The 56,681-nt window shown below is 68.6% G+C and carries 54 protein-coding genes (2 of these 54 only partly in view); 34 read left to right on the forward strand and 20 right to left on the reverse strand.

Translation table 11 applies throughout. From position 1 onward, the window contains the following. The 5 genes from LV780_RS18880 to LV780_RS18900 all read right to left on the reverse strand — a co-directional run. A protein-coding gene (locus LV780_RS18880; RefSeq protein ID WP_108222745.1) for a hypothetical protein crosses the window boundary here: on the reverse strand, nt 1–1,578 show its 5' portion. Its footprint begins 234 nt before the window's first position; only the first 1,578 of its 1,812 coding nucleotides appear in the window; it begins with the start codon at nt 1,576–1,578; the stop codon falls past the left edge of the window. After that, complete coding sequence (locus LV780_RS18885; protein WP_146172359.1) at nt 1,571–2,410, reverse strand: site-specific integrase; 840 nt, start codon at nt 2,408–2,410, stop codon at nt 1,571–1,573. Before LV780_RS18885 ends, LV780_RS18880 begins: the two co-directional genes overlap by 8 nt. 194 nt (nt 2,411–2,604) lie before the next feature. Beyond that, a complete protein-coding gene (locus LV780_RS18890; protein WP_117344998.1) occupies nt 2,605–4,251 on the reverse strand; it encodes an IS1634 family transposase in 1,647 nt (548 codons plus the stop codon). A gap of 41 nt (nt 4,252–4,292) precedes the next feature. After that, nucleotides 4,293–4,976, reverse strand: coding sequence for a hypothetical protein (locus LV780_RS18895; protein WP_147326427.1), 684 nt, complete (start codon nt 4,974–4,976; stop codon nt 4,293–4,295). Beyond that, complete coding sequence (locus tag LV780_RS18900; protein WP_181318472.1) at nt 4,973–6,217, reverse strand: tyrosine-type recombinase/integrase; 1,245 nt, start codon at nt 6,215–6,217, stop codon at nt 4,973–4,975. Before LV780_RS18900 ends, LV780_RS18895 begins: the two co-directional genes overlap by 4 nt. A gap of 211 nt (nt 6,218–6,428) precedes the next feature. Between LV780_RS18900 and LV780_RS18905 the strand changes: the two genes are divergently transcribed. The 20 genes from LV780_RS18905 to hypE all read left to right on the forward strand — a co-directional run bounded on the left by LV780_RS18905 (nt 6,429) and on the right by hypE (nt 26,043). Beyond that, nucleotides 6,429–7,748, forward strand: coding sequence for a sensor histidine kinase (locus tag LV780_RS18905; RefSeq protein WP_117345070.1), 1,320 nt, complete (start codon nt 6,429–6,431; stop codon nt 7,746–7,748). 40 nt (nt 7,749–7,788) lie between these two features. Beyond that, nucleotides 7,789–8,781, forward strand: a complete 993-nt coding sequence (locus LV780_RS18910; RefSeq protein WP_108220724.1) for an NADH-quinone oxidoreductase subunit B family protein — start codon at nt 7,789–7,791, stop codon at nt 8,779–8,781. Next, the gene (locus tag LV780_RS18915; RefSeq protein ID WP_108220589.1) at nt 8,778–10,202 is read left to right on the forward strand and encodes a nickel-dependent hydrogenase large subunit; all 1,425 of its coding nucleotides are present in this window, start codon (nt 8,778–8,780) and stop codon (nt 10,200–10,202) included. Before LV780_RS18910 ends, LV780_RS18915 begins: the two co-directional genes overlap by 4 nt. Further along, nucleotides 10,202–12,475 (forward strand): carbamoyltransferase HypF, encoded by a 2,274-nt coding sequence (gene hypF, locus LV780_RS18920; protein WP_233864090.1) that lies wholly within the window; start codon nt 10,202–10,204, stop codon nt 12,473–12,475. Before LV780_RS18915 ends, hypF begins: the two co-directional genes overlap by 1 nt. A gap of 201 nt (nt 12,476–12,676) precedes the next feature. Beyond that, on the forward strand, nt 12,677–13,783 hold the full coding sequence (locus tag LV780_RS18925) for a hydrogenase small subunit (protein ID WP_108220590.1): 1,107 nt from the start codon (nt 12,677–12,679) through the stop codon (nt 13,781–13,783). 3 nt (nt 13,784–13,786) lie between these two features. Next, entirely contained in the window at nt 13,787–15,577 is a 1,791-nt protein-coding gene (locus LV780_RS18930; protein ID WP_108220591.1) for a nickel-dependent hydrogenase large subunit, read from the forward strand. Nucleotides 15,578–15,590: 13 nt separating this feature from the next. Continuing rightward, nucleotides 15,591–16,172 carry a HupE/UreJ family protein gene (locus LV780_RS18935; RefSeq protein WP_108220592.1) on the forward strand — a complete coding sequence of 194 codons (582 nt, stop codon included), beginning with the start codon at nt 15,591–15,593 and terminating at the stop codon, nt 16,170–16,172. Between the two features lie 10 nt (nt 16,173–16,182). Further along, nucleotides 16,183–16,968 (forward strand): Ni/Fe-hydrogenase, b-type cytochrome subunit, encoded by a 786-nt coding sequence (gene cybH / locus LV780_RS18940; RefSeq protein ID WP_108220726.1) that lies wholly within the window; start codon nt 16,183–16,185, stop codon nt 16,966–16,968. Nucleotides 16,969–17,256: 288 nt separating this feature from the next. Next, nucleotides 17,257–17,877 (forward strand): HyaD/HybD family hydrogenase maturation endopeptidase, encoded by a 621-nt coding sequence (locus LV780_RS18945; protein ID WP_101340455.1) that lies wholly within the window; start codon nt 17,257–17,259, stop codon nt 17,875–17,877. After that, nucleotides 17,877–18,185, forward strand: coding sequence for a HypC/HybG/HupF family hydrogenase formation chaperone (locus tag LV780_RS18950; protein WP_108220593.1), 309 nt, complete (start codon nt 17,877–17,879; stop codon nt 18,183–18,185). Before LV780_RS18945 ends, LV780_RS18950 begins: the two co-directional genes overlap by 1 nt. 4 nt (nt 18,186–18,189) lie before the next feature. Next, complete coding sequence (locus LV780_RS18955; protein WP_011910308.1) at nt 18,190–18,567, forward strand: thioredoxin domain-containing protein; 378 nt, start codon at nt 18,190–18,192, stop codon at nt 18,565–18,567. Nucleotides 18,568–18,578: 11 nt separating this feature from the next. Beyond that, a complete protein-coding gene (locus tag LV780_RS18960) occupies nt 18,579–19,412 on the forward strand; it encodes a hydrogenase expression/formation protein (RefSeq protein WP_108220594.1) in 834 nt (277 codons plus the stop codon). Further along, on the forward strand, nt 19,409–20,146 hold the full coding sequence (locus tag LV780_RS18965) for a [NiFe]-hydrogenase assembly chaperone HybE (RefSeq protein WP_108220595.1): 738 nt from the start codon (nt 19,409–19,411) through the stop codon (nt 20,144–20,146). The genes LV780_RS18960 and LV780_RS18965 overlap by 4 nt, the downstream gene beginning before the upstream one ends. Nucleotides 20,147–20,190: 44 nt before the next feature. Beyond that, entirely contained in the window at nt 20,191–20,958 is a 768-nt protein-coding gene (locus tag LV780_RS18970; protein ID WP_233864091.1) for a HupK protein, read from the forward strand. Then, entirely contained in the window at nt 20,951–21,292 is a 342-nt protein-coding gene (gene hypA / locus LV780_RS18975) for a hydrogenase maturation nickel metallochaperone HypA (RefSeq protein WP_101340460.1), read from the forward strand. Before LV780_RS18970 ends, hypA begins: the two co-directional genes overlap by 8 nt. After that, nucleotides 21,292–22,083 carry a hydrogenase nickel incorporation protein HypB gene (hypB, locus tag LV780_RS18980; RefSeq protein ID WP_108220597.1) on the forward strand — a complete coding sequence of 264 codons (792 nt, stop codon included), beginning with the start codon at nt 21,292–21,294 and terminating at the stop codon, nt 22,081–22,083. Before hypA ends, hypB begins: the two co-directional genes overlap by 1 nt. Beyond that, complete coding sequence (locus LV780_RS18985) at nt 22,035–23,561, forward strand: sigma-54-dependent transcriptional regulator (RefSeq protein WP_108220598.1); 1,527 nt, start codon at nt 22,035–22,037, stop codon at nt 23,559–23,561. Before hypB ends, LV780_RS18985 begins: the two co-directional genes overlap by 49 nt. A 1-nt stretch (nt 23,562) precedes the next feature. Then, nucleotides 23,563–23,853, forward strand: coding sequence for a HypC/HybG/HupF family hydrogenase formation chaperone (gene hypC, locus LV780_RS18990; protein WP_108220599.1), 291 nt, complete (start codon nt 23,563–23,565; stop codon nt 23,851–23,853). After that, complete coding sequence (gene hypD / locus LV780_RS18995) at nt 23,850–24,989, forward strand: hydrogenase formation protein HypD (RefSeq protein WP_108220600.1); 1,140 nt, start codon at nt 23,850–23,852, stop codon at nt 24,987–24,989. The genes hypC and hypD overlap by 4 nt, the downstream gene beginning before the upstream one ends. Before the next feature lie 31 nt (nt 24,990–25,020). Next, nucleotides 25,021–26,043 (forward strand): hydrogenase expression/formation protein HypE, encoded by a 1,023-nt coding sequence (gene hypE / locus LV780_RS19000; RefSeq protein ID WP_101340465.1) that lies wholly within the window; start codon nt 25,021–25,023, stop codon nt 26,041–26,043. Between the two features lie 25 nt (nt 26,044–26,068). Here the strand turns inward: hypE and modC are convergent, their stop codons facing one another. The 4 genes from modC to LV780_RS19020 are packed head-to-tail and all read right to left on the reverse strand — an operon-like array spanning nt 26,069 to nt 29,423. Then, the gene (gene modC, locus LV780_RS19005; protein WP_108220601.1) at nt 26,069–27,151 is read right to left on the reverse strand and encodes a molybdenum ABC transporter ATP-binding protein; all 1,083 of its coding nucleotides are present in this window, start codon (nt 27,149–27,151) and stop codon (nt 26,069–26,071) included. Further along, nucleotides 27,148–27,834 carry a molybdate ABC transporter permease subunit gene (gene modB, locus LV780_RS19010; RefSeq protein WP_108220602.1) on the reverse strand — a complete coding sequence of 229 codons (687 nt, stop codon included), beginning with the start codon at nt 27,832–27,834 and terminating at the stop codon, nt 27,148–27,150. The genes modC and modB overlap by 4 nt, the downstream gene beginning before the upstream one ends. Nucleotides 27,835–27,837: 3 nt before the next feature. Next, entirely contained in the window at nt 27,838–28,602 is a 765-nt protein-coding gene (gene modA / locus LV780_RS19015) for a molybdate ABC transporter substrate-binding protein (protein ID WP_176504610.1), read from the reverse strand. A 23-nt stretch (nt 28,603–28,625) separates the two neighbouring features. Continuing rightward, nucleotides 28,626–29,423 (reverse strand): TOBE domain-containing protein, encoded by a 798-nt coding sequence (locus LV780_RS19020; protein ID WP_108220603.1) that lies wholly within the window; start codon nt 29,421–29,423, stop codon nt 28,626–28,628. 272 nt (nt 29,424–29,695) lie between these two features. Between LV780_RS19020 and yghU the strand changes: the two genes are divergently transcribed. Continuing rightward, entirely contained in the window at nt 29,696–30,574 is an 879-nt protein-coding gene (yghU, locus tag LV780_RS19025) for a glutathione-dependent disulfide-bond oxidoreductase (protein WP_108220604.1), read from the forward strand. Nucleotides 30,575–30,607: 33 nt separating this feature from the next. On the opposite strand, the gene LV780_RS19030 is transcribed toward yghU, so the two are convergent. Next, nucleotides 30,608–31,345, reverse strand: a complete 738-nt coding sequence (locus LV780_RS19030) for a DeoR/GlpR family DNA-binding transcription regulator (RefSeq protein WP_108220605.1) — start codon at nt 31,343–31,345, stop codon at nt 30,608–30,610. A gap of 164 nt (nt 31,346–31,509) precedes the next feature. On the opposite strand from LV780_RS19030, the gene LV780_RS19035 reads away from it, so the two are divergent. The 8 genes from LV780_RS19035 to LV780_RS19070 all read left to right on the forward strand — a co-directional run bounded on the left by LV780_RS19035 (nt 31,510) and on the right by LV780_RS19070 (nt 41,539). Beyond that, nucleotides 31,510–32,556, forward strand: coding sequence for an autoinducer 2 ABC transporter substrate-binding protein (locus LV780_RS19035; protein WP_011910294.1), 1,047 nt, complete (start codon nt 31,510–31,512; stop codon nt 32,554–32,556). Nucleotides 32,557–32,635: 79 nt separating this feature from the next. Next, entirely contained in the window at nt 32,636–34,129 is a 1,494-nt protein-coding gene (locus LV780_RS19040; protein WP_011910293.1) for a sugar ABC transporter ATP-binding protein, read from the forward strand. 7 nt (nt 34,130–34,136) lie between these two features. Continuing rightward, nucleotides 34,137–35,114, forward strand: coding sequence for an ABC transporter permease (locus tag LV780_RS19045; protein ID WP_101340473.1), 978 nt, complete (start codon nt 34,137–34,139; stop codon nt 35,112–35,114). Between the two features lie 12 nt (nt 35,115–35,126). Then, a complete protein-coding gene (locus tag LV780_RS19050; protein WP_101340474.1) occupies nt 35,127–36,137 on the forward strand; it encodes an ABC transporter permease in 1,011 nt (336 codons plus the stop codon). After that, entirely contained in the window at nt 36,134–37,228 is a 1,095-nt protein-coding gene (locus LV780_RS19055; protein WP_108220607.1) for an aldose 1-epimerase family protein, read from the forward strand. The genes LV780_RS19050 and LV780_RS19055 overlap by 4 nt, the downstream gene beginning before the upstream one ends. A gap of 3 nt (nt 37,229–37,231) precedes the next feature. Beyond that, nucleotides 37,232–38,179, forward strand: a complete 948-nt coding sequence (gene rbsK / locus LV780_RS19060; RefSeq protein WP_101340476.1) for a ribokinase — start codon at nt 37,232–37,234, stop codon at nt 38,177–38,179. Next, nucleotides 38,176–39,150, forward strand: coding sequence for a deoxyribose-phosphate aldolase (gene deoC, locus LV780_RS19065; protein WP_108220608.1), 975 nt, complete (start codon nt 38,176–38,178; stop codon nt 39,148–39,150). Before rbsK ends, deoC begins: the two co-directional genes overlap by 4 nt. A 10-nt stretch (nt 39,151–39,160) precedes the next feature. Next, nucleotides 39,161–41,539 (forward strand): aldehyde dehydrogenase family protein, encoded by a 2,379-nt coding sequence (locus LV780_RS19070; protein WP_108220609.1) that lies wholly within the window; start codon nt 39,161–39,163, stop codon nt 41,537–41,539. A gap of 46 nt (nt 41,540–41,585) precedes the next feature. Here LV780_RS19070 and LV780_RS19075 read toward each other — a convergent pair whose 3' ends face one another. Next, nucleotides 41,586–42,476 carry a LysR family transcriptional regulator gene (locus LV780_RS19075; RefSeq protein ID WP_108220610.1) on the reverse strand — a complete coding sequence of 297 codons (891 nt, stop codon included), beginning with the start codon at nt 42,474–42,476 and terminating at the stop codon, nt 41,586–41,588. A gap of 164 nt (nt 42,477–42,640) precedes the next feature. Here LV780_RS19075 and LV780_RS19080 point away from each other — a divergent pair, with 164 nt between their 5' ends. Further along, a complete protein-coding gene (locus tag LV780_RS19080) occupies nt 42,641–43,531 on the forward strand; it encodes a DMT family transporter (protein ID WP_011910285.1) in 891 nt (296 codons plus the stop codon). Between the two features lie 36 nt (nt 43,532–43,567). On the opposite strand, the gene LV780_RS19085 is transcribed toward LV780_RS19080, so the two are convergent. Then, nucleotides 43,568–44,299, reverse strand: coding sequence for a hypothetical protein (locus tag LV780_RS19085; RefSeq protein ID WP_080517468.1), 732 nt, complete (start codon nt 44,297–44,299; stop codon nt 43,568–43,570). Between the two features lie 173 nt (nt 44,300–44,472). Here LV780_RS19085 and LV780_RS19090 point away from each other — a divergent pair, with 173 nt between their 5' ends. Beyond that, on the forward strand, nt 44,473–45,840 hold the full coding sequence (locus tag LV780_RS19090; protein ID WP_108220611.1) for an NAD(P)/FAD-dependent oxidoreductase: 1,368 nt from the start codon (nt 44,473–44,475) through the stop codon (nt 45,838–45,840). 10 nt (nt 45,841–45,850) lie between these two features. Here the strand turns inward: LV780_RS19090 and LV780_RS19095 are convergent, their stop codons facing one another. From LV780_RS19095 to LV780_RS19115, 5 genes are all read right to left on the reverse strand, one after another. After that, complete coding sequence (locus LV780_RS19095; RefSeq protein WP_101340482.1) at nt 45,851–47,122, reverse strand: TRAP transporter large permease; 1,272 nt, start codon at nt 47,120–47,122, stop codon at nt 45,851–45,853. 21 nt (nt 47,123–47,143) lie between these two features. After that, entirely contained in the window at nt 47,144–47,623 is a 480-nt protein-coding gene (locus LV780_RS19100) for a TRAP transporter small permease (RefSeq protein ID WP_108220612.1), read from the reverse strand. A 70-nt stretch (nt 47,624–47,693) separates the two neighbouring features. Continuing rightward, the gene (locus LV780_RS19105) at nt 47,694–48,668 is read right to left on the reverse strand and encodes a C4-dicarboxylate TRAP transporter substrate-binding protein (protein WP_011910280.1); all 975 of its coding nucleotides are present in this window, start codon (nt 48,666–48,668) and stop codon (nt 47,694–47,696) included. Continuing rightward, nucleotides 48,665–49,387: a FadR/GntR family transcriptional regulator gene (locus tag LV780_RS19110; RefSeq protein ID WP_011910279.1), complete on the reverse strand. Its 723-nt coding sequence runs from the start codon at nt 49,385–49,387 to the stop codon at nt 48,665–48,667. Before LV780_RS19110 ends, LV780_RS19105 begins: the two co-directional genes overlap by 4 nt. Nucleotides 49,388–49,533: 146 nt before the next feature. Then, on the reverse strand, nt 49,534–52,098 hold the full coding sequence (locus tag LV780_RS19115) for an outer membrane protein assembly factor BamB family protein (RefSeq protein ID WP_108220613.1): 2,565 nt from the start codon (nt 52,096–52,098) through the stop codon (nt 49,534–49,536). Between the two features lie 174 nt (nt 52,099–52,272). Between LV780_RS19115 and LV780_RS19120 the strand changes: the two genes are divergently transcribed. After that, on the forward strand, nt 52,273–53,274 hold the full coding sequence (locus tag LV780_RS19120; RefSeq protein WP_011910277.1) for an HWE histidine kinase domain-containing protein: 1,002 nt from the start codon (nt 52,273–52,275) through the stop codon (nt 53,272–53,274). A gap of 12 nt (nt 53,275–53,286) precedes the next feature. Then, nucleotides 53,287–53,679, forward strand: coding sequence for a response regulator (locus LV780_RS19125; RefSeq protein WP_108220614.1), 393 nt, complete (start codon nt 53,287–53,289; stop codon nt 53,677–53,679). 6 nt (nt 53,680–53,685) lie between these two features. Here LV780_RS19125 and LV780_RS19130 read toward each other — a convergent pair whose 3' ends face one another. Next, complete coding sequence (locus LV780_RS19130; RefSeq protein WP_233864094.1) at nt 53,686–54,156, reverse strand: SpoIIAA family protein; 471 nt, start codon at nt 54,154–54,156, stop codon at nt 53,686–53,688. Between the two features lie 195 nt (nt 54,157–54,351). On the opposite strand from LV780_RS19130, the gene LV780_RS19135 reads away from it, so the two are divergent. Further along, on the forward strand, nt 54,352–55,101 hold the full coding sequence (locus LV780_RS19135) for an SDR family NAD(P)-dependent oxidoreductase (protein ID WP_011910274.1): 750 nt from the start codon (nt 54,352–54,354) through the stop codon (nt 55,099–55,101). Nucleotides 55,102–55,135: 34 nt separating this feature from the next. Here LV780_RS19135 and LV780_RS19140 read toward each other — a convergent pair whose 3' ends face one another. Together LV780_RS19140 and LV780_RS19145 are read right to left on the reverse strand one after the other, a co-directional pair. Further along, complete coding sequence (locus LV780_RS19140; protein WP_101340489.1) at nt 55,136–55,939, reverse strand: ABC transporter ATP-binding protein; 804 nt, start codon at nt 55,937–55,939, stop codon at nt 55,136–55,138. After that, on the reverse strand, nt 55,936–56,681 hold the 3' portion of the coding sequence (locus tag LV780_RS19145) for a FecCD family ABC transporter permease (protein ID WP_108220727.1). 292 nt of this gene lie beyond the right edge of the window; 746 of the gene's 1,038 nt are visible here — the last part of the coding sequence; its start codon lies off the right edge, out of view; its stop codon occupies nt 55,936–55,938. Before LV780_RS19145 ends, LV780_RS19140 begins: the two co-directional genes overlap by 4 nt.

Here is a 56,681-nt window from a genome sequence, read left to right on the forward strand (position 1 = left end):
CTGCGCCCGGGTGCGCAACTGACGCTCGCGCTCCAGTTCGCGTCGGATGTTCGCCAGCTTGACCTCCGCACCCTTGATGCAGACCAGATGAGTGCAGTTCAGGCACTCCCCGAACATCTGGCAGGGGTTCTGCCGCAGGGACTGCACGCACCAGCCGAAGGGCGTGGTGTGCGCGGTCTCCTTGATCTGGGCGATGTCGAAGGCGGTCTCGCTGTCGATCGGGATCGGCGCGAGGCTCTCGACGCCGCGCGCCTTGCGGATCCGTGCCAACAGTTCTTGGGCGGTCTCGTGGTCATAGGTGCTGTTCTGCCGCAGGCTCTTCCGCCCGGACCAGAGAGCGGTGTCCGCCGGAGGCACCGAAGCCTTGCCGGCGATCGTGTTGAGGTAGTGGCGGGGCTTGTGGGTATTCACGATCAGCGGCGAGCCGTCCGGCAAGCGGATGTCCATCTGCTCGAAGATCGAAGTCGAAGGCCTTCCCGGGGAGCCTTGAAGCGCCGTCATGATCTGGTGGTAGGTGATCGGCTCCACGCGATCGGAAACTGGGGTGACCCTTCCCACGACGAAGATGCTGAGCGGATGCGCGACCATCAGTGCCCGCTCGTAGCGGATGCCCGCGTCGCCGGGGAGGAACGGCCAACCCTTCGGCGTCTTCACGAACTTCGCCTCGCCTGCGGCCACGGCGCGCGCAAGGCGCCGAGCGGACTCGGTATGGAGCTTGATGCGCGCGAGCGCCTCCTGCACCACCGGTACCATGGCCTTCGGAATGAACTTGATCTGGGGCGCGCCGCCCTTCTTCGGCCACCAGCGCAGGCCCGCCTGGAAGCCGTCGCCGGGATCGAGCACCGCATCGCAATCTACTGGCAACTCGAGGACTTCCGCGATACGGGCCGGGGCGCAGCAGAGCAGGGCGAGCACGGCAGTCGTGACCTGCTGGCGCGGCGTCCGCGCGTTCACGAAGGCTTCGGTTACGGCCTCAAGCTCGTCCCGGGTGAAGTTACGGTCATCGTCATAGGCACTGAGCCGCGACTCCATGGCAAAGCGTCGCCTGCCAATCGACCATTCGAAGGGCACCCGAACCACGCCCGCGGCGTTCAGCGCCTGCGCCACCCATTCGAGCGCCTTCGCCCGCTGTTCGACACCGTAGGGATCGCCGCCTTGCGCGCGGATGCGGTCGACCGCGGCATCGAGCAGGGCAGGCGTGATATCGGCCGGTTCGGCTACCCCGTTTTCCTGCATGACCGCGGCCAGCACGCGCATCATCATAACCGGCTTGGTGTATTTCCCGATCTGGCGCTGTCGGCCGAACTCCTCCGCGATCTTGAAGGCGACATAGGCGCGCGCGAAGGCTCCGAATGCGCCATCAAGAGCGGGTTCCTTCGAACGGCCCTTCTCAAAGTTGACGAGGGGGGGCTGGCCAGCGCGCTCCGGCTTCGCGAGACCCGTCAGGTCCCACGCCGGAGCCTCCCAGACGATGGCGGAGGCCGCCATGAAGGGCAGGTACCTCGCGGCTGCCACGTAGTCGGCTAGGTTGTCGTCGCAGTCCTCACTGCGCGGGCGGAAGGTGATGATCTCAGCCATCGGCGGCTTCCCGTTGACGGATCGCCTCCAGCAGGTCCGTGATCGCCACGATCGTCGCGGTGCGGGTCTCGGCCACCTCGGAATGGCCCGCCTCGATGAATTCGCTCTGCCGGGCGAGAAGGTTCACCAGCAACGCCTCATGCGGCCCCTCGGCCCAGGCCCGGAACTTGCGGCAAGTGTAGCAGGCGACCGGAGCCACCCCGGCTTCGACCGCCCGACAGCCCCCGATCTCACAGGATCCGACCCCGGTCAAGTTCGTGTCGCGCAGCACTGCATCCGGATCCTGCTGCGCCTTCCGGTCCTTCGCCTCCCGCACGACCTTGCCAAGGAAACGGTCGGCGATCGGGATGAAGGCCTCCCCGACCAACCGCTCCATTCGCTGGAAGTGGTCGATCCCGGCGTCCACGTAAGCTTGGCAGCTTTCGGGGCTGGAATGGCCGGCGTTGGCGGCAATCTCCAGCGCGTTGCAGCCGTTCATCGCGAGACCGGTCAACACCGTGTGCCGTTCACGCTGCGCGTTCACGACCATCACGCGGCCCGTGAGCGGGCTTACCACAGCGAGGCGGGCGAAGATCTTCTCGAATGGCTTCTGGATTGCGTGTCGATCCTGATGCTGATCGAGTCCTGGCGTAGTCCGCAAGCTGTCGCTCCGCCTCTTAGGAAAAAGCTGAGCCATGTCCGGATCATGACCGTGCGCGACACGAGCTACAACGTTACACTTGACGTGCAGAAATAAAACGTCGGCCAAGCCTTGTGTGATTGGTTTCCAAGGCATGAACGCGCCGCGCTCCGGAATGCCACGCTGTTTCAGAAGCGGGATTCGGATCTCCACCACGTATCCGCTGCGCCGAAGGTCGCACACTTTCATGGCCGCAAGTTGTGCTGGCCTCATTCCAAGGCCGCGGAACATCCGCGCCACCGTATAATCGTACAGGTCGACCTGGCCCCCCAAGTTCGACAGCAAAACCGCTAAGCAATTGATGTCATTATGGCGGAATGAGCCATTATGTGACTACACGGCGTTCGTCAGAGGGGTTTTGGCAGGTTCAGGGTGTCGAAGAGTTCCATCTGTTGAGGCGTTGTCACAGAGAGCCCATTGACCGTGCGCTCACCGATTTTCGCGCGGTGGCGCTGGATGCGAGCGAGGAGATCGAGCGCGGTGCGGGGGCTGGCCGTGTGGCCCTTGGCCTTCAGGCGCATGCGCATGACGCGATAGAGCACGAGCGCCAGGAAGCAGATCAGCGCGTGGGCGCGGATGCGATCGGGCAGGCGGTGGTGGACCGGGGCGATCTCGATGTCGGACTTCAGCACCCGGAAGCCGCGCTCGATGTCGGCCAGCGCCTTGTAGCGCGCGACGGCCTCGGCCGGCGTCAGGTCGGGAGCATTCGTCAGCAGCGCGAGCTTGCCGTCGAAGAGCTCGGCCTCGTGGATGGCGGTCTCGTCCAGCGACCAGCTGAAGCGGTCGGCGGTGAAGTCGGCCCTGAGGAAGCGGGTGAGTTCGGCCTCGGCGACCGCGCGGGTGAAGCGGCTGTAGGCACCACGGTCGGAGGCCCGCCGGCCCCGGTCGCTTTGCCCCGCGTCTTGTGCATTCAGCTTGCCGACCATGCGCTCGGCCATGACCTCAAGTTCGGCGATGCGGGCTCGGCGCTTCTCGGACTGCTCGGCCGCGCGCAGCGGATCGTGGGCCACGATCAGCCGGTGACCCGCGAAGCGAGCCTCGGAGAGGCCCGTCTTGTCGAAGGCAAGGCCGCGGAAAGTCTCGACGAGCTCGCCGTAGCGGCGGGCGGGGACGGCCAGGATGAACTCGAGCTTCCGCCCTCCTTGATCGGCGAGCGTGGTCAGCGTGTCGATGTTGTCGAGGCTCAGGAGCCCACGGTCGGCGACCAGCACGACCCGCTCGACCGGGAAACGCTGCAGGACGGTGGTCAGCATGGCCTGCAGCGTCTTGGTCTCCGCGACGTTGCCGGGGTGGACGGTGTGCATGAGCGGAAGGCCTTCCGCCGTCTGCACGACGCCCAGCACGAACTGGCGGGCAATGCCGCCCTTCTCCTTGTTCATGCCGTACGCGCGGAGATCATCCTCTATCTCCGCCTCGCCGTGGATGCGCACGGTGGTCAGGTCGTAGAACACCACCGCCAGATCCCGGTCGACCAGCGGCCGGATCTGTTTCGCCAACTCGATCTCGACCCGCTCCGCATGGTCCATCAGCGCGTCCATCGCGCGCAGCAGATGCTGATGCGTCACCGTTTCGGGCATGGCCGGCATCGCCACCGTCTCCAGCCAGCGCAGGCAGCCGAGCTTCGAGTCCGGTTCGCACAACCGATTGAAAACCATGGCCCTGACGAGCGCCTCCACATCAAGCTGCCGCTTGCCCGACCGCAGTGCCCGCGCCAGCGCGCGGTCGAAGCCGAGGTCCTTCCACAGCTCGTGGAGGGCGAAGACGTCGCCGAAGGCGCGGCCGGGCTCCTGCTCGATCCTGAGGGCCTCCGGCGCATCGCGCCCCGTGACCTTGCACAGCCCCCGGATCAGGGAGTCGAGATGGCCGTCCGGTCTGTCGTCGATGCGCCCGAGGTTCGCGATCACGCGGCTGCGCGGCTTGCCGGCGTCGTTACGGTAGGACTCCATGATCTGGAGGTAGCGCCGGCCGCCATTTTCGGTGATGCGAATGAACATCCCTACGAAATCGCAGCATTGCGCCTTCTAAGCAAGAACTTTTAGCTGCGCTCCATGTAACTACATGAAACCTCGGCGTGCTGACGGCCAACCCATTGAAACGACTCGAACAGCCCGCCGGAATCGCGCCAGTCCCGGGTGGATTTTGTCGAACTTGGGTGGCCCGAGTTGAATGCTGCGTCGAGTGCCGCCTTCAGCGCCGCGTCCTCGGCCGGACGATAGGCACCAGCATCCGGGTTCCATGTGCGCACCGCCTCCTTGTCGTTCTTCGGCGGCACCCGAATCTGAGCCATGAAGTCGTGCGTTTCCGGCAGGATCCCGGGCAGATTCAGCGTCCTCCAGGTTTCGGCAAGGATACGAAGCTGTGCGAGGTGAGCGACGTTGCCGCGCGCGCACCAGTGAGCGACATCCTCCGCGTCAATTTCTTCGACCTGTCCATCGCGACGTTGGTGTGCGAACAGCACAAGATTTCTGAACTGGCGGAAGGCTGCTCCAGAGGTGTTCAAATTTCTGGTTGCCACCATCGTGCGCATTGATCGCTTCAAAGAATCGATCAAGACGCCTGACGCGCCTTCCCGCAAAAGAGTAAAGTCGATATTGACGGCGGCGCTGAGCGTGCGGAACGACCAGAAATCCTGCTCGGGATTGAACGGAGTGCCATCAGAGGCGAATGCTTGCCGATATTCAGACCGAACTACAGGCGTCGAACTCGTGGGTGATTTCACGAACGGCTCTCCTGAACCCGGAGTCCTGCCTTAAAAGCGGCTTCCGTCAAGTGATCACCTCGGTATTCAGCGGCCATCTTGCTCAGATAGGACCAACCACCGAGGAAGTTGGCGAAGCGCGCGAAGTCCTCGGCGCTGATCCGGGCCGCGATTGCCCAGTCGGCCAGGTTCTGAATCCAGCCATGCCGAAGGTGGTGCGGCGTCAGTCCTTCGATTCCGAGATGCTTTCCGAGTTCGTGGACCACCCGGCCAACGGTGCGATCGGAGATCGGCGTGCCATGCGTATGGTTGTCGTGGCTCAGGAAGATGAAGGGCGAACCGCGCTTCTCGGCCGCGTCGCTTCCCGGACCCAACATGTAGTCCTCCAGTGCCCGAGCAACAGTGGGACCGAAGGGCACGATCCGGTCGAGGGTCTTTGCATTCGGCTCACGGGTCCGCGGATCTTCCGGATCGTCATGCCGTCGCTCCACTCGGATCTCACAGGCCGCAAGATCAATGTCCTTGGGCTTCAACTGCCGTGCTTCACCTTGACGGATACCGGATGCCACCAACAGGCAGACAAGGGCCCAGTTGCGCCGCGCCATCGCTTCCGTCTTCCAGACGTCGAAGGGATCGCCCGTGGCCACAAAAGCCGCCACCCGGGCCAGATCGGCTGCCTTGACGATGCTCCGGATTCGCGAGGACTGGATCCTTGGCTGGTGAACCGCTATGTGAGCGGCCATGTCCTTGCGCGCGCTGATCCGCTCGGCGAGTTCCAGCGAACGCTTTCGAAGATGGGCCTCGGACATGCGTCCGACGAAATCGAAATAGCGGGCGGCCGTCGACAGGCGCCGACACTTCAGGGCATTACTGACGATGTCGGTTTTCGACATGGCAACCCCGCGGCGCATCTCCGTCACCGATGGCAACGCGATCCGTCGTAGACTCGCCGTCTTCAGCCCGCAGGCCTCCGCCAGAGTCTCGATCTCGACCAGATCGAAATATGCGCCTCCCTCAAGCCGCGCATTCAGGTCGATACGCTCCCGAACCGCCCAGAGCCCGAGGTGAACCAGATCTGTGGCTTCTGCACCCATGGTCTCTGACGAGTGGCCATGGGAACGCCGTGTGAGCGCCAGCGCTGTCGGGTAGTACGCCGGCGCGCCGGCTTCGTCGACGACGGTGACGAAGCGTTCGCCGTCTGCGAGGATGAAGCGCCGCACGCGAAGAAAATACCGGTCTGTGGCAAAGGGAACATAAGCCATTCGGCGCACCTCCGAACGGAAACAGAACATAGTCAGCAAACTACTGCAACTGCGTCATAAACGCGTCGAAACTACCGCTTTCTGTGGTGAGGTTCTGATAAGATATATTATGTAAGTTATCGCAGGTGTGTCGGCTCAAGCAGACTAGGGCCTTCCACTCTTGCCTTTCGCGACCGCCGTGCCGCCGTCTATGATGGTGACGGAGGATGGCATGGGCAACGAGACACAGCCGCGCGAAGGAGACCTTCCGGACTCGGTCTGGATGGACGTGCTGTCGGCCGTCGATCGGACCTATGCCGACCTGGTGGATTACCAGGAGCGCCTCGAGCGGCAGAACGACGAGCTTGAGCGGCTTCGGTCCTTCCATGCCTCGGTGCTGGCCTCGGTCTCGGACATCCTGATCGTGGTTTCGCGCGCCGGCGAGGTCGAGGAGGCTTCGGCCTCGGTGTCGCTCCGCACGCGGCTGGCGCGCTCGCAGCTCTGTGCCCGGCGGGCGGAGGATCTGTTTGCCGAGGCCGACCGTGAACGGCTGCGGACGGCCATGCGATGCGCGACCGAATTGCGGGCGCCCGTGACCATCGAGGCCGGGCTGCTCACGCCCGAAGGGCCCAGCGCGGTCGAGCTGTCACTGTCGGCCCGTTTCGACGAACGCGGCCGGGCGGCGGGTCTGGTGCTGACGGGGCGCTCGGTGGCCGAGATCCGGCAGGCCTATGCCGAGCTCGAGCGCAGCCATGACGAGCTGAAGGCCGCGCAGGCGCTGTTGGTCAGGAACGAGAAGCTCGCCTCGCTCGGGCGCCTTCTGGCGGGGGTGGCGCACGAACTGAACAATCCGATCAGCTTCGTCTATGCCAATGCCCATGCCCTCGAACGCTATGCCGGGAAGTTCGAGAGCTACTTCCACGAGGTGCAAGCCGGCGCTACGCGCGAGGACCTGATGCGGCTGCGCGAGGACCTGAAGCTCGACCGCGAGGTGCGCAACCTGCGCGAGGCGGTGCGCGGCGCCCGCGAGGGGGCCGAGCGGGTGCGCGACATCGTCGAGGATCTGCGCCGGCTGTCCTCGGACGGATCGGGCGAGGCCGAGCGGTTCGACCTCGTGGCCGTCACTCAGGTTGCGACCGCGTGGGTTCTTCGTGGGGCGCGCCGCGAGGTGGAGGTCGAGATGACCGGCCTGCCCTCGCTCGAGGTGACGGGACGGCCCGGCCATCTGCAGCAGGTGGTGATGAACCTCGTGCAGAACGCGCTCGATGCGGTCGAAGAGGTGGTGGCTCCGAAGGTGGTGATCGACCATGCCACTGAATGCGATCTTGCCGTGCTCTCGGTGCGGGACAATGGTGCGGGCGTGCCCGAGGGGCTGGAGCAGGCGATCTTCGACCCGTTCTTCACCACCAAGCCCGTGGGACGTGGCACCGGGCTCGGCCTGCCGATCTCGCACAAGATCGCCGAAGAGCATGGCGGGCGGCTCATGCTCTGCGAAGGGGGCCTTGGCGCCTGCTTCCGGCTGGAACTGCCGCTGGACCTGGTGCAGGCATGATCCTTCACGACCTTTCGTGCGGCCGCAGGACGGGATGCGCATGAACATCCTCTGGCTTCAGGCCTCGGGCTGCGGCGGCTGCACCATGTCGCTTCTCTGCGCCGAGGCGCCCGGCGTCTTCGACGCGCTGGAGGGAGCGGGCCTGCGGTTCCTCTGGCACCCTGCCCTGTCGCTCGAGACCGGCGAGGAGGTGCGTGCCCTCCTGCGCCGGATCGAGGCGGAAGAGATGCCGCTCGACATCCTCTGCGTCGAGGGCGCCGTCGCTCGTGGTCCGCGCGGGACCGGGCGGTTCCAGATGCTGGCGGGCATGGGCATCCCGATGCTCGAGGCGGTGCGGCGGCTCGCACCGCTGGCGCGTCATGTCGTGGCGGTGGGAACCTGCGCGGCCTATGGCGGGATGACGAGCGCGGGCGGCAACCCGTCCGATGCGGTGGGCCTGCAATATGAGGGCGCGCATCCCGGGGGCGCGCTGCCGGCCGCCTTCCGCGCCCGGGGCGGGCTGAAGGTGATCAATGTCGCAGGCTGCCCCACCCATCCCGGCTGGGTGATCGAGTCGCTGATGATGCTGGCGGCTGGGGGTTTGGCGGAAGAGGCGCTCGACCGGTTCGGCCGCCCGCGCTTTTACGCCGATCACCTCGTCCACCACGGCTGTCCGAAGAACGAATATTACGAATACAAGGCCAGCGCCCGCGCCCCCGGCGAGATCGGCTGCATGATGGAGCATATGGGCTGCATCGGCACGCAGGCGGTGGGCGACTGCAACATCCGGCCGTGGAACGGGGCGGGCTCCTGCACCTCGGCCGGCTATGCCTGCATCGCTTGCACCGCGCCCGAGTTCGAAGAGCCGCGCCACCCCTATTCCGAGACGCCGAAGATCGGCGGCATCCCGGTGGGTCTGCCGTCGGACATGCCGAAGGCCTGGTTCATGGCGCTGGCGAGCCTGTCCAAGGCCGCCACGCCCGACCGCATCCGCCGCAATGCGGTGGCCGACCGCATCGAGGTGCCGCCGAACCTCAAGGGCCTCAAGAGATGACGAAGCTGGTCGTGGGCCCGTTCAACCGGGTCGAGGGCGATCTCGAGGTGCATCTTGACGTGGCCGAGGGCCGGGTCGTCTCGGCACAGGTCAACGCGCCGCTCTACCGCGGGTTCGAGCGGATGCTCGAAGGGCGCGATCCGCGCGATGCGCTGACGATCACGCCGCGGATCTGCGGGATCTGCTCGATCAGCCAGTCGATGGCCGCGGCGCGGGCCCTCGGGGCGGCGATGGGGATCGAGCCCACGCCCGAGGGCGCGCGGGTGGCGGCGCTGATCCATGCGGTCGAGAATGTCTCGGACCACCTCACCCATTTCAACCTGTTCTTCATGCCCGACTTCACCCGGCCGGCCTATGCCGGGCGTCCGTGGCATGGGCGGGCGGTGGCGCGGTTCACCGCCATCGAGGGCAGCGCGCAGCGGGAAGCCGTCGCTGCACGGGCCGAGCTGATGCACATCCTGGGGCTTCTCGCCGGCAAGTGGCCGCACACGCTGGCAATCCAGCCCGGAGGGGTGACGCGCGCGCCGGGGCCGAGCGAGAGGATGCGCATCCTCGCCAGCCTGCGCGCCTTCCGGCGGTTTCTGGAGCGGGTGATGATCGGCGGCCCGCTCGAGGAGTTCGTGGAGTTGCCCGACAAGGCCGCCCTCATGCGCTGGCAGCGGGGCGACGCGGGCTTGTTTCTCGAGATTGCGGCGGATCTGGGGCTGGAGAGCCTCGGTCGTGGCGGGGGGCGCTACCTGAGTTTCGGCGCCTATCCGCTGGCCACGGGCCGGATCTGGCCCGAAGGGATCCGGGAGAGAGAGGCGCGGCCGCTCGACCTCTCGCTGATCCGCGAGGACCTGAGCCATTCCTGGATGCTGGGGCCGACGGCGCACCCGTCGGCGGGGCAGACGCTGCCCGACGAGGAGATGCGGGATCCGGCCTACAGCTGGTGCAAGGCGCCGCGCTTCGATGGCCTGCCGATGGAGACAGGGGCGCTGGCGCGTCAGGTGGTGGCGGGGCACCCGCTGGCGCTGGACCTCGCGCGGGAGGGCGGCGTTCTGGCGCGCGTGGGGGCCAGATTGCTGGAACTGGCGCGGACGCAGCTCGTGATGGAGGATCTGGCGGGCGCGATCGACGTGACGGCGCGCTTCATGGCGGCACCGGCGCCGGTGCCCGAGGCCGGTCAGGGGGCGGGGCTGGTCGAGGCCGCGCGGGGGGCGCTCGGCCACTGGCTCTCGATCCGCAACGGGCTGATCTCGACCTATCAGATCGTGGCGCCGACGACCTGGAATTTCAGCCCCCGCGATGCGGCCGGCGTGCCGGGGCCGCTCGAGGCCGCGCTCGTCGGCGCTCCGGTCCGCGAGGGTGAAGAGACGCCGGTCTCGGTGCAGCATGTCGTGCGCAGCTTCGATCCCTGCATGGTCTGCACGGTGCATTGATGGCAGGGGCGCCCGGTGCACGGGACGGCGACGCGCCCTCGGCCGACCGACGCAACCGAGCGCCGGGCGAAGGGCTCGAGATCCGTGTCCGCGGGCAGGTGCAAGGCGTCGGGTTTCGCCCCTTCGTCTGGCAGCTGGCGCGCGGGATGGGCCTGGCGGGCGAGGTGCTGAACGACGGCGAGGGCGTGCTGATCCGGGTCTCGGGGGGCGATCTGACGGCCTTCGTGGCGGCGCTCCGCGACATGGCGCCGCCGCTCGCCCGCGTGGACAGGGTCGAGGTGGCGCCCTGCCGGGTCGAGGCGTCGGGCTTCGGGATCGCGCCAAGCGGCAAGGGCGCCGTCGCCACGCGGGTGACGCCGGACGCCGCCACCTGCGGCGCCTGTCTCGAGGAGATGCGGGGCGACGGACGGCGGCGCGGCTACGCCTTCACCAACTGCACCCATTGCGGACCCCGCTTCACCATCCTGCGAGAGCTGCCCTACGACCGGGCGCAGACCTCGATGGCGGGCTTTCCCATGTGCCCCGACTGCGCGGCGGAGTATGGCGATCCGGCCGACCGGCGCTTTCATGCCCAGCCCATTGCCTGCCCGGCCTGCGGACCGCGGATCTGGTTCGAGGCGCATGGCCACGAAGGCGGTGCGCTGGCCGAGGCGGTGGCGTTGCTGCGGCACGGCGGGGTGCTGGCCGTGAAGGGGCTCGGCGGGTTCCACCTCGCCTGCGATGCGCGCAATGCCGAGGCCGTGGCGCGGCTGCGCCTGCGCAAGCGGCGGCCGGGCAAGCCCTTCGCGGTCATGGCGGCCGAGGAGATGGCGGACAGGATCGCCGAGATCTCCGAGGCCGACCGGGCGCTGCTGCGCGATCCGGCGGCTCCGGTGGTGCTGGTGCCGTCGCGCGGGGTGCTGCCCGAGGGGGTGGCGCCGGGCATGGCGGCGCTGGGGCTGATGCTGCCCTACACGCCGCTGCATCACCTTCTGCTCCAGGGGTTCGGCGGGCCGCTGGTGATGACATCGGGGAACCTGTCGGGCGAGCCGCAGGTGATCGGCAATGACGAGGCGCGCGAGAAGCTGGCCGCCTTCGCTGACGGCTTCCTGATGCATGACCGCGAGATCGTCCGCAGGCTCGATGACAGCGTCGAGAGGGCGCGGCCGCCGATGGTGCTGCGCCGGGCGCGGGGGCGCGCGCCGGGGACGCTGCCCCTGCCCGAGGGCTTCGGGCGCGCCCCGCAGGTTCTGGCGCTCGGCGGGCAGATGAAGGCCGCGATCTGCCTTGTGCGGGACGGGCAGGCGCTGCTGTCGCACCACCTCGGCGATCTCGATGAGGCGCTGACCTTCGACGAGTTCCGCCGCGCCCTTCGCGACCACGCAGCGCTCTTCGACCATCGGGCCGAAATCGTGGCGGTGGACCTGCATCCGGGCTATCGCGCGACGCAGGCGGGCCACGCGATGGGCCTGCCGGTGACCGAGGTGCAGCATCACCATGCACATCTCGCCTCCTGTCTGGCCGATGCGCTCTGGCCACTGGGCGGCGGGCCGGTGGCGGGCCTCGTGCTGGACGGGACGGGCCTCGGAGCGGATGGCACGATCTGGGGCGGCGAGCTGCTGCTGGGCGACTACGCCGGGTTCGAGCGTGTGGCGCATCTGGCGCCTGCGCCCCTGGCCGGGGGCGAGGCCGCCGCGCGCGAGCCCTGGCGGAATGCGCTGGTGCGGCTCGACGCGGCAGGACTGGCCGATCTGGCCGACCGGCTCTTTCCCCGTCAGCCGCGCGAGGTGTTGCGACGGGCGGTGGCGGCGGGGGTGAACGCGCCGCTGTCCTCGTCGGCGGGTCGGCTCTTCGATGCGGTGGCGGCGTGCCTCGGGCTGGCGGCGGCGCGGCAAGGCTACGAGGGCGAGGCCGCCATGCGGCTCGAGGCGCTGACGGGCGATGGCGCGCCCTACCCGTTCGAGGGCCTGAACCCCGCGCCGATGTTCCGGGCGCTGGCGCGGGACCTGGAGGCGGGAGCCGCGCCGGGGTCGATCGCGCAGAGCTTTCATCTCGGCCTCGCGCGGGCCTTCTGCGCCCCCGCCCGTCACCTTGTCGAGACGGGCCGTGCGCAGGCGGTGGCGCTGACGGGCGGGTGCTTCCAGAACGCGCGGCTGCTCCAAGCCTGTCTGACGGAACTCGAGGGGCTTCCGGTGCTGACCCATCGAGCCGTGCCGGCCAACGATGGTGGACTGGCTCTGGGGCAAGCGCTGGTTGCCGCAGCGCGGCATATCGGCGCGGCGGAAACAGCCTGACCGGACGACCGAAGGGCTGGTAAAGACCTTTCCTGCCCCACAAGCGCGCGCCCTCGCAAAATCGACATTTCGTCTTTTTTTGGCAATGGGTTACGGTATTTCCGCCCACACGACACATTTCTTTTGCTTGCGTGGCGCGTCTTCCGCATTCCTCGGCATACAGCCAGCGGCGATCCGCGCCGCGAGTGAGGGAGGACTCCGTTGCCCCAGATCGAAACCTTCTATGACGTCATGCGACGGCAGGGGATCACCCGGCGCAGCTTCATGAAATACTGCTCGCTCACCGCGGCGGCGCTGGGGCTGGGCCCCTCGTTCGTGCCCAAGATCGCCCATGCGATGGAGACCAAGCCGCGGACGCCGGTGATCTGGGTCCACGGGCTCGAATGCACCTGCTGCTCGGAGAGCTTCATCCGCGCCGCGCACCCGCTGGCCAAGGATGTCGTGCTGTCGATGATCTCGCTCGACTACGACGACACGCTGATGGCGGCGGCGGGGCATCAGGCCGAAGAGGCGCTGATGGACACGATCGAGAAATACAAGGGCAACTACATCCTCGCGGTCGAGGGCAACCCGCCGCTGAACGAGGACGGGATGTATTGCATCATCGGCGGCAAGCCCTTCGTGGAGCAGCTGAAGATGGCCGCCGAGCACGCCAAGGCCATCATCAGCTGGGGCGCCTGCGCCTCCTACGGCTGCGTGCAGGCGGCGGCGCCCAACCCGACGCGGGCGGTGCCGGTGCACAAGGTCATCCTCGACAAGCCGATCATCAAGGTGCCGGGCTGCCCGCCCATCGCCGAGGTGATGACCGGCGTCATCACCTACATGCTGACCTTCGACCGCCTGCCCGAGCTGGACCGTCAGGGCCGCCCGGCGATGTTCTACAGCCAGCGCATCCACGACAAATGCTATCGCCGTCCGCATTTCGACGCCGGCCAGTTCGTCGAGCAATGGGACGATGACTACGCCAAGAAGGGCTACTGCCTTTACAAGATGGGCTGCAAGGGTCCGACCACCTACAACGCCTGCTCCACCGTGCGCTGGAACGAGGGGGTGAGCTTCCCGATCCAGTCGGGCCACGGCTGCATCGGCTGCTCGGAGGACGGGTTCTGGGATCAGGGCTCGTTTTACGACCGCGTGACCAACATCAAGCAGTTCGGGGTCGAGGCCAATGCGGATGCGATCGGCCTGACGGCCGTGGGCGCCGTCGGCGCGGGCGTGGCGCTGCATGTCGCGGCTACCGCGCTCAAGGCGGCGCAGCGCAAGTCGCAGACCGCCAGAGACAAGAACAACGAGAAGACGGAGGCCTGATCCATGGTCGCGACACCCAACGGTTTCAACCTGGACAACAGCGGCCGCCGCATCGTGGTGGACCCGGTGACCCGGATCGAGGGTCACATGCGCTGCGAAGTGAACGTGGACGAGCAGGGCATCATCCGCAACGCGGTCTCCACCGGAACGATGTGGCGGGGCCTCGAGGTGATCCTCAAGGGACGCGACCCGCGCGACGCCTGGGCCTTCACCGAGCGGATCTGCGGCGTCTGCACCGGCACGCACGCGCTGACCTCCGTCCGCGCGGTCGAGGATGCTCTGGGAATCTCGATCCCCGACAATGCCAACTCGATCCGCAACATGATGCAGCTGAACCTGCAGATCCACGACCATATCGTGCATTTCTACCACCTGCACGCGCTGGATTGGGTCAATCCGATCAACGCCTTGCGCGCCGATCCCAAGGCCACCTCCGAGCTTCAGCAGAAGGTCTCGCCCAGCCACCCGATGTCCTCGCCGGGCTATTTCCGCGACGTGCAGAACCGGCTGAAGAAGTTCGTGGAGTCGGGGCAGCTCGGCCTCTTCAAGAACGGCTACTGGGACAACCCGGCCTATCTGCTGCCGCCCGAAGCCGACCTGATGGCCACGACCCACTATCTCGAGGCGCTGGACCTGCAGAAGGAAGTGGTCAAGGTCCATACGATCTTCGGCGGCAAGAACCCGCATCCGAACTGGCTGGTGGGCGGCGTCCCCTGCCCCATCAACGTGCATGGCGTGGGCGCGGTCGGCGCGATCAACATGGAGCGGCTGAACCTCGTCTCCTCGATCATCGACCAGTGCACCACCTTCGTGAACAACGTCTATATCCCGGACGTGATCGCGATCGGCGGCTTCTACAAGAGCTGGCTCTACGGCGGTGGCCTGTCGTCCAAATCCGTGCTGGCCTATGGCGACATCCCTGAACATCCGAACGATTTCTCGCCCGGCCAGCTTCACCTGCCGCGCGGGGCGATCATCAACGGCAACCTCAATGAGGTGCATGACGTCGATGTGCGCGACCCCGAGCAGGTGCAGGAATTCGTGGACCATTCCTGGTATTCCTACGGCGAGCCGGGCCGTGGCCTGCATCCCTGGGACGGCCGGACCGAGCCGAAGTTCGAGCTGGGCCCCAACGCCAAGGGCAGCCGGACCAACATCCAGGAACTCGACGAGGCCGCCAAATACTCCTGGATCAAGGCCCCGCGCTGGAAGGGCCATGCGATGGAGGTGGGCCCGCTTGCCCGCTACATCATCGGCTATGCCAAGGGCCACGAGGACATCAAGAACCAGGTCGAGGGGCTGCTGCGCACCATGGACCTGCCGGTCAATGCGCTCTTCTCGACGCTGGGCCGAACCGCCGCCCGCGCGCTCGAGGCGGAATATTGCTGCCGGCTGCAGAAGCACTTCTTCGACAAGATGATCACCAACATCCGCAACGGCGACAGCTCGACCGCCAATGTCGAGAAGTGGGAGCCCCGGACCTGGCCCCGCGAATGCAAGGGCGTCGGCATGACCGAGGCGCCGCGCGGCGCCCTCGGCCACTGGATCCGCATCAAGGACGGCCGGATCGAGAACTATCAATGCGTCGTGCCGACAACGTGGAACGGCAGCCCTCGCGACACTGCCGGAAATATCGGCGCTTTCGAGGCCAGTCTGCTCGATACGAAGATGGAACGGCCGGAAGAGCCGGTCGAGATCCTGCGCACGCTGCATTCCTTCGACCCGTGCCTTGCCTGCTCGACCCACGTCATGTCACCAGACGGTCAGGAACTGACGACCGTGAAGGTCCGCTGAGGGAGACTACCGGATGAAAATGATCGCAACTGCCGCCCTGCTCGCCGCCGCTGCCACGCCGGCCCTTGCCCACACGGGGCATGGCGATGCGTCGGGCCTCGTGCACGGGCTGGTGCATCCGATCCTCGGGCCGGATCACCTGCTGGCCATGCTCGGGGTGGGGATCTGGTCCGGCTTTGCCATGCCGCGTCACCTCTGGGCGGGCGCCGCCACCTTCCTTGCCGCGATGACGGCGGGCGCGGCGCTTTCCTGGGCGGGCGTGGCCATCCCGATGGTGGAAACCTGGATCGTCACGTCGGTCGTCCTTGCGGGGCTTCTGGTCGCCCTGGCCCACGCGGGGCAGGCCAAGGCCCTCACGGCGCTGTCGCTCACCGCCATTGCGGCCTTCGCCGCCTGCCACGGCCATGCCCACGCCTCGGAGGCGACCGGAACGGTCGGGCTCTATCTGGCGGGCTTCCTCGTCTCCACCGCGGCCCTGCATGTCGCCGGCATCGGCCTTGCGCGCCTCGTCGCCCGCGGCCGGGCGGCGCGGATGGTGCAGTCGGCGATGGGTGCGGCGATCGCGGGATCCGGCCTCTTTCTGATGGCGGGGTGACGCCATGGCGATGGACACCGAAGTCGTCACGATCCACGTCCCCAACCCCAAGGCGCCCCTGCCGCTCGAGGCCTCGCGCAAGACCGGAACGGCCCGCCCCGAGGACATCGAGAGCATCTTTCACAAGACCTCCGTCTATGTGTACGAGGTGCCCGTCCGGGTCTGGCACTGGCTGAACGCCGCGATGATCTTCATCCTGATCGGCACGGGCTACCTGATCGCCTCGCCGCTGCCGACGATGGAGATGGCCGAGGCCACCGATCAGTTCGTCATGGGCTACATCCGCTTTGCCCATTTCGCGGCCGGGCAGCTGCTGACCGTGGCCTTCGCCGCCCGGATCCTCTGGGCCTTCTTCGGCAACGTCCATTCGCGGCAGATGTTCAAGCTGCCGATCCACAACCTGCGCTGGATCCGCGAGCTCATCTTCGAGCTGAAGTGGTATCTCTTCCTCGTGCCCGAACCGCGCAAGTATGTGGGCCACAACCCGCTCGCCCATGCCGCGATGTTCTTCTTCATCACGCTGGGGATGACCTTCATGATCGTCACGGGCTTTGCGCTCTACGCCGAGGGCACCGGACAGGGCTCGTTCTACGACACCGCCTTCGGCTGGGTGCTGGGTCTCGTGGGCAATTCGCAACGGCTCCATACGTTCCACCACCTCGGCATGTGGGCCATCGTGGTCTTCACCATCATCCACGTCTATGCCGCCATCCGCGAGGACATCATGTCCCGTCAATCCATGCTTTCGACCATCGTTTCGGGCTGGCGGACCTTCAAGGATGACCGCGTGGAATAGGGTGAAACGAGGCGAATCTTTTCCCGGCGAGGGGCGCGGCGCAACGTCGCGCCCTTTTGCGTTCCGGAAGGGGAGTGGACAGGGTCGGGGTTCCGGTGGAAGATCCGCTTCCATTCCAACGCCCGCCGGAGCGGCTTTTGACGGCGAAAATCCGTTTTGAAGCAATGGTATGGCAAAATGTCGCGGCCCACATCCTTTTTGCGTTCCGCGGCCGGACTGCAAAGAATATTTTCACCGGAAAGGGCGGGCAGACAAGCCCGTTGCCAGCAGCGGTCGGAGGAGGGACCAATGCCAGCATCGCTCCCGGACAGGGTGCTCATTCTCGGGATCGGGAACATCCTGTGGGCCGACGAGGGCTTCGGCCCGCGCTGCATCGAGGCGCTGGCCGAACGCCATGCCTTCCCGAGCCGCGTCCGGCTGCTCGACGGCGGGACGCAGGGTCTCTACCTGCTGCCGTTCCTCGAAGAGGCCGACGCCCTTCTGGTCTTCGACGCGGTGGATTACGGGCTCGCACCCGGAGCGCTTCTGACCGTGCGGGACGATGAGGTGCCCGCCTTCATGGGCGCCAAGAAGATGAGCCTGCACCAGACCGGCTTTCAGGACGTGCTTGCCACCGCGCAGCTTCTGGGCCGCTGCCCCGCGCGACTGACCCTGATCGGCTGCCAGCCCGAGGAACTCGAGGATTACGGCGGCAGCCTCCGCCCCGCCGTCGCCGCCCGCATCGCACCCGCCCTGCAAGTGGCGCTGGAGGAACTGGCGGCATGGGGCGTCACGCCCCTGCCCGGCCAAAGCCACGTCGAGGGCCTCGCCGACCCCTCGCTGCGCCGCGACGCCTACGAGTCCGGCCGCCCGTCCGAGATGGAGGCCTGCCGCAGCGGCGACGACCGCTTCTTCCCGGAGGGCGCCTGATGTGCGTGGGAGATCCCCACCGCCTCGCCTCCGTCGAAGGCATCGCGGGCAGGACCGAGGACGGCACGCTGATCGACCTCAGCCTGACGCCCGAGGCGCGCGCCGGCGACTGGGTGCTCTGCTTTCTTGGTGCCGCGCGCGAGGTGATTACGGCCGACGCCGCCGCGCAGATCGCCGACGCGCTCGCAGCGCTTCGCGCCGTGATGGCGGGCGGCGAGGTGGGCGCGGCCTTCGCCGACCTCGACCGTCCGCCGAGCCTTCCCCCCCACCTTCAGGCTGCGCTCGACGCAGGCCAGAGCCACGGATGACGCCATGACCCACCCGCTGATCGCCCGTCTCGAGACCGACCTCGGCTGGCCGCGCCTCCGCTCGATGGAGGAGGTCGAGGCCTTCACGGCCCGCCCCGGCGCCCACTGTCTCTTCATCCCCGGCGATCCGGCGCGGAACCTCGAGACCGCCGACGCCGCGGTCGTCCTGCCGGAACTGGTGATGACCTTCCAGCGCGCCTTCGATGCCGCCGTCGTCGATGAGGCGATCGAGGCCGCGCTTCGCGAGCGGACCCGTGCCCTGCGCACCCCCGGCTTCCTCTTCTACCATGAAGGCCGCTACCTCGGCGCGATCGAGAAGATCCGCGACTGGGGCGACTACACGACCCGCATTCCGCAGATACTCGGCCTCGCTTCCGCCTGAAAGGCTCGTTCATGAACCCGTTCAACCTTCCTCCCACGGGCTTCGGTCCCGGCTCTCAGCCCTCCGAAGGCGACGACGAACTGACCTTCATGCCGCTGCCGTCCGGGATGCGCACCTATTCGGCGCACCTGCCCGACGTTGAAAACACGTCCCGCGTCGCCCCGGCCATCGCCCTCCTGAAGGACGTGGCCGCCGCCTGTGATGCCGCCTCGCGCGGCGGTCCGGGCGCGGGCTTCGACCTGAGCGGGCTCGACCCCGAGAACCGGGCCCTGCTCGCCGAGACGCTGGGTCAGGGAGAGGTCTCGATGCGGCTGCGCGGGATACCCCCGCTGATGGTGCAGGAAAGCGTCTTTGCCGGCGTCTGGGCCGTGGCGGGCCAGGGCGTCCAGCGGATCGAGGTCGGCCCCGTGCCCGAGGCCGCGCGGACCCGAGCCTTCGCGCCCGTCCGTCCGGCGCTGACGCCTGTGGGAGACCGGCCCCAGGGGGTGGTGAATGCCCCTGCCCTTCTGGCCGAACTGCTCGAGAAGTCCGTCACATGGCAGGCCGGAGACGAGCCCTGGGTCGTGAACCTCAGCCTGCTTCCGCACACCGAGGAGGATCTGGCCTGGCTCGACCGGATGCTCGGAGAGGGTGCGGTCACGATCCTGTCGCGGGGCTATGGCAACTGCCGGGTGACGGCGACCGCCGCGCCGCAGGTCTGGCGCGTGCAGTATTTCAACTCGATGGACACGCTCATCCTCGACACGTTCGAGGTCACGCGGATGCCCGAGGTCGCCCTGGCGGCGCCGGAGGATCTGGCCGACAGCGGCGCCCGCATCCTCGAGGTGCTGGAGGCGATCCGTTGAGCGGCTTCGAAGGATCCTACCTCGGCGCGATCGATCGGATCAGTCCGGCGGCCGTGATGGAATGCAAGGTCTGCTGGACACCCTATGACCCCGGACAGGGCGACGATTTCCGCCAGATTCTGCCGGGAACCCCCTTTTCCGCCCTGCCCGAGGACTGGTCCTGCCCGAACTGCTCGGCTCCGAAAAACCAGTTCATGGTCCTGTCCGACCCCGGCTCGTTCATGGCCGACCGCGTGGCGCGGCTGGTGTCGGATTTCGAGGAGATCTGGCACTCCCGGATGCGCGACGTGCCGTTGTCGAACCGTTCGCTGCATGTCGAGGCGGCGGGTTTCATGCTGCACGAGGGGCGGCCATTGGGCGTGCTGGTTGCGCCGTGGTTCATGAACCTGATCCTCCTGCCCGCAGAGGAAGAGGATTGGGGCGCGCTGGTTGCGGGTGCGAAGGAGCATGTCCCCTTCCCCTCGGGCAGCTACGAGTTCATCCACAATGTCCGGCCGGCGGTCGGTGGCTACAAGGCCTGCTCGCTCTTCTCGCCGATGAACGATTTTTCCAGCCAGCTTCAGGCGGTGGAGGTCGCGCGGGCCGTGATGGTGGCGCTGTTCGATGCGGAGAACCGGGCCGATACCGATCGCGCCGCGGATATACGCGAGGCGCGCGAGGCGGAACTTGCCCCTCCGCCAGCGCCGGAGCCCAATCGCAGGGCCATCATCACCGCAGGCATCGCGGACGGCTGATGATGGGCTCCGTCTCCATACGCCTCGGATCCAGAGGGCCGGAGATGGCGGTCTCTTCGGCGTTGCCGATCGAGGCGCTGATGCTGGGCCGCAGCCCCGAGGCGGCGGCCGATCTTCTGCCGCGGATCTTCAACCTCTGCCCTGTGGCGCAGGCGACGGCGGTGCGGCTGGCCCTCGGTTTGCCCCTGCCTGCGCATGCCGACCTGGAGCAGGAGATCCGGCGCGAACACCGGCTGAAGCTCTCGGTGATCTGGCCGACGATGCTTGGCCTGCCGGGCGAGCCCGGAGGCGATCTGCCGGAACCCTGCGATCTGGATGGCTGGCTGTCGCGAAACCCGCTGTTCGCGCGCCTCTCCGACCTGTTCGGTCCCGGCGAGGCCGCCTGCAACCTGCCCGCTTTCGAGCCCGCGCGCGGGATCAGGGCCTGCGCATGCGACAATTCTCCGGCCGCGAGGCGAGAGGCTCATCCGACCCTGCGCGCGGTGGCAGATCGCTGGGGCCGCGGGCCGCTCTGGCGCGCGATGGGCCGACTTGCGGACGCCACGGATGCGCCCCTGCCGGTCCGCCTGCCCGATGGCACCGCCCTGGTGCCGGCCGCGCGGGGCACCTATGCCCTGCGTGCGCGTGCAGAGGGCGGCGTGATCAACGCCTTCGAGCGCACGACCCCGACGGACCATCTTCTCGCCCAGGGCGGGGTGCTGGAGAAAAGCCTTTTCGCTTTGCCCGCCGACAAGGGTCGCCTCGCCCCGATCCTGCTCGCCATTCTCGATCCCTGCGTGCCCGCCAGCGTGACGGAGGCGGCCGATGCATGAGATGTCGATCTGCGAGGGGATCCGCGGCATCGTCGAGGATCAGGCGCGGGCCCACGGCTTCGGTTCGGTTCGGGTTCTCCGGCTCGAGATCGGCCGTTTTGCCGGGGTGGAGCCTGCGGCCCTGTCCTTCGCTTTCGACGTGGTGATGCGCGGCAGCCCGGCCGAGGGCGCGCGGCTCGAGATCACCCATCTTCCGGGCCGCGCAATGTGCTACGACTGCGCCGAAGAGGTCGAGATCGCCGACCGCTTCGACCCTTGCCCGCGCTGCGGCGGCGGCAAGCTCATGCCCATCTCGGGCGACGAAATGCGGATCAAGGACATGGAGGTTCAGTGATGTGCACGGTCTGCGGTTGCAGCGGCGAGGTTACTTTCGAGGCGGGTCACAATCCCCATCACGGCCACCACCATCATCATGGCCTCGGCCCCGCCGGTGTGAGCGTCCCCGGCCTGAGCCAGGAGCGGCTGATCGAGGTCGAGACGGACATCCTGTCCAAGAACAACATTCACGCGATGGCCAACCGGCACCGGCTGCGAGAGCTTGGCGTCCATGCGGTCAACCTCGTCTCCTCACCGGGTTCCGGCAAGACGACGCTTCTGTGCAAAACCATTTCAATGCTTGGGGACTGTCCGCTGGCCGTGATCGAGGGGGATCAGCAGACCAGCCATGACGCCGACCGCATCCGCGCCACGGGGGCGCCCGCCATCCAGGTCAACACAGGCAAGGGCTGCCATCTCGACGCGCATATGGTGGGTCACGCGATGGAGGATCTGCGCCTCGTCCCCGGATCCCACCTCTTCATCGAGAATGTCGGAAACCTCGTCTGCCCGGCGACCTTCGATCTGGGCGAGGATGCCAAGGTCGCGATCCTGTCCGTCACCGAAGGCGAGGACAAGCCCCTGAAATACCCGGACATGTTCACCGCGGCCCGGCTTGCCATCCTGAACAAGGTCGATCTTGCGCCCTACTGCGAGGTGGACCTCGATCTCTACGAGGCGAACCTGCGCCGGGTAAATCCGACGATCGAGATCCTGCGCGTCTCCGCCCGCACCGGCGAGGGATTGGAGACTTGGGTGAAATGGCTTTCCGCCCGCCGCGCGGCGAAGATGCTCGGGTTGCGCCGCTGATGGGTTCGAATCCGCTGATCCTGCTGGTTGATGACGAGCCGCACGCGCTTGCCGCGATGCGCATGGCGCTCGAGGACGAGTTCGACATCGCCACGGCCCCGTCGGCCGAAGAGGGCCTGAAAATCCTCGAGGATCAGTGGGTGCAGGTCGTGATCTCGGACCAGAGGATGCCGGGCATGACCGGCGTCTCCTTTCTCACACAGGTGCGCGAGCGCTGGCCCGAGACGGTGCGGATCATCCTTACCGGCTACACCGACGCCTCGGCCATGGTGGCGGCCATCAACGAGGCCGGCATCCACCAGTTCCTGACGAAGCCCTGGATCCCGGACCAGCTGGTGATGGCCGCCCGGAGCGCGGCACGGCTCTTCCACCTCGCCCGCGAGAACGAGCGGCTGGCGCTGGAGATGCGCTTTCTCAATTCGACCGTCGAGAACCGGCTGGAGAAACGGCGGCGGGCGCTGCGCGAGGGGATGGGCTTCGAGACGATCCTGCGCTCGCCCTCGTCGCCGATCAACGCGGTGGTCAGCGCCGCGCGCCAGTTCGCGAGCTTCGACGTGCCGGTGCTGCTGACGGGCGAGCCGGGGACGGGCAAGGCCCAGCTGGCGCGGGCGATGCATTACGGGTCGCTGCGCTCGGACCGGCCGTTCCACGAGTTCAACCTGCAGGGCGTGCCGGATGATCTGGCGGCCATCGAGCTTTTCGGGGCCAAGCGCGGGGTCTCGGCCGGCAATACGGCCCGGATCGGTCTGGCGCAGAAGGCCGACCGGGGCACGCTCTATCTCGGGGCGATCGACAGCGCCTCGCCCGCGTTGCAGATGGCGTTGATGCGGATGCTGTCCTCGGGCGCCTTCAGTCCGGTGGGCGGGCAGGAGACGCTGACCACCAACCTGCGGCTGATCGCGGGCTCGCACCGCGACCTGAAGGGTCTCGTCGCCGAGGGCCGGTTCCGCGCCGATCTCTATTATGCGCTCTCGGCCGGAGAGATCGCGGTGCCCCCCTTGCGCGCGCGCCGCGGCGATGTGGCGATCCTTGCGCAGTCCCTCTTGGCCGAGCTGTCGGCGCAGCATGGCAAACCCGTCCACGACATCGAGCCGGCGGCGCTGGAGTTCCTCGAGAATTACGACTGGCCCGGCAACCTGCGGGAGCTGTCGAACGAGGTCCTGCGGATGCTGGTCTTCGCGCAGGGCCGGGTGCTGGGGGCAGAGCTGATCTCGCGGCCCATCCTGCAGGCCCCGCCCGCGGAAGGCGGCGCCGATCGGTCGGCCGAGGCCGTCCTGACCGCCGACGGCACGCTGAAGGACCGCGTGGAGCTGATCGAGATGCGCATCCTGCGCGAGACCCTCACGCGCCAGCGCTGGAACAAGAGCCGTGCGGCCGCCGAACTGGGGCTGAGCCGCGTCGGCCTGCGGGCCAAGCTCGACCGTTATGGCATCGCCGACCCCGCGGGCCGGTTGGCCGCCGAAGAGGAGGAAGACTGACATGTGCCTCGGCATTCCCGGCCGCATCACGGCCATCACCGACGCGGGCCGCCAGATGGCGATGGCCGAGGTCTCGGGCGTGCGCCGCGAGGTCAGCGTCGCCTGCGTGGCCGAGAGTCCGCTGGAGGGACTGGTCGGCCGGTGGGCGCTGATCCATGTGGGCTTCGCCATGAGCCTGATCGACGAGGACGAGGCCGAAAGAACGCTCGAGGCGCTGCGCGATCTCGGCGAGGCGCAGGAGGCGCTCGAGGCCATGGCCGAAGGCGACCGCGCGCTGGAGGAACGCGCATGAAGTTCGCCTCGGAGTTCCGCGACCCGACGCTGGCGAAGTCGCTGATTGCCGCCATCTCGGCGCAGGCCGACCGGCTCGGCGCCCGCCGGGAACGGCCGGTGCACATCATGGAGATCTGCGGCGGCCACACCCATGCGATCTTCCGCTACGGCCTCGACAAGCTGGTGCACGAGGGGATCGAGTTCATCCACGGCCCCGGCTGCCCGGTCTGCGTCCTGCCCATGAGCCGCGTGGACGAATGCATCGCGATCGCCGAGCGGCCGGAGGTGATCTTCACCACCTTCGGCGATGCGATGCGCGTGCCGGGAACGCGGGGCTCGCTCCTGCAGGCCAAGGCGCGGGGGGCCGACATCCGCATGGTCTATTCGCCGCTCGACGCGCTGGAACTCGCGCGGCGCAATCCGGGGCGCGAGGTGGTCTTCTTCGGCCTCGGCTTCGAGACCACGACACCGTCCACGGCGCTCTCGATCCAGCAGGCGGCGCGCGAGGATCTGCGCAACTTCAGCGTCTTCTGCAACCACATCACGGTGCCCGAGCCGATCCGGGCGCTGCTCGGCGATCCCGACATGATGCTCGACGGCTTCATCGGGCCGGGCCATGTGAGCATGGTGATCGGCACCCACCCCTATGACTTCATCCCGCGCGATTACGGCAAGCCGATCGTGGTGGCGGGGTTCGAGCCGACCGACCTGCTGCAATCGGTCCTGATGGTGCTGACCCAGATCGCCGAGGGCCGGGCGGAGGTCGAAAACCAGTATGCCCGCGTGGTGCCTGAGCATGGCAATCCGGCGAGCCTTGCCGCGATCGCGGATGTCTATGAGCGGCGGCCGAGCTTCGAGTGGCGGGGTCTGGGCGAAATCGATGCCTCGGGCCTGCGCATCCGCGAAACCTACGCCGCCTTCGACGCCGAGCGCAGGTTCGGCGTCGGCTATGGCGCAGGCCGGGCGCCCCAGCCAGAGCCCGAAGGCTGCGCCTGCGGCGCGGTGATGACGGGGCGGATCAAGCCCACCGCCTGCCCGCAGTTCGGGCGCGGCTGCACGCCCGAGATGCCGCTCGGCGCGCTGATGGTCTCGTCCGAGGGCGCATGCGCGGCCTACTGGCAGTATGGCGGCGCGCGGGGGCTGGCCGCCGAATAGGGTGGCCACGGATGATATTGGAAGTGAGACAATGGCTCTGAGGGACACCCGTGTCACCCTCGCCCATGGCGGCGGCGGACAGGCGATGCGCGACCTGATCGAGGAGGTCTTCACCTCGGTCTTCGAACCACCGGGAATGGAGGATCAGGCGCGGCTGACGGCGGCGGCGCTGGCCGAACCGGGGGCGCGGCTTGCCTTCACGACCGACAGTTTCGTGGTGACGCCGCTGGAGTTTCCCGGCGGCGACATCGGCAAGATCGCGGTCTGCGGCACGGTGAACGATCTTGCCGTGGGGGGCGCGCGGCCGCTCTGGCTCTCGGCCGCCTTCATCATCGAGGAGGGGACCGAGATCGCGCTCCTGCGCCGGATCGTGGCCTCGATGGCGCACGAGGCCGAGCTGGCCGGGGTGCGCATCGTGACGGGCGACACCAAGGTGGTCGGTCGCGGGGCGGCGGACGGCCTCTTCGTGACGACCTCGGGCGTGGGCGTGATCCCGGCGGGGCGCGAACTGTCGGCCGGTGCGGTCCGGCCGAGCGATGTGGCCTTGGTCAACGGCGTGCTGGGCGATCACGGCGCCACGATCCTCGCCGCGCGGGGGGATCTCGCGCTCTCGGCCGATATCGTCTCGGATTGCGCCGGCCTCGGGCATCTGATGGAGGCGGTGCTGGCGGCGGCGCCGAACGCCCGTGGCGCCCGCGATGCAACACGGGGCGGGATCGCCGCGGTGCTGAACGAAATGGCCGAAGCGTCGGGCGCGGGCATCGTCATCGACGAGGTGGCGCTGCCGCTGCGCGAGGAGGTCCGCGGCGTGTGCGAGATCCTCGGCCTCGATCCGCTCTATCTGGCGAACGAAGGCCGGCTGGTGATCTTCGTCCCCGAGGCGGAGGCAGAGGCTGCGCTTGCGGCGATGCGTGCCTTGCCCGAAGGCAGGGGCGCCTGCGCCATCGGCCGGGCGGTCGCCGACCATCCGGGGCAGGTGCGCATGACGACGGCCTTCGGCGGAAGCCGGATCGTGGACATGCTGGTGGGCGAGCAGCTCCCCCGGATCTGCTGATCCGCGGGGCATCGATGCCTCGCCGTCACGGGTCGGGATGGGCCAGCGCCACGGCCTTCAGCCGCGCCACCACCAGATCGCCGGGGCGAAGCGCCAGCCGGTCCCACGACAGGCGCGAGATGCCGGAAAGGATGGCCGCCCCGCCGCCCTGATCTCCGAGCGACAGGCGGACGGTCATCTGATGGCCGGGACCTTGCTCGGCGCCCTCGATCCGGGCGGGCAGCGCGTTCAGGATCGTCGTATCCTCGGGCATCCCGCGGCCGAGGCTCACGTCGCTGGCCGGGATGCGCAGTCGGCAGCGGGTGCCCGGCGCCCCGAGGTCGCCCGGCACCATCAGCCGGCCGCCCGGAACCTCGACCTCCGAGAGGCCATAGGCCGGATCGGTCGCCACCACCCGCCCGTCCACCACCGCCGCCGGGTTCGGCATCCGGATCAGAGGCAGCGAAGGGTCGGCCAGCAGGTCGGCGATCGGCCCCGCGGCGCGCACCCGGCCCGCCTCCATCAGCACCAGCGTGTCGGCCAGCCGCTCGACCTCGGTGATGTCGTGGCTGACGTAGAGCACCGGGATCGAGAGTGCCGCATGAAGCCGCTCGAGATAGGGCAGGATCTCGTCCTTCGAGAAACGGTCGAGCGCCGAGAGCGGCTCGTCCATCAGGAGAAGCCGCGGCTGGGACAGGAGCGCCCGCCCGATGGCGATGCGCTGCCGCTCGCCCCCGGACAGCATGGCGGTGGGCCGGTCGAGAAGCGGCGCGATGCCCAGAAGGCCGATGACCTCCTCCATCCCGATCCGCGCCGCGCCACCCGACCGGCGCAGGCCGAAGCGCAGGTTCTGTTCGACCGAAAGATGGGGGAAGAGGCTCGCCTCCTGAAAGACATAGCCGATCGCGCGGCGATGGGGCGGCAGGAAGCGGCGGCCCTCCTGCCAGACCTCGCCATTCACGGCAAGGCGCGAGCCGGGCAGCCGCATCAGCCCCGCCATGCCGCGCAGCACGCTGGTCTTGCCGCAGCCCGAAGGGCCGAACAGCGCCGTGATCCCGCGCCCCGGCACGGTGAAGCGCGCCGAAAGATCGAAGCCGCCCAGCCGGCCGCGAAAGTCCGCCTCGATCATCGGCGCGCCCCTTTCAGTCGCCGCTCGATCAGCAGCATGGCGAGGATCACGAGGAAGGACATCGCCAGCATCCCGCCCGCCAGCACATGCGCCTTGCCCCATTGCAGCGTCTCGACATAGTCGAAGATCTGCACCGACAGCACCTTGGTCTGGCCCGGAATGCCGCCGCCGATCATCAGCACCACGCCGAACTCGCCCACCGTATGGGCAAAGCCGAGGATCGCCCCGGTGAAGATCCCCGGCAGGGCCAGCGGCAGCGCCACGGTGAAGAAGGCATCCAGCGGCGAGGCCCGCAGCGTCGCCGCCACCTCCATCGGGCGCGACCCCATCGCCTCGAAGGCGTTGCGGATCGGGTTGACCACGAAGGGCAGCGAGTAGATCACCGATCCCACCACCAGCCCCTCGAAGGTGAAGGACAGCTTGCGCCCGAGAAGTGCGGTCAGCGGCGAGGCCGGGCCCATCGCGATCAGCAGGTAGAAGCCGAGCACGGTGGGCGGCAGCACGATGGGGAGGGCCACGAGGGTGGCCACGATCTCCTTCCAGAGACCGCCGGCCCGCGACAGCCACCAGGCCAGCGGCGTGCCGACCAGCAGCAGCACCACCGTCGAGATCACGGCCAGCTTCAGCGTGAGCCAGATCGTCTCGATCATGGCCGCGTCGAACAGCGGTGCTGTCTCCGTCATGGGTCAGTCCTCGAGTGCGTAGCCGTAGCGTTCGATGATCGCGCGCGCCTCGGGCGTCCGCAGGAAGTCAAGAAAGGCGCGGGCGGCCTCGCTCGTCTCGCCCGTCTTCAGCAACACGGCATCCTGCCGGATCGGGGCGTGAAGCTCGGGCGGCACCAGCCAGCGCGAGCCCTTGTCCTCCGCAATCACCTGGCTGAGGGCGACAAACCCCACGGGCGCATTTCCGGTAGCCACGAACTGATGCGCCTGACTGATGCTCTTGCCGGTCACCAGTTTCGGCTCGAGGCTGTCGTACAGCCCCAGCGCCTGCATCGTCTCGACCGCGGCGGCGCCGTAGGGGGCGGCGGCGGGATCGGCGATGGCGACATGGGCGAGGTCGGGGCGGCGCAGCACCGCCTCGGTGCCGTCGATCAGCGCGGGGTCGGCGCTCCACAACACGAGCGTGCCGATCGCATAGGTGAAGCGGGTGCCGGGAACGGCGAACCCCTCGGCCTCGGCCTTCTCCGGGCGCGCCTGATCGGCCGAGAGAAACACCTCGAACGGGGCGCCCTGCGCGATCTGGGTGTAGAACTGCCCCGCGGGGCCGAAGCTGAAGGTGACGGTGTGGCCGGTGGCCGCGGTGAAGGCCGCGGCGAGCTCGGCCGCGGGCTCGGTGAAATTGGCGGCGACGGCGGCCAGCGTCTCGCCCGCACGGGCGGGGGCGGCCAGAAGCGCCGCGGCAAGGGTCGCGGCGAGCGCCGCGCGCAGGGAGTTCAGGCGAAAGTTCACGGGGTTCGTCCTTTTCCGAAGCATCACGGCATCGCCAGAATGACGTGGCTCGCCTTGACGAGCGCGGTGGCGCGGTCGCCGGGTTGCAGGTTCAGCGCCTGCGCGCTTTCGAGCGTGATGATCGCGGCCATGGTCTTGCCGCCGCCGAGGTCGAGCACGATTTCCGAGTTCACCGCCCCGTCATGGCGGCTGGCGACCGTGCCCTTCAGCCGGTTGCGCACCGACATCTGTCCCTGTGCCTCGCCCGCCGCGAGGATCACGAAGCTCGACTTGATCAGGGCAAAGACCTCGGTCCCGGGGGCAAGGCCCAGATCCTCGGCGCTGCGCTCGGTGATGGTGGCGGTGAGGGTCTGGCCGTCGGCGAGATCCATCGTCACCTCGGCGCTGACCGCGCCTTCGGTGACCTTGGTGACCGTGCAGCGATAGACGTTGCGGGTGCTGGTTTTCATGAAGAGGCTCCAGAGTGGGTTAAGAGAGGCGTCGGACCCTCCGAGACCTGCCTCGAGCGCGTTGACGACGCGGGCAAGGCCGTCTTCGACGGCGGCAAAGGTGGCGATGACGCGCTCTCCGGCTGGCGTGATGGTCGCACCGCCGCCCGCCCGGCCACCCGGTGCCGCGCGGACGAGGGGCGTGGCGAAGAGGTTGTTCATCGCGGCCACCGCGTCCCAGGCCGCCTTGTAGGACAGCCCCACCGCCCGCGCTGCGCCCGAGATCGACCCCTGATCGCCGATCGCGCGCAGAAGCCGGATGCGCTCGCCGCCCATCCGCGGCAGGCCGCCCCTTTGCAGGATCAGGGCGCCGCGAAGATCCTCGTCCGTCATGTCAGCCCTCCGTTATGTAGTCCGACACTACAGCGGGAAGCATCGCCCGTGCCAACCCCTGATTTCGTTGCGCCGGTGCGGTTCGATCGGCGCAAGGCCCCGACCATTGTCGGATACCGGACAGCGGCGGACGGCGGCGATGTCGGACAGGGGGCGGTTGCACCCGCACCGGAGCTGGGCGAGGATTGCCCCTTCCACCACCCGACGGGCGCCCCTCCGGCGTCCACCCTTTCCGGCGGCGGCTCGTCCGCCGCGGCACCGCAGGAGCAAGCATGAGCGATCCATCCGATTACACGCCGCCGGAGGTCTGGACCTGGGAGCCGGGGAACGGCGGGCGCTTTGCCAACATCAACCGGCCCACGGCAGGCGCCACGCACGAGCGCGAACTGCCCGTCGGCAAGCATCCGTTCCAGCTTTACTCGCAGGGCACCCCGAACGGGCAGAAGGTCACGATCCTGTTCGAGGAGCTGCTCGAGGCGGGCCATGCGGGCGCGGAATATGATGCCTGGCTGATCGAGATCGGCAAGGGCGACCAGTTCGGTTCGGGCTTCGTCGCGCTCAACCCGAACTCGAAGATCCCCGCCCTGCTCGACCGCTCGGGCCCCGAGCCGGTGCGCCTGTTCGAATCCGGTGCGATCCTGATGCATCTGGCCGAGACGTTCGGCGCCTTCCTGCCCGCGGGTGGGGCGGCACGGGCCGAGACGCTGTCGTGGCTCTTCTGGCAGATGGGCTCGGCGCCGTTCCTCGGCGGCGGCTTCGGCCATTTCTACGCCTATGCGCCGGTGAAGATCCGCTACGCCATCGACCGCTACGCGATGGAGGCCAAACGGCAGCTCGACGTGCTCGACCGGCGTCTGGCCGACAACGAATATCTCGCAGGCAGCGACTACACGATCGCCGACATGGCGGTCTGGCCCTGGTACGGCGCGCTGGCGAAGGGCTGGATCTATGGCGATGCCGGCCGGTTCCTGTCCACCCACGAGTATCGCCATGTGAACCGCTGGGCCGACCAGCTCTTCGCACGGCCGGCGGTCCGGCGCGGGCGGATGGTCAACCGCACCTCGGGTCCGCTCGACGAGCAACTGCACGAGCGGCACGCGGCCTCGGACTTCGAGACCCGGACGCAGGACAAGCTGGAAGCCGGCGCCTGAGCCGCCTCGGGGGCCGCGTGCCTTGCGGCCCCTTCACGAGACCGGCCGCGCCTCAGGCCGCCCGGGGGGGGCGCCGATCCAGTCGGTGAACTCGTCGAGCCGCGCGTAGGTGGCCGGCCGCAGCCTGCCCCATTTCGATCCGTCGCAGACCAGATACCGTTGCCGCGACCGGGCGATGGCGGCCCGCTTCACCGGAACCTCGTGGAAGTGGAAGCAGGTCACGCCCTCGGTCTCATGCACGCCCGCGGCCGAGAAGAAGCCCTTGGTGATGTTGATCCGCCCGAGCATCGCCACCGCCTCGTCCGAGGAGAAGCTCGCCGTTTCGGGGTGGTAGATCCCCGCCAGCAGGATCAGCGTCACGCCTGGCAGCCGCGCCACCCTTTCGGCGATGTTCAGCGCCTGCGTCACCACCGTCACGCGCGCGTTCGGCGGCACCTTGGCCGCGAGATGGGGCGTGGTCGTGCCGCAATCGAGGAAGATCGTGTCGCCCGGTTCGATCAGCGCGGCCGCGCGTCCGGCCAGCGCCTCCTTGGCGTCGGCCTCCGAGGCTTCGGCCTTGGTCAGCGAATAGCCTTCGGCCCCTTCGGCGGCGCGCATGACGTAGCCGCCAAGGCAGACGAGCCCGCCCTCTCCGCCGCTCAGGTCGCGCCGGATCGTGATCTCGGAAGCGCCGATCTGCCGTGCGGCCTCGCCGATATGCAGGATGGCTCCGGCTCGGCAGAGTTCGCCGAGCGCCGCGATCCTCCCGGTTCTGCCTGATGGTCTTGCCACTTGCACCTCCTGCCGTCGCCGCCATCGCACATCAAACTTTGGATTGACAGCCATGCTCCGGTTTTGAATGAATAAGATCATATTGACGAGATTCGATCAATATAGGCAACCGCAGGGTGACGCGAGGAGGAAGCGCGCCGCCCTGTTCCGAGGGAGGAAATCGGATGAAGATTCTGCTGACGTCGGCGGCGCTGGCGCTGACGGCTCTGGCCGCTCCGGCCGTGGCGCAAGACATCGTGGACGTGTCGAAGGTCAACCAGGACCTGATCGCCACCGCCGACGGCAAGGAATACAGCATTGCCACCGTGGTGAAGGTGGACGGCATCGCCTGGTTCGACCGGATGCGCGACGGCATCGACCAGTTCAAGGGCGACACCGGCCATGACGTCTGGATGGTCGGCCCGAGCCAGGCGGACGCCGCGGCGCAGGTGCAGCTGATCGAGAACCTGATCGCGCAGGGGGTCGATGCGATCTGCGTGGTGCCCTTCTCGGTCGAGGCGGTGGAGCCGGTGCTGAAGAAGGCGCGTGACCGCGGCATCGTGGTCATCACCCACGAGGCCTCGAACATCCAGAACACCGACTTCGACCTCGAGGCGTTCGACAACCTCGCCTATGGCGCGAACCTGATGAAGGAACTCGCCAAATCCATGGGCGAGAAGGGTCAGTATGTCGCCACCGTCGGCTCGCTCACCTCGAAGAGCCAGATGGAATGGATCGACGGCGCGGTGGCCTACCAGAAGGAGAACTACCCCGAGATGAGCCTCGTGGGCGACCGTCTGGAAACCGCCGACGATGCGGCCATCGACTACACCAAGCTCAAGGAAGCGATGACCACCTACCCCGACATCACCGGGATCCTCGGCGCGCCGATGCCGACCTCGGCCGGGGCGGGCCGCCTGATCGCCGAGAGCGGGCTGAAGGACAAGGTCTTCTTTGCCGGCACCGGCCTGCCGTCGGTGGCGGGCGAATATCTCCAGAACGGCGACATCCAGTACATCCAGTTCTGGGATCCGGCGGTTGCGGGCTATGCGATGAACATGCTGGCCGTGGCGGTGCTCGAGGGCCGGAAGGACGAGATCAAGCCGGGCCTGAACCTCGGCCTCACCGGCTATGAGGATCTCACCGCGCCGGACGAGGCCAACCCGCATCTGCTCTATGGCGCGGGCTGGGTCGGCGTGACCAAGGACAACATGGCCGACTACGACTTCTGATCGGACCGCGATCCTCCCGGATCGCGTCGCGAAGGGGCTCCTCAGGGCCCCTTCCCTTCCCTGACAGCACGGGCAGGCCATGTCGGACACCCTCATCGAGCTGAGACACATCGGCAAGCGCTTTGGCGGCGTGCGCGCGCTGGACGGCGTGTCGCTGGAGATCCGCCCCGGCGAGATCCATTGCCTCGCAGGCGAGAACGGCTCGGGAAAATCGACCGTCATCAAGGTGATGTCGGGCATCTACACGCCGGACGAGGGCGAGATCCTGATCGACGGCCGCCCGGTGGGCCGGCTCGACCCGATCCGGGCCGTGCAGCATGGCGTGCAGGTGATCTACCAGGACTTCTCGCTGTTCGGAAACCTGACGGTGGCCGAGAATCTTGCGCTCAACACCTATGTGCTCGAGGGGCGCCGCCGGATGGACTGGCGCCGCGCCCGCAGCATGGCGCGCGAGGTGCTGGGCCGGATCGGCGTGGACATCGACCCCGATGCCGAAGTGGGCACGCTGCCCACCTCCGGCCGGCAGATCGTGGCCATCGCGCGCGCGATCCTCGCCCGCGCCCGGCTCATCATCATGGACGAGCCCACCACCGCCCTCACCCGCCACGAGGTCGATGCGCTCTTTGCCATCGTGCGCGACCTGCAGGCGCAGGGCATCGCCGTCCTCTTCGTCAGCCACAAGATGCGGGAGATGCTGGAGATTTCCGAGCGGCTGACCGTTTTCCGCAACGGTCGCAAGGTGGCCGAGGGGCCGATGGCCGACTTTGACGAGGCCGCGATCACCCACGCGATGACGGGCCTCTCGCTCACCGACGATCCCTACCGCCCCGACCTGCCGCCGGGCCCGCCGCTGCTCGAGGTCCGCGGACTGTCGGTGCCGGGCAGCGTGCAGGGCATCGACCTGTCGCTCCGCCCCGGCGAGATCGTGGGCATCTCGGGCCTGATCGGCTCGGGGCGCACCGAGCTTGCCCGCGCGCTCTTCGGCATGGAGCCCGCGATGACCGGCACCATCCGGCTCGAGGGCCGCGAGGTCCATCCGCGCTCGGTGCAGGAGGCCATTGCCCTAGGGATTGCCTATGTCCCCGAGGACCGGCTGACCGAAGGGCTGTTCCTGCCGCAATCCATCGAGCGCAATCTCGTGGTCTCGATCCTCGAGCGGCTGCGCCGCGGGCCCTTCCTCGACCGCGCCGCCGTGCGCGACAGGACGCTGGGCATGTTCCGCGACATGCAGATCGCGGCCCCCTCGCCCGAGACGGCGGTGGGCAACCTCTCGGGCGGCAACGCGCAGCGCGTGATGCTCGGCCGCTGGCTCCTGACCGGCGCGCGCGTGCTGATCCTGAACGGGCCGACGGTGGGCGTGGATGTGGGCTCGAAGGCCACGATCCACCGCATCATCCGCGACCTCGCGCAGCGTGAAGGGCTGGGCGTCCTGATGATCTCGGACGACGTGCCCGAGCTCGTCACCAACTGCAACCGCATCCACGTCATGCACCGTGGACGCTTCGTCGCCGATCTGGATGGGTCCGGGATGACCGAGGACCGGATCAACGATGCCCTCAAGACACTGAACTGAGCGTCCGATGAAGATCCTGCAGTCCACCGAATTCGTGATCGCCCTCGTGCTTCTGGCCGCGATGGTGCTGATCGGCCTCGTGAACCCGGCCTTCTGGGGCCTCGACAACCTTTTCAGCCTGGCCAAGTCGAATGTCGTCATCGGCATCATGGCCTTGGGCGTGCTGCTCGTGATGATCTCGGGCGGCATCGACGTCTCGTTTCCGGCCATCGCGGTGGCGGCGCTCTATATCGTCGTGCGCGCCATGGTCGAGCTGAACTACAACGGCGTCCTTGTGCCCTTCATCGCGGCGGCGGGGATCGGCCTTGTGCTGGGCGGCTTCAACGCCTTCATCATCGAGCGGTTCCGGATGATCCCGCTGATCGTGACGCTGGGGACCGCCTCGATCGTGCGTGGCCTGGTGCTGGGGCTTCTGGGCAGCTCCATCGTCAACATCAACAAGATGCCGAAGGAGCTGATCGAGTTCGGCCGGCACGACCTGATGACCGTGCAGGCCGCGAACGGGGCGACCTACGGGCTTACCGCGATGGTGCTGGTCTATCTCGGCATCGCGCTCGCCATGCATCTGGTGCTGCGGCACACGATGATCGGCCGCTCGGTCTATGCCTACGGGACGGATGCGGAATCCGCCCGCCGCGCCGGCTTCAACACCCGCCGGACGATCTGGTTCGTCTATTGCCTCGCGGGGCTGCTCGCGGGCTTTGCGGGGATGCTGCACACCTCGATGATCTGGCAGGCCAACCCGCGCGACTTCCAGGGACTCGAGCTGGATGTGATCGCGGCGGTGGTGCTGGGCGGCGCCTCGATCTTCGGCGGCCGCGGCTCGGTCGTGGGCACGCTGATCGGGGTGTTCATGCTGGTGATGGTCAAGAACTCGCTGATCCTGCTCAAGGTGGACACGACCTGGCAGCGGGTTGTCGTGGGCCTCATCATCGTCGCCGCCACCGCGATCACCGCCTGGCGCGACCGCAAGAAGCTGGCCTGAGGGGGGAACGCCATGGCCTCGGATACCGAAACCCGCCCCCTGCTGAGCCGCCTTCTCGGGCGCGACGCGGCGGTGGCGCAGCTCATCGTCATCACGCTGCTGATCTTCGTCGCGATGACCGCGCTGAACCCCGACAAGTTCCTGCGCTACTACAATTTCGAGTCGCTCACCTACATCGCGCCGGAACTGGGCATCCTCTCCATCGCCATGATGATCGCGATGCTGACCGGGGGGATCGACCTTTCCATCGTGGGGGTGGCGAACCTCGCGGCCATCGTGGCGGGGGTGTATTTCCGCATCCCGGCCGTGAGCGAGGCCGCCGCGGCGGGCGGTGCGGGGCTCGTGCTGCACACCTCGGCCGCCGTGCTGATCGCGCTGACGGTCGGGCTCGCCGCAGGGGGGCTGAACGGGGTGCTGATCGCGCGCCTCCGCATCATCCCGATCCTCGCGACGCTCGGCACGGGCCAGATCTTCGCGGGCCTCGCGCTCGTCCTGACCGGGGGGCCGGCCATCACGGGCTTCCCCGAGACCTGGGCCTGGATCGGGACCGGCAAGATCCTTGGCCTCGCCACCCCGCTCTGGGTGCTGATCGTGGTGGCGGGGCTGGTGGCGGTCCTGCTGGCGCGGACCACGCTGGGGGTGAACCTGATGCTGATGGGCACCAACCCGCGCGCCGCCGTCTTTGCCGGCATCCGGTCGGGGCGGATGATCCTCTACAGCTACATGCTGACGGGGATGCTGGCCGCCGTGGCGGGCGTGCTCCTGTCGGGGCGGACCAACTCGGCCAAGGCGGATTTCGGCGCCTCCTACCTGCTGCAGGCGGTGCTGATCGCGGTCCTGGGCGGCACCAATCCCGCCGGCGGCAAGGGCCGGGTGCTGGGCGTGCTGCTCGCGCTCGTGGCGCTCATGCTGCTCTCGTCGGGCCTTCAGATCATGCGGGTGTCGAACTTCCTGATCGACGCCGTCTGGGGCGCCTTCCTCGTCATCGTCATTGCCATCAACTATCTGAGGTCACGGAAATGACCGAGATCCGTATCCCCCTGCCCCGCGACGCCTTCCCAGACCGGGGCGAGCGTCGGATCGCCGAAGGGTCCGGCTTCACCGCCACGGCCTTCCGCTACCCGTCCGGTGTCGAGGCGCTGAGGCTGGCCAATCCGCGCGGCGAGGTGACGCTCCTGCCCTTCCTCGGCCAGATGATCTGGGACGCGAGGTTCGACGGGCGCCGTCTGACGATGGGCAACGCCTTCGACGGCCCCCGCGCGGGCGCCTCGATCCTCGAGACCTACGGCGCCTTCGCCTATCATGCGGGCGTCCTGCGCAACGGAACGCCAGGCCCCGAGGACACCCATCCCCTGCATGGCGAGATGCCGGTGGCGGCGATGGACAGCGCCCACCTGACCTTCGGCTCCGATGCCGCCGGGCCCTTCGCGGAACTGGGCGGGCAACGCGATCATGTGGTGGGCTTCGGCCCTGTCTATCGCGCCACGCCCCGCGTGCGGCTTCATGCCGAGGACGCGCTGATCGAGGTCGAGATGGCGGTCGAGAACCGCTCGGCGCACCCGATGGAGCTGATGTACATGCTCCACGCCAACTTCGACTTCGTGGCGGGGGCGCGGATCGTGCAGGCGGCCCCCTTCACCCCGGACCGCACCGAGGTCAGGCGCGCCGTGCCCGGCCATGTGACGCCCACGCCCGCCTATCTCGCGCTGCTCGAGGATCTGGCCTCCCATCCCGCCCGGATGGAGCGTCTGTCGGAGCCGGACCTCTACAGCCCCGAACAGGTCTTCTACATCCGCAAGCCCGGCACCGACGCCCAGGGGCGCACCCGGATGCTGATGGAACTGCCCGAGGGCGGCGCCTTTTCGGCCGCCTGGCGGCCAAAGGACCTGCCCTTTTGCGTGCGCTGGATCCTGAACGACGGCGATGCGCAGGTGGCGGCCTTCGCGCTGCCCTCGACCTGCGAGCCCGAGGGCTATACGGCCGAGAAGGCCAAGGGTCATGTGCGCCTGCTGGCTCCGGGCGCCGTTGCGCGCTTTCCCGTCACTCTGGGATGGCTCGGGCCGGACGAAGTGGCCGTGGCCCGCGCCGAAGTCGAAACCATGCGAAAGGGCTGAATCATGTCCGCAACGAAACCCGGCCGCATCGCGGTCGTCGGCTCCAACATGGTCGATCTGGTGACCTACATCACGCGGATGCCCGCCCCCGGCGAGACGGTCGAGGCGCCCGACTTCGAGATCGGCCCCGGCGGCAAGGGCGCCAATCAGGCGGTGGCGGCGGCCCGGCTCGGCTCGCAGGTCGCCATGGTGACCAAGGTCGGCGGAGACATCTTCGGCGAGAACACCCGGCGCAACCTGGCCGAGCAGGGCATCGACACGACGCATGTGGGCACGGTGCCCGGGAAATCCTCGGGCGTGGCGCCGATCTTCGTGGACCCGCAGGGCGAGAACTCGATCCTGATCGTCAAGGGGGCGAACGCCGACCTTTCGCCCGCCGACGTGGATGCGGCCGAAGAGACGCTGCGCGCGGCCGACCTGATCCTGATGCAGATGGAGGTTCCGCGCGAGACGGTGCTCCATACGGTGCGGCGGGCGGCGGAATGGGGCGTGCGCACCATCCTGAACCCGGCGCCGGCCGCGGCCGATCTCAACGTGGACGACCTGCGCGACCTGAGTTTCCTCGTCCCGAACGAGAGCGAGCTGGCGCTGCTCTCGGGCCTGCCCACCGGCAGCGAGGAAGAGATCGAGGCCGCCGCGCGCAGTCTGATCGCCCGTGGCATCGGCACGGTGATCGTGACGCTCGGCGGCCGCGGCGCGCGGCTCGTGACCGGCGAGGGCGTGGTGCGGATCCCGGCCGTCCGCGTGACCCCGGTGGACACGACCGGCGCCGGAGACGCCTTCATCGGCGCCTTCGCCCATTTCCTCGCGGCCACCGGCGATGTCGAGGGCGCTCTCACGCAGGCGGCGCGCTATGCCGCCCATTCCGTGACCGGGCGCGGCACCCAGAAATCCTATGCGACGGCCGAGGTCTTCGCGGACTTCTGCCGCTCGCTCCCCCCATCCGCATGAAGGCCCACGCCATGCCCGACAGCCATCCCCGGAACCCCGGCACCCCCCTCGCGCCCGACTGGTTCGAGGAGGTGCAGGTGAACCGCAGCGCCGCCGAGCGCCGCGCGGCCAGCCTTGCCGGCGGCCGCACCGTCAAGAAGGATCATCAGGCGGCCTGGCTCCTGCGCGCGATCCAGTGCATCGACCTGACGACGCTTGCGGGCGACGACACGCCCGGCAAGGTGCGGCGCCTGTGCGCCAAGGCGCGCCAGCCCGTCCGGCCGGACCTGCTCGAGGCGATGGGCGTGGCCGACATCGGCCTGACCACGGGCGCGGTCTGCGTCTATCCGACCATGGTTCCCCATGCGGTCGCGGCGCTGCAAGGCTCGGGCATTCCGGTCGCCTCGGTCGCCACGGGCTTCCCCGCGGGCCTCACGCCCCTGCCGCAGCGGCTGGCCGAGATCACCTACGCCGTCGAGGCCGGCGCCGCCGAGATCGACATCGTCATCACGCGCGAACATGTGCTGCTCGGCCACTGGTCGGCGCTCTACGACGAGATCGCCGCCATGCGCGAGGCCTGCGGCGCGGCTCACCTCAAGGCGATCCTCGCCACGGGAGAGCTTGGGACGCTGACCAACGTCTACCGCGCCTCGATGGTGGCGATGCAGGCGGGGGCCGATTTCATCAAGACCTCGACCGGCAAGGAGACCGAGAACGCCACCCTGCCCGTCTCGCTCACCATGCTGCGGGCGCTGCGCGACTATGGCGAGCGGACGGGGGTCCGCATCGGCTTCAAGCCGGCGGGCGGCCTGCGCGCGGCCAAGGACGCGCTCGCCTGGCTCGCGCTGATGAAGGAGGAACTGGGCGGGCCATGGCTCAGGCCCGACCTCTTCCGCATCGGCGCCTCGACGCTGCTCGGCGACATCGAGCGGCAGCTCGAGCATCACGTCACGGGGCGCTATGCCAGCGCCGACCACCACGCCCTGAGCTGAGGCCTGAGACATGAGCATCAAGGACATCATGGAAAGCATGGATTACGGCCCCGCCCCCGAGGCCGCGACGGATGCGAAGGCCTGGCTCGCGGCCCGCGGCCACGCGCTCGGCCATTACATCGACGGCGCCTTCACCGGCGCCGAGGCGGCCGCGATCGACGTCGAGAACCCGGCCACGGGCGAGATCCTCGCGCGCATTCCGGCTGCGGGCGAGGCCGAGATCGAGGCCGCCGTGGCTGCGGCCCGTGCGGCCTTTCCCGGTTGGTCGCAGCTTCCGGGCTTCGAGCGCGCGCGCCATCTCTATGCCATCGCCCGCGGCCTGCAGAAGCGCGAGCGGTTCTTCTCGGTCCTCGAGACGCTCGACAACGGCAAGGCCATCCGAGAGACCCGCACCGCCGACGTGCCGCTCGCCATCCGCCATTTCTACCACCATGCGGGCTGGGCGGCGGCGATCGACAGCGAGTTCCCCGGCCACGAGCCGCTCGGCGTCTGCGGCCAGGTGATCCCCTGGAACTTCCCGATGCTGATGCTGGCCTGGAAGATCGCGCCGGCGCTCGCCGCGGGCAATACGGTGGTGCTGAAGCCCGCCGATCTCACGCCGCTGACCGCCGTGGCCTTTGCCGAGATGCTCGACGAGATCGGCCTGCCCAAGGGCGTGGTCAACATCGTCCATGGCGGGGCCGAGACCGGCGCGCTGCTCGTCCGCCATCCGGGCGTGGCAAAGGTGGCCTTCACCGGCTCGACCGCCGTCGGCCGCGAGATCCGCCGCGCGACGGCCGGCAGCGGCAAGAGCCTGACGCTCGAACTGGGCGGCAAGTCGCCCTTCGTGGTCTGCGCCGATGCCGATCTCGATGCGGCCGTCGAAGGGGTGGTGGAGGGCGTCTGGTTCAACCAGGGCGAGGTCTGCTGCGCGGGCTCGCGGCTTCTGCTGCAGGAGGGGATTGCCGAGCGGTTCCTCGCCAGGCTCCGGGCGCGGATGGAGAAGATCCGCGTGGGCGATCCGCTCGACAAGTCCACCGACATGGGCGCCATCGTCTCGGCGCGCCAGAAGGCGCGGATCGAGGAGCTGATCGCAGGCGCCGAGCGCGAGGGCTACCGGCTCGAACAGGCGGCCTGCCCGCTGCCTGCGGCGGGCCATTTCGTGGCGCCCGGCTTCTTCGCCGACACCGAGCCCGCGGCCACTGTCGCTCAGGTCGAGATCTTCGGCCCGATCGCGGTCACGACCACCTTCCGCACCGTGGACGAGGCGGTGGCGCTGGCCAACAACACGCCCTACGGGCTTGCGGCCTCGGTCTGGTCCGAGAACATCAACGCCGCGACCGAGCTGGCCGCGCGGATCCGGGCGGGCGTCGTCTGGATCAACGCCTCGAACCTCTTCGATGCGGGCGCGCCCTTCGGCGGCATGAAGGAGAGCGGCTTCGGCCGCGAGGGTGCGCGCGAGGGGCTCGCCGCCTATCTGCGCCCCGCCGCCCCGCGCGAGCGCCCTCTTGTGACCCCCGTTCCGGCGGATTTCACGGCCTTCACCGGCACGGGCGGCAGCCTGCCCGGCCTGATCGACCGGACCATGAAGAACTACATCGGTGGCGCGCAGGTCCGGCCCGACGGCGGCGCGAGCTATGTCGTGCGCAGCCCGACGGGCGAGCCGCTGGGCCTCGCGCCGGTCTCGGGGCGCAAGGACATCCGCAACGCGGTCGAGGCCGCGCTGAAGGCGAAGGGCTGGGCCACCAACGCGCACGGCCGGGCGCAGGTGCTGTTCTTTCTGGCCGAGAACATCTCGGCCCGCGAGGCCGACCTCGCTGCGGCGCTCGTGCAGGCAGGGGCCACGACATCCGAGGCCACGGCGGAGGTGCGCAGGCTCGTCGAGCGGGTGTTCTACTACGCCGGCATGGCCGACAAGGACGATGGCCGCATCCATGCCACAAAACCGCGCCACCTGACGCTGTCGGTGAAGGAGCCGCTGGGCGTGGTGGGGGTGCTCGCCCCCGACGAGGCGCCGCTCCTGTCGCTCATGTCGCTGATCCTGCCGCTGATCGCCGTGGGCAACCGGGTGGTGGCGGTGCCCTCGCCGGCGCGCGCGCTGCTGGTCCAGCCGCTGACCCAGATCTTCGACACGTCGGACCTGCCGGGGGGCGTGGTCAATCTGGTGACGGGGGACCGCGATCTGCTGGCCCAGACGCTGGCCGAGCATGATGCGGTGGACGGGCTCTGGTATCACGGGGGCGCGACAGGCGCGGCGCGCGTCGAGGCGCTCTCGGCCGGCAACCTCAAGCAGGTCTGGACGAACGAGGGTCGGGCGCTCGACTGGGCGGACGACCGGGAGGCGCGCGGGCGGCTCTGGCTGGACCGGGCGACGCAGGTCAAGACGATCTGGGTGCCCTACGGCGCCTGAGCGCGCCCGGCACCTCCCGCTCGCGGCGCGCTCCCCCCCTTGCGGCCTAGCCCGCGAGGGAGAGCCCGCCGCGGCGGCTGATCTCGGCCTCGACCGATCCGATCAGGCTGTCCAGTGCCGGGTTCCGCGCGCGGCGTGAGCGGCGCACGACATAGGCCAGTTCGGGCGGCGCCGGCAGCCGGTCGCGGAGGATTTCCAGGTCCGGGCGGAGGTGACGGTCGTTCAGGAGCGCGACCCCGAGCCCCGCGGCGACCCCCGCCACGATGCCGGCGGCGCTGGAACATTCGAAGACCGTCTCGAGCTGCGCGCCCCCGTCCTGCCCGATGTCGAGCGCCCAGCGGCGATAGAAGCACTCCTCGTCAAAGGACAGGAACGGGATCGACCCATCAGGGGCGAGCACCAGTTCGGGCGATGTCACCCAATGCAGTTCCTCGCGGAAGAGGACGATGTCGGCCGGCCGCACCTCATGCGCGAACACCTGCAGGATGGCGGCGTCCAGCTCGCCCCGGTCGAGCATGGCGCGCAGCACGAGGCTCATGCGCACCCTGGTGCGGACGCTGACCTGCGGATGAAGGCGGCGGAACCGGCCGAGAATGCGCGAGAGGTCGGAACAGGTGGTGTCCTCGGTCAGCCCGAGCAGGATGCGTCCGGCAAGATCGGTTCGGGTCAGGCTGAGCAGCGCCTCGTCATGCAGGCCGAGGATCCGGCGCGCATAATCCAGCAGATCCTCGCCCGCGGCCGTGAACAGGGGCGCGCCGGGCCGGCGGCTGAGGATACGGCAATCCAGGCTCGTTTCGAGGCGCTTGATCTTGTGGCTCACGGCCGACTGCGTCAGCCCGAGGGCCGCGGCCGCGCGGGTGATCCCCCCGTGCTGGCGGATGGCGCAGAGCGCGCGCAGAGCATCGATGTCAAGGCGGCGGCCGGAGAGGTCTGTCATTGCGATTGCCCATGGTTCACCTCACAACATGAAAGATAGGCAGCCGAGGGACAAGTATGCATGACTATTAGTTGCTCAGAGTAATTGCGGGATCGAAATTTGTCATGTGCCTCCGGTGAGGTTGCGGATTAGGTCGATCGCAGAGATAACCGGAAGGCCTGCCGATGACCGACGCTCCGACGATGCCAGGGCGGCACCCGCTTCTCTGGCCCCTCATGGCCACGGCGCTGGTGATCGGCTGGAGTTCCGGCTTCGTCGGCATCCGCTTCACCAACGAGGAAGCGAGCGTCGTCCTGCTGCTGTTCTGGCGGATGCTGCTGTCGGGACTGATCCTGCTGCCCTTCGCCCTCGTCTTCGGGCCGCGCCTGCGGCTGGGTGCCGTGCTGCCGCAGGTGGGGTTCGGGGTGCTGTCGATGTTCCTCTATCTGGGCGGCTTTGCCCTGGCGATCGAGCAGCGGGTGCCCACCGGCCTCGTCGCGCTGATCTCGGACCTGCTGCCGCTGGCCGTTGTGGCCCTGTCGCAGCCGCTGCTGGGCGAGAGGCTCTCCGGTCGGCAATGGCTGGGCACCGCGATCGCCGTCGCCGGCGTGCTGATCGTGAGCCTTGACAGCCTGAGCGTCGGGACGGCGCCCCTCTGGGCCTACGCGATGACGGTGGGCTCGATGCTGGTCTTCGCGCTGGCCTCGGTGCTGCACAAGGGACGCAGGTCGCTGCACATGCCCGTGCACCAGAGCCTCTGCATCCACACGCTGACGGGGGCCCTGCTCTTCGGTCTCTGCGCGCTGGCTGTGGGTGACGGGTTGCGCCCGCCCATGACGCGCGACTTCGCGATCGGGATGGCGTGGCTGGTGCTGATCGCGACCTTTGCCGCCTACTCGGTCTATTACACGAGCCTGCGCCTCTTCCCCGTCGCCAAGGTCACCGCCGCGATCTACCTCAGCCCTCCGGTCACGATGATCTGGGCCTGGGCGCTGTTTGGCGAACCCCTGACAGGTGCAATGTTCGTGGGCCTGGCCGTGACGCTCGCCGGCGTCTGGATGACGTCGCGAGGGTGACTTGCCCCTCCGCATAGGAGTTCCACCGTCTTCGCCTCAGATCGCGACGAGGACCAGCGCATAGGCCGTGGCGCCGCCGAGAAAGGGCCAGAAGCGGCTCTGCCGGTCCTCGGGCAGTTCCTCCTTCAGCACGTTCAGCATCACCCCGCCGGCAAGGAAGGCAAAGAGCATGCCGATGGCCAGATCCGACAGGCGCGTGATGGCGGCCAGCCCCCAGCCGGCAACCACGGCCGCCGCCATGATCCACCGGCCGATCCGGTCGTAGCGATGCTTGTGATCCTCGCGCAGGCCGAAGTCGCTGGTCACGAAATGGGTCGCCATCGCCGCGGCAAAAAGCAGGAGCGACACGAGCCCCGGCTCCTCGCGATGGACCAGCAGATAGCCGATGAGCATGTTGTAGATCGCGAAGGAGCCGAGGTGGACCCAGAACAGCCGGGCCTCGACCGCATCCTCGCGCCCCTCCGCCCGCGAGCGGCTGCGCGAGGTCTTGGCGAGCCTTTCCAGCCCGTAGAAGGTGGCCAATCCGGCCAGACCCACGAGGAAGACCGAGGTTTCGGCCGCCTCGGCCCGCAATTCCAGCTCGCGCGCGAAGGTGGCCTGATGCGCGCCCAGCTCGGGCAATATGTGCAGGAAGACGTAGGCGACGGCCACGCCCCCCGCCGCCGAGAGCCATATGCTGCGGGGCACATGGCCCAGGGTGTGCAGGCGGCCGATGAAGACATGGATCAGTCCGAGGCCCAGGGCGAGAAGACCGGAAAGCAGGATCATGCAGCTCAACACGCCCTGAGCGCCCCCGTTCCACGAGGAGGTGCCCCGGCGCTGCCCCCCTGAGGGGGTTTCCCTTTCCAAGCCGGTGCATGTCCGTCGGCAGGGCACGGGCGACGCCGGCGCGGAACGAAGCGGCCGCCGTGCGGTTGCAGATCAAAGGGAGACATCGCGACATGAGCACAGGCGCAGGGATCGGCACCGCGGCCGGCGGGCAAACCGGACAGCGGGTGGTGATCCTCGGCGCCGGGTTCGCCGGGCTTCAGGCGGCCAAGGCGCTTGGCCGGCGGGGCATACCGGTCACGGTGATCGACCGGCAGAACCACCATCTGTTCCAGCCGCTGCTCTATCAGGTTGCGACCGCTGCCCTGTCGGCGCCCGACATCGCCGAACCGATCCGCAGCATCCTGCGCCGCTACCCGTCGGTCGAGGTGCTTCTGGGCGACGTGGTCAGGATCGACACCGGTCGCCGGCAGGTGCACTGCGCCCACGGCGCGGTGGTGGCGTATGACTGGCTGATCCTGGCGACGGGGGCCGTCACGGGCTATTTCGGCCACGACGACTGGTCGCGCGTCGCGCCGGGGCTGAAGACGATCGAGGACGCCCGCCGCATCCGCACCCGCGTGCTGATGAGCTTCGAACATGCGGAACGCTGCACCGACCCCGAGGAGCGCGCGCGGTTGATGACCATCGCCGTGATCGGCGGCGGCCCGACAGGGGTCGAGCTGTCGGGGGCGCTGGCGGAACTGGCGCGCTTCACCCTCGTGCGCGACTTTCGCCACATCCGCCCCGATGCGGCGCGCGTGCTTCTGGTCGAGGCCGGGCCGCGGCTACTCGGGCCGTTCCAGGAGGCCTCGGCCGACTACGCCCAGCAGCGGCTGGAGCGGCTCGGCGTCCGGGTCATGACCGGGCGCGGGGTCGAGGCGATCACGGCCGAGAGCCTGACCCTCGAGGGCGAGACGCTGCCGGTGGGTCTGGTGATCTGGGCCGCGGGCGTGACGGCCTCGCCGCTGGCGCGCCAGTTGGGCGAGGTGGAGCGCGGCGGGCGGATCGCGGTGAACGAGCGGCTCGAGGTGGTGGGCCAGAGCCGGGTTCTGGCGATGGGCGATGTCGCCCTCTGCCCCGGCGAGGACGGCCGGCCGCTGCCGGGGCTGGCGCAGGTGGCCAAGCAGCAGGGCCAGCATCTCGGCCGCAGCCTCGGCGCGCATCTGGCGTCGGGCGCGCCGCTGGAGCCCTTCACCTACCGCAGCCGCGGCAACACCTCGATCGTCGGGCGCCATGCCGCCGTCTATGAGACCGACCGCCACCGGCTGAGCGGATGGCCCGCATGGGCGCTCTGGGCGGTGGTGCATGTCTATCTGCTGGTCGGTTTCCAGAACCGGATCGTGGTCTCGTTCCAGTGGCTCTGGCGCTATTTGACCTATCACCGGGGCTCGCGGCTGATTTCGATGAGCGAGATCGGCCCCGAGGAGGCGGCGACGCTGGGCGAACCCACCGCAGCCGAGGAGACGCCGGGCGTGAGGGGCGCCGGATCGCGCCCCTGAGGCGCGGCCCTCAGACCAGCGCCAGCGACAGCGCCGGGATGAAGGTCACGACCAGCAGCGCCAGGACCAGCGCCAGCAGGAAGGGCCAGCCGTCGCGCAGGAACTCTCCCAGCTTCGCGCCGGTGAGGTTTGTCACCAGCAACAGCACGGTGCCCACGGGCGGCGTGAGGGTGCCGATCGACAGGTTCAGGATCAGCACGATCCCGAAATGGACAGGGTCGATCCCCAGTTGCAGCACCACCGGCTTGAGCAGCGGCACGAGGATGATCATCAGCGCGGTCCCCTCGATGAACATGCCCAGGACCAGAAGAAGCGCATTGACCGCCAGCAGGAACAGCCAGGGGTTCGTGGTGAGCGAGGTGATCAGATCGGCCATCGTGATCCCCGCGCGCTCCATCGAGAAGATCCAGGCCAGCGCCGAGGAGGTCATGATGACAAGCAGGACCGCCGACGTCTGACGCGCCGTCTCGGCGAAGGCCGAGGCCACGTCGGCGAGCTTCATCTCGCGGTAGAGGAAGAACCCGATGCCGAGCGTGACGATGGTCGCGATGGCGCCCGCCTCGGTGGGGGTGAAGATCGACAGGCGGATGCCGCCCACGATCACCACGATGAGAAAAAGCGCGGGCCAGGCGCCGAGCAGCGTCTGCCGAGTCTCGCGCGCGGTGGGCCAGCTGTCGCGCGACGGGCGCAGGCCCTTCGAGCGGGCGTTGAGCCAGACCGCGGTCAGCAGCAGCAGCGCGCAAAGGAGACCCGGCAGGATGCCCGCGGTGAACATGGCGCCGATCGAGACATCGGCCACCAAAGCATAGATGATCAGCGCGATCCCCGGCGGGATGATCGGGGTGATCAGCGAGCCGCAGGCGGTGATGGCGGCCGCCGCCCCCGCGCTGTAGCCCTGCCTGCGCATCTCGGGCACGAGGATGCGGCACATCATGGCGGCGTCGGCGAGGTTCGAGGCCGAGATGCCGCCCATCAGCGTCGAGAGCATGACGTTCGTATGGCCCAGCCCGCCGGTCAGCCGGCCCACCATCAGGTCGGCGAGCTTCAGCAGCCGCGCCGCGATTCCCGTCGTGCCGAGCAGCGTGCCCAGCAGCACGAAGAACGGAATGGCCAGGAGCGAGGTGTTCTGTGTCGGCGAGATGATGCGCTGCACCGCGATGGGCAGCGGGATCGTCGAGAAGAACACGAAATAGGCGACCACTGCCGCGAACATGGCGAGATAGATGCGCATGTTCAGCGCAAAGAGCGCGAACATCAGCGCGATGACGATGAACCAGGTCATTCTCTGTATCCGGGCAGGAGGTCAGTAAAGGGAGCGGTCGCGCGCGGGCTGCGCCTCGGCCTCGGGCCGGACCAGCCGCCAGGCGGTCACGAAGGCTGTGCCTGCAGCCCCCACCACCACGGCAAGGTCGAGCCAGAACCAGGACACGCCCAGGATCTGCGTCTTCTTGAAGGCGGTTGTCTGGCCCAGGGCCCAGGCCTGCCAGGCCATGAAGACCAGAAGCCCGACCGAGGCCAGCCCGACCGCCATCGACAGCAGGCGGCGCATCCGGCGCGAGAGCAGGCCCTCGATCAGGTCGATGGTCAGGTGCTGCCGGTTCGCCTCGCAGGCGATGGCGCCGACCATCACGATCCAGATCATCAGGAGGCCCGAGACCTCCTCGGTCCAGGCGATCGGCATGCCGAGGATGTAGCGCGCGAAGACCGCGACCGCGGTCATGATGACGAGGACGGCCACGCTCAGCGCCCCGAAGGCGGAGGCGGCCAGGAAGATCAGTCGCATGGGGAGACTCCGCTCGGGTCGGGAAAGGCAGACCGGCCGCGTGGGGAGGACACGCGGCCGGCTGCGAGCATCACTGGGCGAGAGCCGCCTGGATCTGCTCGTATAGCCCCTCGGACCATTCCGGGAACATGGTGTAGAAGGCCTTGGTCTTTTCGCGGAAGGCCTCGACGTCGGGCTCGGTCACCGTCACGCCGGCGGCCTTCATCGCCTCGATCATCTTGCCCTCTTCCTGCGCCGCCAGCTCCTGGCTGTAGAGGCCGGCCTGATGGCCCGTCTCATGCAGCATGGTCACCACCTCGGGGTCGAGGGTCGAGAAATAGGCCTCGCCGCCCAGCCAGAGCGAGGTGTTGGTCAGGTAGCTGATCATCGACAGCTCCTTGGCCTGCTCGTGGAACTTGCCGCCATAGAGCACCGGCAGCGGGTTCTCGACGCCGTCGATGACGCCCTGGGTCAGCGCCGGATAGACATCGCCCAGCGGCATCGGCGTCGGCGTGGCGCCCATCAGTTCGAGCGCCTTGATCTGCATGATGTTGTTGGGCACGCGGACCTTCATCCCGGCCAGATCGTCCGGCGTCTCGACCTTCTTCTTCGCCAGAAGCTGCCGGGTGCCGTAGAGGTAGTTCGAGATGACGATATGCACGCCCTTCTCGCGCAGCGCGGCTTCCTTCTCCTTGAACCAGTCGCTCTCGTAGATCTTGAAGAGCTGCTCGGGGCTGTCGGTCAGGTAGGGCCCGAAGAGGATGCCGAGATCGGGATCATAGTCGGTCAGGAATCCCACGTCGGCGATCGTGATGACGTTGACGCCCAGCAGGCCCTGCTCGATCACGTCCTGCTTGGCGCCCAGCTGCGACGAGGGATAGAGCTCGAGCGCCACGTTGCCGTCCGAGGCTTCGGCCACCAGCTCGGCCCAGCGGTTCATCACGAGGTCGGTCGGCTCGCCGGGATTGTTCTCGTAGGCCACGCGCACCACCACTTCCTGCGCTGCGGCAGGCAGAACGGCGGCGGCGCCGAGCAGCGCGGCAAGCGTGAGGGATTTCAATGTCATGGGGTCTCCTCCCGTGGGTCTGGTTCAGCGTGTCCGAGCCCCTCGATCCGCGCGCAGGCGGAGGCGAGGACGGCGCCGGAATGGTCGAAATGGGCGTTCAGCGCGGCCATGAGCCCGGCTCGGTCGCGCGCCCTGAGGGCCTCGATGATGCGCATGTGCTGCGCGTTCGATTCCTCGGTCTCGGGCGAGCGTGACTTGCCCACCTCGAGATAGAACTTCAGCGGCACCGACAGCACCCGATACATGCGGATCAGCACGCTGTTGCCGGTGGCCTCGATCATGGCCATGTGGAAGTCGTAATCGTGCGCCGCTGCGTCCGACACGGTGAGCGCGCGCACCATGCGCGCGTTGGCGTCCGCCATCCGCGCCAGCGTGGCCTCGGAGGCCCCTTGCACGGCCAGGGGTGCCGCGCCCGTCTCGACGATGCGGCGAAAGTTCAGCACGTCGGCGAGCGTCTTGGGCGAATGGTCGAAATACTGCGCGAAGATCGAGAAGATCGGATCGAAGTCCGGCTGGCGCACGCGGGCGCCACGGCGGGTCTTCTCGATCAGCCCGAACGCCTCGAGATGGATCATCGTCTCGCGCACCGTGTTGCGCGCCACGCCGAAGCGTTCCGCCAGTTCGCGCTCGTTGGGCAGAAGGTCTCCCACCTGCATCCGCTCGACGATCTCCCGCCGGAGCATGTCGCGGATGTCCTCCACCGCCGACTGTCCTGCCATGGCCTCCCCTCCGATGGCTCTTGGTCCTATGGTTGGACCAAACTTGCCTCTCGATGGCGCAGGATGGGTCCGTCTGTCAACCTCTAATTCTCGGAATGACGCAGGGTCGGGGCGGCCGCGCCCGGTGCGGGCGCGGCCGCCGGGCCTCAGTCGGACGCGGGCAGCGCGTAGGCGATCACTTCGTCGCTGATGGGCGTTTCCATGAAATGATGGCCGCCGGGATAGATCACCACGAACTGCCGCCCCCCCACCTCGTAGGTGATGGGCGTGGTCTGCCCGCCGCCGGGCAAGGCGTCCTGCCAGAGGGTCTCGCCCGTCTCGAGGTCGATGGCGCGGATGAGATCGTCGGTGGCGGCGGCGATGAAGATCAGCCCGCCGGCGGTCACGATCGGGCCGCCGTTGTTCGGTGTGCCGATCTTCATCGGCAGCATGCTCGGGATGCCGAAGGGCCCGTTGCGGCGGGCGGTCCCCAGAGGCTCGTCCCAGACGGTCTCTCCGGTTGCCAGGTCGATCGCGCGGATGCCGCCATAGGGCGGCTCCTTGCAGAGCAGCCCCGTCAGGCCCACGCGCCACCCCGCGTTGACCGAGATCGCGTAGGGCGAGCCCAGCTGCGGATCGGCGTCCGGCCCCCCTTCGGGCTGATAGTCCGGCTCGAAGATCGCCCGCGCGCCCATCTCGTCGGCCTCGTCCCGCGGGATCAGGCGGTTGTAGTTCGGCATGTCGTTGTAGTTCGCGATCAGGAGCCCCCGCTCGACATCCACCGCCATCGAGCCCCAGTCCTGCCCGCCGTTGTAGCCGGGATACTGGATCCAGCGCCGGTCGGCTGTCGGCGGCGTATAGACCCCGCTGTAATGCGCCCGGCGGAACTGGATGCGGCACCAGAGCTGGTCGAGCGGGGTCATGCCCCACATGTGCCGTTCCTCGAGGTCGGGCATCAGCAGGCTGTGGTAGCCGGAGAACGGCTGGACGGGCGACAGGTAATCCTGTTCGACACCCAGATCGGTCGGCACCTCGCGCTCTTCGAACGGCACCAGCGGCTCGCCGGTGGCGCGGTCCAGCACGAACATGTCGCCCTGCTTCGAAGACAGGATCAGGGCCGGACGCGGGCCGTCCGCGGTCGGAAAGTCCACGAGGCTCGGCTGCGACCCGAGGTCATAGTCCCACACGTCGTTATAGACCGTGCGGAAGTGCCAGACATCGTCGCCCGTGAGCGCATCCACCGCCACCAGCGCGGTCGCATATTCGTTTTCCGCCTCGCTGCGGTTGCTGCCGTAGTAGTCCACCGCCGAATTGCCCATCGGCAGATAGACAAGGCCCAGCTCTTCGTCGGCTGTGGCGATGGTCCACATGTTGGGCGTGCCGCGGGTATAGACCTCGCCCTCGGCCGGGGCGCCGCGGTTGGAGGGATTGCCCAGATCCCAGGCCCATGCCAGCTCACCCGTCACCGCATCATAGCCGCGCACCACGCCCGAAGGGCTGTTCTCGGCCTGCCCGTCCTTGACCTGCGCGCCCATCACCGCCACGCCGCGCACGATCGTGGGGGGCGAGGTGACGGAGTACCATCCCGGCACCGTATCGCCGAGGCCTTCCTCCAGATTGACCTCGCCGTTCAGGCCGAAGTCCGGGCAGGGCTGGCCCAGCTGCGCATCGACCGCGATCAGCCTCGCATCGAGCGTCCCCCACAGGATGCGCCGGGCGCAGGCCTCGTCGGCCGCCGCGCCGGGCACCTCGTAGTAGGCCACGCCGCGGCAGGTCGCCCCGTAGGGGATGGCATCGTCCGACACCCCCGGATCGAACCGCCATTCCTCGAGCCCCGTCGCGGCGTCAACCGCCACGATCCGCCCCATCGGCGTGCAGATATAGAGATCGTCCCCCACCTTGAGCGGCGTGTTCTCGGGCGAGTAGCGGCCGCGGGCCGCCTCCGAGGGAAGATCGCCGGTGCGGAAGCTCCAGACCCGCTCCAGATCGCCCACGTTCGACGTGTCGATCTGGTCGAGCGGCGAGTAGCGCGTGGCCTCGGTCGTGCCGCCATAGGCGGGCCAGTCCTCGCCGGTCTGCAGCACGGGCGCCGCCGCCCGTTCCGCATCGGCCCCGAGGGCCGCGGGGGCTTCCTCCGCCGTGTTGACCGCGTCGGGTTCCTCGGTCGGCGCGGGACCGGGCCCCGCCGTGGAGGCGTCGCCTCCGGCAGGCGCCGGCGTTTCGGGGGCCGTCGTGTCCGGTGGCGCCTCGGCCGGCGCCGGCGTTTCGCCCGGAGGGGCCGCCTCCTGTGCAATCCCGTCGCGCGGGCCGCCCGCGAGCAGGAGCCCGCCGCCGAGGCCGATCGCCAGCGCGCCCGCCACGGTGCGGCGCGCAGACGCCCCGCGCGATCCACGGCGCAGGACCGGGATCGAGAGCAGCACCAGAAGCAGGATCAGCGTCGGCGCCACCAGCCTCGGCACCTGCGGCCAGAGGTTCAGCCCGGCCTCCCACAAGGCCCAGACGACGGTTCCGGCATAGACGACGAGATAGACCCACACCGCCGCCATCGACTGCCGGAACAGCAGCCACCCCGTCACCAGCAGCCCCAGCCCGGCGGGCAGGTAATACCACGACCCGCCCAATGCCAAAAGCCACCCGCCGCCCGCGGCGATCAGGAGGCCGAAGATCACGATGACGGCGGCCAGCACCATCACCATCCAGAAGCCTGCTCCCCGGTCTTGCACAGTAGCCATGAACCTTTCCTCCGCAGCGATACCTCCGGGGCAACCTGACCGGCTGGCGTGTGTTCCGGCACCCAGCCCCTTTTCCGGCCCTTGAGATAACGAGCGCACGCATGGCGCATCTTCACGATGGTTGCGCGCTGCGTCTCTGGCTGCGAGTGTTGCGGTGAATTGGAAAGGGTATTCATGGATCTCGACGAGCTTTACCGCCTGCTGCGCATTTCGCATGTGCAGGCGCAGGGGATCGTGGACACGGTCCGCGATCCGCTGCTGGTGCTGGCCGGCGATCTCACCGTCATCAGCGCCAACCCCGCCTTCTACCGGACCTTTGCGACCGACCGCGACAGCACCATCGGCGTGCCGCTCTACGAGCTTGGCAATGGCCAGTGGAACATCGACGAGTTGCGCCTCCTGCTGGAGCGGGTGATCCCGCACAGCGCCTCGGTCTTCGACTACGAGGTGCTGGCCAGGTTCCCGGATGTGGGCCGCCGCACAATGCTGATCAGCGCGCAACGCCTCATCCACCCCGACAATGGTCAGCGGGTTCTGCTGGTGACCATCGTGGACGAGACGACCCGGCGCCGGAAGGAGGAAGAGAAGAAGAACATCCTCATCGGCGAGCTTGATCACCGGATCAAGAACCTCCTGTCGGTGACGCAGGCGCTGGCGCGGCAGACCGGGACCGCGGGCCGCACCGCCGAGGAATATCGCGACGCCTTCCTCGGGCGTTTCGAGGCGCTCGCCCGGGCGCTCGACGTTTCCTCTCGCGCGATCGCCGCCCGGCTTCCCGATCTCGTCCGATCGGTGATGGAGCCCTACCTGGCCGAGGGAACGCACGTGTCGGTGGCCGAGGCGCCCTCGGTCGAGCTGCGGCCCGCCTACGCCATGTCGCTGGGGATGATCCTGCACGAGCTGGCCACGAACGCGGCCAAGTACGGCGCCCTGTCGGTGCCGGAGGGGCGCGTCTGCATCGACTGGGAACTGGGAACGGATGACGATGGCGGCCCCGACATCCGCCTGCGCTGGCAGGAGCGCGGCGGTCCCCGCCCCTCGCCACCCGAATCGGTGGGTTTCGGCACCCGGATGATCCGGTTTGCAGCCGAATTCGAACTGGGCGGCACTGTGGAACTTGATTACGCCTCCGAGGGTTTCGTGGCTCTCCTGAGCTTCCCCCGCCCGCGATCCTGACCGGAGTTGACGATGACGAACGGGACGACCCAACCCATCCCGAGAGAGGGTCTTCTTGTCCTGATCGTCGAAGATGAATTCCTGATCGCGTTCGACATGCAGATGATGCTGGAGGAGGCCGGCCATTCGGTCATGGGCCCCGTGGGCACCGTCACCGAGGCGCTGCGTCTTCTCGAGGACCACCGGCCCGATGCGGCGACGCTCGATCTGAACCTGCGCGGGCAGCGGGTCGTGCCGGTGGCCCAGCGGCTGCAGAGCCTGAGCATTCCCTTCGTGCTCGCCTCGGCCTACATGACCCGCGATTACGACGACGGCGGCGTTTTCCACGACGCCGAGAACATCGGCAAGCCGATCCAGAAGCGCCGCCTGCTCGAGGCCCTGCAGCGTGTGACAGGCACCGCCTGAAGCGCGTCAGGCGGCGGTAGCGCGGCCCTCCGAGACCCATGCGCGGGCCTCGTCCAGCGCCTCGATCGGGACGGTGCGCGCCTCGACCGGAATGATCCCGTCGGCCAGATTGATCAGCGCCCCGGCCCAGACCGGGGGCGCCACCACGGCGTAGCGGCGCACCTTGCCCCAGGACATCAGGCCCGCCCGCAACCCTTCCAGATCAAGCGCGGCCGCGGGCGTGAAGCCGGTGAACCCGGGCAGAAGGATCAGCATGTCCACCGTGTCGAACCGCTCGAAGGCCGCCAGCACGCGTTCGGCCATGCGGCGGATCTCGGGTTGTCCCACATGGCCGCCCAGTTCGAAGACAAGGGTCGTGGGACGGTCGCCCGGCGGCTGCCTGAGCCAGCCCTCACGGTTGCGGCTGCGGGCCAGCCAGACCAGGGTGGCCGCGGCAAGGCCGCCGATCAGCAGGACGGGAAGACGAGAACGCGCCATGGCGGGGGCTCCGGTTGCGGGATGAAGATGAACGCCCGAGGAGGACCGACGGTTTCCCGCCGAGGACGGCCGCAGCCGGAACATGCGGGCGGGCGCGCGGTTCCTACATGCCGCATCGGGCCAAGATCCGCCGCGGTCTGTCGCTGTGCGCACGGCCGGGCCGTGGCGGACGCAGCCCCATCAAGGAGACTTGCCATGGCCCTCGCCGTCATCACCGGTGCCGCAACCGGCATCGGCCTCGAGCTTGCCCGCCTCTGCGCGGCCGACGGGCATCGGCTGGTGCTGATCGACCGCGACCCCCGTCTCGCCGCCGTGGCCGACGCGCTGTCGGCCGAGGCCCTGCCCTTCGATCTCGCGACGCTCGAAGGCATTGACGCGGTCTGCGCGCATCTTGAACGCGAGCCGGTCGAGCTTCTGTTCCTGAATGCCGGCCGAGGTCTCGGCCATGCCTTCCTGGACCAGTCCGAGGACGAGATCCTCGATGTGCTCGACACGAACGTGATCGGCACGGCCCTGCTGGCACGGCGTCTCGGGCCGGGGATGGTCGCGCGCGGAACGGGGCGGATCCTCTTCACCGGGTCGATCGCGGGGACGATGCCCGGCACTTTCCAGGCGGTGTACAACGCCACCAAGTCCTTCGTGAACTCGCTCGCCGTGGCCATGGCGCACGAGTTGCGCGACAGCGGCGTGACCGTGACCTGCCTGATGCCGGGCCCCACCGACACCGCCTTCTTCGAGCGCGCGGGGCTTCTGGACACCAAAGTCGGCCAGGCGGACAAGGATGATCCGGCCGAAGTGGCCAAGGCGGGGTATGACGCGATGCTGAAGGGGCGCGAGCAGGTCACGCCGGGTCTGGCCAACAAGATCCAGAGCACGGCGGCCGAGATCCTGCCCGCAGGTGTCGGCGCCGAGATGCACCGCAAGATGGCCGAACCACGGGAGTGACCTGGTTCCATCCGGCCAAGGGCGCGGGCGGTCCCTAACGGCCTGCGTGACCGTGGCGACCGATCGGCAGCATCATCGGCCGGCCCGTGATCGGGTCGGCCATCGTGCGGCAGGACAGGCCGAAGACGGCTGCGACCATCGCCTCGGTCAGCACCTCGTCCGGCGGACCGGCGGCATGGACCTGCCCGCCGGCCAGCGCCACCAGCAGATCGGCGTAGCGCGCGGCGAGGTTGAGGTCGTGGAGCACCATCACGATCGTCGTGCCCTGCGCGCGGTTCAGGTCGGTCAGAAGGTCCAGCACGTCGATCTGGTGCGCGATGTCGAGGAAGGTCGTCGGCTCGTCGAGCAGCAGAAGCCCCGTCTGCTGCGCCAGCGCCACCGCGATCCAGACGCGCTGGCGCTGGCCCCCCGAAAGCTCATCGACCGCCCGCTCGGCCAGATCGGCCGTGCCCGTGGCCTCCAGTGCGGCGGCCACGGCCTCGTCGTCGCCGGCGCTCCAGCGCGAGAGCATCCCGTGGTGCGGATGCCGCCCACGGCTCACGAGGTCGAGGACCGTGATCCCGTCGGGCGCCAGCGGCGCCTGCGGCAGGAGGCCCATCTTCCGCGCCAGCTCCCGCGGGGGGATGCGGTGCACCGACTTGCCGTCGAGCAGCACCTGACCGGCCGCGGGCGCCAGCAGCCGCGACATCGTCCGCAGCAGCGTGGACTTGCCGCAGGCGTTGGCGCCCACGATGGCGGTGATCCGTCCCGGCGGCACGGTCAGGTCGAGCCCGCGCAGCACGGGGCGCTCGCCGTATCCGGCCTGGATGCCGCGTGCCACCAGCGTGTTCGTGATCATATCGAGCCTCCCGTCCGGTTCACGCGGACGATCAGATAGATGAGGTAGGGCGCGCCGATGGCGCCGGTGACCACGCCCACCGGGTAGCGGCCGGGCAGCAGCACCTGCCCCGCGTAGTCCCCCAGAAGGACCAGCGCGGCGCCGATCAGGGCGGCAGGGACGAGGATCGGCCGGCCCGGCGCCGAGATCCGCGCGGCGATCGGACCCGCCAGAAAGGCCACGAAGGCGATCGGCCCGGTCACGGCGGTGGCGACGGCGATCAGCCCCACGACCGAGAGGATGATCAGCAGCCGGCTGCGCGCCAGGGGCACGCCGAGCGCCGCCGCCTTGTCGTCGCCCAGGCGCATCGCCTCGAGATGCCGGCTCTGCCCGAGGAGCAGCGCCCCGAAGACCCCAAGCGACAGGAGGAGCGGCAGCGCATCCGAAAGGCGCGCGCCGTTCACGCTGCCGGTCAGCCAGCGCAAGGCCTCCTGCAGGCTCCATTGCGGGGCCTTGAGCAGGAGGTAGGCCGTCACGCTCTGGAGCATGGCCGACATGCCGATCCCGACGAGGATCAGCCGCGCGCCCGCGACCCCGTTCCGCCAGGCGAGCAGATAGATCAGAAGCGCCGTGCCGAGGCCGCAGGCGATGGCCGAGGCCGAGACGGCCGGCCCGCTCCAGCCCAGCACGACGATCGCGAAGACGGCCGCTGCACCGCTGCCCGCGGTGATGCCGATGATGTCGGGGCTGGCGAGCGGGCTGC

Source organism: Cereibacter azotoformans (assembly GCF_021391315.1).
GTDB classification, from domain to species: domain Bacteria; phylum Pseudomonadota; class Alphaproteobacteria; order Rhodobacterales; family Rhodobacteraceae; genus Cereibacter_A; species Cereibacter_A azotoformans.

Coding starts and splice junctions, on each gene's coding strand:
- LV780_RS18890 (WP_117344998.1), bottom strand. CDS start 4,251: ATGTTCATTCGCATCACCGAAAATGGCGGCCGGCGCTACCTCCAGATC.
- LV780_RS18900 (WP_181318472.1), bottom strand. CDS start 6,217: ATGGCTTATGTTCCCTTTGCCACAGACCGGTATTTTCTTCGCGTGCGG.
- LV780_RS18905 (WP_117345070.1), top strand. CDS start 6,429: ATGGGCAACGAGACACAGCCGCGCGAAGGAGACCTTCCGGACTCGGTC.
- LV780_RS18910 (WP_108220724.1), top strand. CDS start 7,789: ATGAACATCCTCTGGCTTCAGGCCTCGGGCTGCGGCGGCTGCACCATG.
- LV780_RS18915 (WP_108220589.1), top strand. CDS start 8,778: ATGACGAAGCTGGTCGTGGGCCCGTTCAACCGGGTCGAGGGCGATCTC.
- hypF (WP_233864090.1), top strand. CDS start 10,202: ATGGCAGGGGCGCCCGGTGCACGGGACGGCGACGCGCCCTCGGCCGAC.
- LV780_RS18930 (WP_108220591.1), top strand. CDS start 13,787: ATGGTCGCGACACCCAACGGTTTCAACCTGGACAACAGCGGCCGCCGC.
- LV780_RS18935 (WP_108220592.1), top strand. CDS start 15,591: ATGAAAATGATCGCAACTGCCGCCCTGCTCGCCGCCGCTGCCACGCCG.
- cybH (WP_108220726.1), top strand. CDS start 16,183: ATGGACACCGAAGTCGTCACGATCCACGTCCCCAACCCCAAGGCGCCC.
- LV780_RS18945 (WP_101340455.1), top strand. CDS start 17,257: ATGCCAGCATCGCTCCCGGACAGGGTGCTCATTCTCGGGATCGGGAAC.
- LV780_RS18950 (WP_108220593.1), top strand. CDS start 17,877: ATGTGCGTGGGAGATCCCCACCGCCTCGCCTCCGTCGAAGGCATCGCG.
- LV780_RS18955 (WP_011910308.1), top strand. CDS start 18,190: ATGACCCACCCGCTGATCGCCCGTCTCGAGACCGACCTCGGCTGGCCG.
- LV780_RS18960 (WP_108220594.1), top strand. CDS start 18,579: ATGAACCCGTTCAACCTTCCTCCCACGGGCTTCGGTCCCGGCTCTCAG.
- LV780_RS18970 (WP_233864091.1), top strand. CDS start 20,191: ATGGCGGTCTCTTCGGCGTTGCCGATCGAGGCGCTGATGCTGGGCCGC.
- hypA (WP_101340460.1), top strand. CDS start 20,951: ATGCATGAGATGTCGATCTGCGAGGGGATCCGCGGCATCGTCGAGGAT.
- hypB (WP_108220597.1), top strand. CDS start 21,292: ATGTGCACGGTCTGCGGTTGCAGCGGCGAGGTTACTTTCGAGGCGGGT.
- LV780_RS18985 (WP_108220598.1), top strand. CDS start 22,035: ATGGCTTTCCGCCCGCCGCGCGGCGAAGATGCTCGGGTTGCGCCGCTG.
- hypC (WP_108220599.1), top strand. CDS start 23,563: ATGTGCCTCGGCATTCCCGGCCGCATCACGGCCATCACCGACGCGGGC.
- hypD (WP_108220600.1), top strand. CDS start 23,850: ATGAAGTTCGCCTCGGAGTTCCGCGACCCGACGCTGGCGAAGTCGCTG.
- hypE (WP_101340465.1), top strand. CDS start 25,021: ATGGCTCTGAGGGACACCCGTGTCACCCTCGCCCATGGCGGCGGCGGA.
- modC (WP_108220601.1), bottom strand. CDS start 27,151: ATGATCGAGGCGGACTTTCGCGGCCGGCTGGGCGGCTTCGATCTTTCG.
- modB (WP_108220602.1), bottom strand. CDS start 27,834: ATGACGGAGACAGCACCGCTGTTCGACGCGGCCATGATCGAGACGATC.
- LV780_RS19020 (WP_108220603.1), bottom strand. CDS start 29,423: ATGACGGACGAGGATCTTCGCGGCGCCCTGATCCTGCAAAGGGGCGGC.
- yghU (WP_108220604.1), top strand. CDS start 29,696: ATGAGCGATCCATCCGATTACACGCCGCCGGAGGTCTGGACCTGGGAG.
- LV780_RS19035 (WP_011910294.1), top strand. CDS start 31,510: ATGAAGATTCTGCTGACGTCGGCGGCGCTGGCGCTGACGGCTCTGGCC.
- LV780_RS19040 (WP_011910293.1), top strand. CDS start 32,636: ATGTCGGACACCCTCATCGAGCTGAGACACATCGGCAAGCGCTTTGGC.
- LV780_RS19045 (WP_101340473.1), top strand. CDS start 34,137: ATGAAGATCCTGCAGTCCACCGAATTCGTGATCGCCCTCGTGCTTCTG.
- LV780_RS19050 (WP_101340474.1), top strand. CDS start 35,127: ATGGCCTCGGATACCGAAACCCGCCCCCTGCTGAGCCGCCTTCTCGGG.
- LV780_RS19055 (WP_108220607.1), top strand. CDS start 36,134: ATGACCGAGATCCGTATCCCCCTGCCCCGCGACGCCTTCCCAGACCGG.
- rbsK (WP_101340476.1), top strand. CDS start 37,232: ATGTCCGCAACGAAACCCGGCCGCATCGCGGTCGTCGGCTCCAACATG.
- deoC (WP_108220608.1), top strand. CDS start 38,176: ATGAAGGCCCACGCCATGCCCGACAGCCATCCCCGGAACCCCGGCACC.
- LV780_RS19070 (WP_108220609.1), top strand. CDS start 39,161: ATGAGCATCAAGGACATCATGGAAAGCATGGATTACGGCCCCGCCCCC.
- LV780_RS19075 (WP_108220610.1), bottom strand. CDS start 42,476: ATGACAGACCTCTCCGGCCGCCGCCTTGACATCGATGCTCTGCGCGCG.
- LV780_RS19080 (WP_011910285.1), top strand. CDS start 42,641: ATGACCGACGCTCCGACGATGCCAGGGCGGCACCCGCTTCTCTGGCCC.
- LV780_RS19085 (WP_080517468.1), bottom strand. CDS start 44,299: ATGATCCTGCTTTCCGGTCTTCTCGCCCTGGGCCTCGGACTGATCCAT.
- LV780_RS19090 (WP_108220611.1), top strand. CDS start 44,473: ATGAGCACAGGCGCAGGGATCGGCACCGCGGCCGGCGGGCAAACCGGA.
- LV780_RS19095 (WP_101340482.1), bottom strand. CDS start 47,122: ATGACCTGGTTCATCGTCATCGCGCTGATGTTCGCGCTCTTTGCGCTG.
- LV780_RS19100 (WP_108220612.1), bottom strand. CDS start 47,623: ATGCGACTGATCTTCCTGGCCGCCTCCGCCTTCGGGGCGCTGAGCGTG.
- LV780_RS19105 (WP_011910280.1), bottom strand. CDS start 48,668: ATGACATTGAAATCCCTCACGCTTGCCGCGCTGCTCGGCGCCGCCGCC.
- LV780_RS19110 (WP_011910279.1), bottom strand. CDS start 49,387: ATGGCAGGACAGTCGGCGGTGGAGGACATCCGCGACATGCTCCGGCGG.
- LV780_RS19115 (WP_108220613.1), bottom strand. CDS start 52,098: ATGGCTACTGTGCAAGACCGGGGAGCAGGCTTCTGGATGGTGATGGTG.
- LV780_RS19120 (WP_011910277.1), top strand. CDS start 52,273: ATGGATCTCGACGAGCTTTACCGCCTGCTGCGCATTTCGCATGTGCAG.
- LV780_RS19125 (WP_108220614.1), top strand. CDS start 53,287: ATGACGAACGGGACGACCCAACCCATCCCGAGAGAGGGTCTTCTTGTC.
- LV780_RS19130 (WP_233864094.1), bottom strand. CDS start 54,156: ATGGCGCGTTCTCGTCTTCCCGTCCTGCTGATCGGCGGCCTTGCCGCG.
- LV780_RS19135 (WP_011910274.1), top strand. CDS start 54,352: ATGGCCCTCGCCGTCATCACCGGTGCCGCAACCGGCATCGGCCTCGAG.
- LV780_RS19140 (WP_101340489.1), bottom strand. CDS start 55,939: ATGATCACGAACACGCTGGTGGCACGCGGCATCCAGGCCGGATACGGC.